Annotated in this window: 38 protein-coding genes and 1 tRNA gene (1 of these 39 running past the window's edge); 19 read left to right on the top strand and 20 right to left on the bottom strand. The window is 63.0% G+C overall.

Going from position 1 to position 44112, the window contains the following annotated elements:
- Window positions 1–152: 152 nt before the first annotated feature.
- On the bottom strand, window positions 153–620 hold the full coding sequence (locus NKJ37_RS17365) for an Hsp20 family protein (protein ID WP_013529716.1): 468 nt from the start codon (window positions 618–620) through the stop codon (window positions 153–155).
- A 480-nt stretch (window positions 621–1100) separates the two neighbouring features.
- Here NKJ37_RS17365 and NKJ37_RS17360 point away from each other — a divergent pair, with 480 nt between their 5' ends.
- On the top strand, window positions 1101–2078 hold the full coding sequence (locus NKJ37_RS17360; RefSeq protein ID WP_023810076.1) for an alpha/beta fold hydrolase: 978 nt from the start codon (window positions 1101–1103) through the stop codon (window positions 2076–2078).
- 97 nt (window positions 2079–2175) lie between these two features.
- On the opposite strand, the gene hisN is transcribed toward NKJ37_RS17360, so the two are convergent.
- Together hisN and NKJ37_RS17350 are read right to left on the bottom strand one after the other, a co-directional pair.
- Complete coding sequence (hisN, locus tag NKJ37_RS17355) at window positions 2176–2949, bottom strand: histidinol-phosphatase (RefSeq protein WP_023810077.1); 774 nt, start codon at window positions 2947–2949, stop codon at window positions 2176–2178.
- A 326-nt stretch (window positions 2950–3275) separates the two neighbouring features.
- Window positions 3276–4217, bottom strand: a complete 942-nt coding sequence (locus tag NKJ37_RS17350; RefSeq protein WP_352760628.1) for an N-formylglutamate amidohydrolase — start codon at window positions 4215–4217, stop codon at window positions 3276–3278.
- Window positions 4218–4381: 164 nt separating this feature from the next.
- On the opposite strand from NKJ37_RS17350, the gene cpdR reads away from it, so the two are divergent.
- Together cpdR and NKJ37_RS17340 are read left to right on the top strand one after the other, a co-directional pair.
- Window positions 4382–4744 carry a cell cycle two-component system response regulator CpdR gene (gene cpdR, locus NKJ37_RS17345; RefSeq protein WP_006199474.1) on the top strand — a complete coding sequence of 121 codons (363 nt, stop codon included), beginning with the start codon at window positions 4382–4384 and terminating at the stop codon, window positions 4742–4744.
- A gap of 115 nt (window positions 4745–4859) precedes the next feature.
- Window positions 4860–4934 (top strand) — tRNA-Val (locus tag NKJ37_RS17340).
- Between the two features lie 153 nt (window positions 4935–5087).
- On the opposite strand, the gene NKJ37_RS17335 is transcribed toward NKJ37_RS17340, so the two are convergent.
- Together NKJ37_RS17335 and NKJ37_RS17330 are read right to left on the bottom strand one after the other, a co-directional pair.
- Entirely contained in the window at window positions 5088–5294 is a 207-nt protein-coding gene (locus tag NKJ37_RS17335; RefSeq protein WP_023810079.1) for a hypothetical protein, read from the bottom strand.
- A gap of 185 nt (window positions 5295–5479) precedes the next feature.
- Window positions 5480–6634: a dihydrodipicolinate synthase family protein gene (locus tag NKJ37_RS17330; RefSeq protein ID WP_352774457.1), complete on the bottom strand. Its 1155-nt coding sequence runs from the start codon at window positions 6632–6634 to the stop codon at window positions 5480–5482.
- A gap of 239 nt (window positions 6635–6873) precedes the next feature.
- On the opposite strand from NKJ37_RS17330, the gene NKJ37_RS17325 reads away from it, so the two are divergent.
- The 13 genes from NKJ37_RS17325 (at window position 6874) to NKJ37_RS17265 (ending at window position 21974) form a co-directional block, all read left to right on the top strand.
- A complete protein-coding gene (locus NKJ37_RS17325) occupies window positions 6874–7932 on the top strand; it encodes a LacI family DNA-binding transcriptional regulator (RefSeq protein WP_023810081.1) in 1059 nt (352 codons plus the stop codon).
- Entirely contained in the window at window positions 7929–9530 is a 1602-nt protein-coding gene (locus tag NKJ37_RS17320; RefSeq protein ID WP_352774455.1) for an acyl CoA:acetate/3-ketoacid CoA transferase, read from the top strand. The genes NKJ37_RS17325 and NKJ37_RS17320 overlap by 4 nt, the downstream gene beginning before the upstream one ends.
- A complete protein-coding gene (locus NKJ37_RS17315) occupies window positions 9523–10299 on the top strand; it encodes an enoyl-CoA hydratase/isomerase family protein (RefSeq protein ID WP_352774453.1) in 777 nt (258 codons plus the stop codon). Before NKJ37_RS17320 ends, NKJ37_RS17315 begins: the two co-directional genes overlap by 8 nt.
- A gap of 10 nt (window positions 10300–10309) precedes the next feature.
- Window positions 10310–11821 (top strand): aldehyde dehydrogenase family protein, encoded by a 1512-nt coding sequence (locus NKJ37_RS17310; RefSeq protein WP_352774451.1) that lies wholly within the window; start codon window positions 10310–10312, stop codon window positions 11819–11821.
- A gap of 57 nt (window positions 11822–11878) precedes the next feature.
- Entirely contained in the window at window positions 11879–13132 is a 1254-nt protein-coding gene (locus tag NKJ37_RS17305; RefSeq protein WP_352554237.1) for an ABC transporter substrate-binding protein, read from the top strand.
- A gap of 105 nt (window positions 13133–13237) precedes the next feature.
- Window positions 13238–14194, top strand: coding sequence for a carbohydrate ABC transporter permease (locus NKJ37_RS17300; protein ID WP_127290550.1), 957 nt, complete (start codon window positions 13238–13240; stop codon window positions 14192–14194).
- Complete coding sequence (locus NKJ37_RS17295) at window positions 14191–15135, top strand: carbohydrate ABC transporter permease (protein WP_023810088.1); 945 nt, start codon at window positions 14191–14193, stop codon at window positions 15133–15135. Before NKJ37_RS17300 ends, NKJ37_RS17295 begins: the two co-directional genes overlap by 4 nt.
- Window positions 15136–15139: 4 nt before the next feature.
- Window positions 15140–16255 (top strand): ABC transporter ATP-binding protein, encoded by a 1116-nt coding sequence (locus NKJ37_RS17290; RefSeq protein ID WP_023810089.1) that lies wholly within the window; start codon window positions 15140–15142, stop codon window positions 16253–16255.
- An 88-nt stretch (window positions 16256–16343) separates the two neighbouring features.
- Window positions 16344–17861 carry a GMC oxidoreductase gene (locus tag NKJ37_RS17285; RefSeq protein WP_352774449.1) on the top strand — a complete coding sequence of 506 codons (1518 nt, stop codon included), beginning with the start codon at window positions 16344–16346 and terminating at the stop codon, window positions 17859–17861.
- On the top strand, window positions 17858–18619 hold the full coding sequence (locus NKJ37_RS17280) for a 3-ketoacyl-ACP reductase (protein ID WP_128303139.1): 762 nt from the start codon (window positions 17858–17860) through the stop codon (window positions 18617–18619). The genes NKJ37_RS17285 and NKJ37_RS17280 overlap by 4 nt, the downstream gene beginning before the upstream one ends.
- 12 nt (window positions 18620–18631) lie before the next feature.
- Entirely contained in the window at window positions 18632–20260 is a 1629-nt protein-coding gene (locus NKJ37_RS17275) for a GMC family oxidoreductase (RefSeq protein ID WP_352774447.1), read from the top strand.
- Window positions 20261–20277: 17 nt separating this feature from the next.
- A complete protein-coding gene (locus NKJ37_RS17270; protein ID WP_352774445.1) occupies window positions 20278–20586 on the top strand; it encodes a Dabb family protein in 309 nt (102 codons plus the stop codon).
- A 152-nt stretch (window positions 20587–20738) separates the two neighbouring features.
- Entirely contained in the window at window positions 20739–21974 is a 1236-nt protein-coding gene (locus NKJ37_RS17265; RefSeq protein WP_031212831.1) for an MFS transporter, read from the top strand.
- Between the two features lie 7 nt (window positions 21975–21981).
- Here the strand turns inward: NKJ37_RS17265 and NKJ37_RS17260 are convergent, their stop codons facing one another.
- The 12 genes from NKJ37_RS17260 to NKJ37_RS17205 all read right to left on the bottom strand — a co-directional run bounded on the left by NKJ37_RS17260 (window position 21982) and on the right by NKJ37_RS17205 (window position 36545).
- A complete protein-coding gene (locus tag NKJ37_RS17260) occupies window positions 21982–22827 on the bottom strand; it encodes an EamA family transporter (protein ID WP_013529691.1) in 846 nt (281 codons plus the stop codon).
- Window positions 22824–23726 carry an endonuclease/exonuclease/phosphatase family protein gene (locus NKJ37_RS17255; RefSeq protein ID WP_023810095.1) on the bottom strand — a complete coding sequence of 301 codons (903 nt, stop codon included), beginning with the start codon at window positions 23724–23726 and terminating at the stop codon, window positions 22824–22826. The genes NKJ37_RS17260 and NKJ37_RS17255 overlap by 4 nt, the downstream gene beginning before the upstream one ends.
- A 164-nt stretch (window positions 23727–23890) precedes the next feature.
- Entirely contained in the window at window positions 23891–25441 is a 1551-nt protein-coding gene (locus NKJ37_RS17250; RefSeq protein ID WP_023810096.1) for a cation:proton antiporter, read from the bottom strand.
- Between the two features lie 273 nt (window positions 25442–25714).
- Window positions 25715–26779: an ABC transporter ATP-binding protein gene (locus NKJ37_RS17245; protein ID WP_023810097.1), complete on the bottom strand. Its 1065-nt coding sequence runs from the start codon at window positions 26777–26779 to the stop codon at window positions 25715–25717.
- Between the two features lie 30 nt (window positions 26780–26809).
- Window positions 26810–27601, bottom strand: a complete 792-nt coding sequence (locus NKJ37_RS17240) for an ABC transporter permease (RefSeq protein ID WP_023759707.1) — start codon at window positions 27599–27601, stop codon at window positions 26810–26812.
- Window positions 27598–28512, bottom strand: coding sequence for an ABC transporter permease (locus NKJ37_RS17235; RefSeq protein WP_023810098.1), 915 nt, complete (start codon window positions 28510–28512; stop codon window positions 27598–27600). The genes NKJ37_RS17240 and NKJ37_RS17235 overlap by 4 nt, the downstream gene beginning before the upstream one ends.
- 63 nt (window positions 28513–28575) lie before the next feature.
- On the bottom strand, window positions 28576–29682 hold the full coding sequence (locus tag NKJ37_RS17230) for an ABC transporter substrate-binding protein (protein WP_127290572.1): 1107 nt from the start codon (window positions 29680–29682) through the stop codon (window positions 28576–28578).
- Window positions 29683–29924: 242 nt separating this feature from the next.
- Window positions 29925–31097 (bottom strand): iron-containing alcohol dehydrogenase, encoded by a 1173-nt coding sequence (locus tag NKJ37_RS17225; RefSeq protein ID WP_023810100.1) that lies wholly within the window; start codon window positions 31095–31097, stop codon window positions 29925–29927.
- 17 nt (window positions 31098–31114) lie between these two features.
- Window positions 31115–32503 (bottom strand): aldehyde dehydrogenase family protein, encoded by a 1389-nt coding sequence (locus NKJ37_RS17220; RefSeq protein ID WP_023810101.1) that lies wholly within the window; start codon window positions 32501–32503, stop codon window positions 31115–31117.
- A 184-nt stretch (window positions 32504–32687) separates the two neighbouring features.
- A complete protein-coding gene (locus NKJ37_RS17215; protein ID WP_352610298.1) occupies window positions 32688–34058 on the bottom strand; it encodes a glutamine synthetase family protein in 1371 nt (456 codons plus the stop codon).
- Between the two features lie 87 nt (window positions 34059–34145).
- Window positions 34146–35708: an amino acid permease gene (locus NKJ37_RS17210; protein ID WP_023810103.1), complete on the bottom strand. Its 1563-nt coding sequence runs from the start codon at window positions 35706–35708 to the stop codon at window positions 34146–34148.
- A gap of 18 nt (window positions 35709–35726) precedes the next feature.
- On the bottom strand, window positions 35727–36545 hold the full coding sequence (locus NKJ37_RS17205) for an N-formylglutamate amidohydrolase (RefSeq protein WP_352774444.1): 819 nt from the start codon (window positions 36543–36545) through the stop codon (window positions 35727–35729).
- Window positions 36546–36689: 144 nt separating this feature from the next.
- Between NKJ37_RS17205 and NKJ37_RS17200 the strand changes: the two genes are divergently transcribed.
- From NKJ37_RS17200 to NKJ37_RS17190, 3 genes are all read left to right on the top strand, one after another.
- Window positions 36690–37517, top strand: coding sequence for a MurR/RpiR family transcriptional regulator (locus tag NKJ37_RS17200; protein WP_023810105.1), 828 nt, complete (start codon window positions 36690–36692; stop codon window positions 37515–37517).
- A 192-nt stretch (window positions 37518–37709) separates the two neighbouring features.
- A complete protein-coding gene (locus tag NKJ37_RS17195; RefSeq protein WP_023810106.1) occupies window positions 37710–38873 on the top strand; it encodes an efflux RND transporter periplasmic adaptor subunit in 1164 nt (387 codons plus the stop codon).
- On the top strand, window positions 38870–42001 hold the full coding sequence (locus tag NKJ37_RS17190) for an efflux RND transporter permease subunit (protein WP_023810107.1): 3132 nt from the start codon (window positions 38870–38872) through the stop codon (window positions 41999–42001). The genes NKJ37_RS17195 and NKJ37_RS17190 overlap by 4 nt, the downstream gene beginning before the upstream one ends.
- A 61-nt stretch (window positions 42002–42062) precedes the next feature.
- Here the strand turns inward: NKJ37_RS17190 and NKJ37_RS17185 are convergent, their stop codons facing one another.
- The 3 genes in view from NKJ37_RS17185 to NKJ37_RS17175 are tightly spaced (each overlapping or abutting the next) and all read right to left on the bottom strand, a layout consistent with a single transcriptional unit that may run on beyond the window.
- Window positions 42063–42473 carry a GtrA family protein gene (locus NKJ37_RS17185; RefSeq protein WP_023810108.1) on the bottom strand — a complete coding sequence of 137 codons (411 nt, stop codon included), beginning with the start codon at window positions 42471–42473 and terminating at the stop codon, window positions 42063–42065.
- Entirely contained in the window at window positions 42470–43279 is an 810-nt protein-coding gene (locus NKJ37_RS17180; RefSeq protein ID WP_023810109.1) for a ChbG/HpnK family deacetylase, read from the bottom strand. The genes NKJ37_RS17185 and NKJ37_RS17180 overlap by 4 nt, the downstream gene beginning before the upstream one ends.
- Window positions 43276–44112, bottom strand: the 3' portion of a protein-coding gene (locus NKJ37_RS17175; protein ID WP_023810110.1) for a glycosyltransferase. 153 nt of this gene lie beyond the right edge of the window; only the last 837 of its 990 coding nucleotides appear in the window; the start codon falls outside the window, past its right edge; the stop codon is at window positions 43276–43278. The genes NKJ37_RS17180 and NKJ37_RS17175 overlap by 4 nt, the downstream gene beginning before the upstream one ends.

Below are 44112 nucleotides of genomic sequence, written 5' to 3'. Positions count from 1 at the left end.
ACTGTTGGCCCACCGATTTCGACACACATTTCTCCACACACCCTTATAATGCGCACTTTTTGGCCCAGCTACACCTATTAAATATAAAACCCCTAAAAAAAAAAACGCGGCGCCTTGCGCCCCCGCTTCCGTCTCGGGAGGAGACTTGTACTTTAGGCAGCGGTCTTGGCCTCGATCTGCTTGGCCTTGGCCGAAGACGCCGTAATGGCGATCTTGCGCGGCTTCAGCTCCTCGGGGATGTTGCGCTTGAGGTCGACGAAGAGCAGGCCGTTCTTCAGCGAGGCGCCAACGACCTCGACGTGGTCGGCAAGCTGGAAGCGGCGTTCGAAAGCCCTCGAGGCAATGCCGCGATAGAGCAGCTCAGAGCCTTCGCCGGTGCCCTCGTCCTTGCGCTCACCTTTCACGGTCAGCACGTTGCGATGGGCTTCGATCGAGATTTCCTCGTCCGAGAAGCCGGCAACCGCCATCGAGATGCGGTAGGAATCCTCACCGGTGCGCTCGATGTTGTAGGGCGGATAGGTCTGCGCGCCATCCGGCTGCGCAAGCGAATCGAGCATCGTGAACAGACGGTCGAAGCCGACGGTGGAGCGATAAAGCGGGGAAAAATCAACGTGACGCATGAGGTGTTCTCCTGTTGAGCAACATGGTTTGCGTATGGCCGGTGCGAAACCCTTGAGCGGCGTTTCGGGTGGGCCAGCGGCCCCGACATTGGCGACCGCACCAGACATTTGGGGAGCGCTGGAAAGCATTTCAAGATTTCACCTGGCGGCAAAAACCACGGCGGCAGGCCCCTTGATGAACGGCAGATGAACCGGCACTTCGGCGCGCGTTCAGGCAGCCGGCGCTAAAGTCCATTACAGGATCAAGGACTGGCGGCGCCCATTGCACAACAGGCACCGCAACGAGGCCGACCGGGTGTAACGTCCCTTCCTCCCGGATCGACAGAGGCCGGAAGCACGCTTTCGAGCGGCTTCCGGCCTTCCCTGGCGCAGCCTCCCCTTCACCGGGAATTCCTTGGCTTTTGGCGCATGGGCGTCTATCACCTTAGCGGAGCCGGCCAGCGCAGGCGGGCATGCGAGACGCCGAGCACGAAGCGCCGAATGACGGATCTTTTCACCGAAAACTCCCTTTTTCACGAAATCGAGGGCAATCCGCGGCCGGAAAATGCCACCGGCGGCTTCTTCACCACGCGTGACCGCAAGAATATCCGCTACGGCCTGTTCGGCGCAGTCGCTCGCCCGATGAAGGGCACCGTGGTCCTGCTCACCGGCCGCAACGAGTGCATCGAGAAATATTTCGAAACCATCCGCAACCTTGCCGATCGCGGCTTTGGCGTCGCCACCCTCGATTGGCGCGGCCAGGGCGATTCCGACCGGCTGATCCGCGATCACCAGCGCGGCTACGTCAGCAGCTTCCGCGACTACACCGCCGACCTCGAACAATTCTTCGAGGAGATCGTGCTGCCCGATTGCCGCGGACCGTACTACATCCTCGCCCATTCGGCAGGTGCCTTGATCACCCTGCTTGCCGCCCCGTCGATGGTGAACCGCATCCGGCGCATGGTGCTGATCGCGCCCTTCCTGACGCTGCCCGACCTGCCGGTCTCGATCTCGACGGTTCGCCGCGTCTGCTCGTTGTTCTGCGTTCTCGGCCTCGGCCGGCTCTATGCCGCCTGGGGTCCGCGGCCGAAGGTGACGGCCCCTTTCGAGACCAACAAGCTGACGTCTGACCCGGTACGCTATCGACGCAACACGCGGCTCTATGAAGAACATCCGCAACTGGCGCTTGGGGGTCCGACGATCCGCTGGCTGCGGGCAGCCGCGAAAGCCTCCGAAGCTGTCAGCGACCCCGACTTCATGGCAGGAATTCAGGTCCCCCTGCTGATAATCGCCGCCGGCGCCGACCAGGTCGTCTCGACCAGGGCCGTGGAAACCTACGCCAGGCGTCTGCGGCTCGGTTCGCTGCTGATGATCGATGGCTCCCGCCACGAAATCCTGCAGGAAGCCGACATTTATCGCGAGCAATTGCTCGCCGCTTTCGACGCCTTCATTCCCGGGAGCGACGACCCCACAGCCTGACAGGCGCCGGTCGCTGGCCCGCTCCCCAAGGGGTGCGCCGGCAGTAAAACGACTGCTTCAAGCGGTCGGCATCACCTGAATGGCAGCGGACGCTCGTTTAGCCGCGCAAGGCGGCCATGGCGGCGGCATGAAGCTCCGGCGTCGCCGCGGCGAGCACATCGCCGCCCTGTTCCGCCGGCCCGCCATCGAATGTGGTGACGACGCCGCCTGCCTTTTCGATAATCGGGATCAGCGCCACGATGTCGTAGGGCTTCAATCCGGGATCGGCGACGATGTCGACGCTTCCTGAGGCGATCATGGCGAAGGCATAGCAATCGGCGCCATAGCGGGCGAGCTGGATCTGTCTTTCGAATGCATCGTAACGGTTGCGCGCCTCGCCCTTGAACAGGGCCGGCGTGGTGGTGAACAGCGTCGCTTGGTCCAACTTCGTCGTCTTGCGGGTCGTCAGTTTTCGCGGCCCGCCTGGCCCCTCATAATGGGAGCCCGAGCCGTTGGCGTAGAAAAGCTCGCCGGTGAAGGGTTGCGCCATCATGCCGGCAACGGCGTCGCCGTCGATCGTCAGCCCGACCAGTGTGCCCCACACCGGCAGGCCGGAAATGAACGCGCGCGTGCCGTCGATCGGGTCGATCACCCAGACATGCCGGCTCGAAATGTTCTCGCTGCCATGCTCTTCACCAAGAATGCCATGGTCGGGATACTCAGCAGAGATCAGCGCCCGGATGGCGCGCTCGGCCTCGCGATCGGCCTCGGTGACCGGATCGAAACTGCCCTGTTCCTTGTTGGCGACCGCACCTTGGCTGCGAAAGCGCGGCAAGGTCTCCGCCGCTGCCACCTGCGCGATGCGGCGCATGAAACCGACACTGATGTCCAACTGATTCTCCCGCACTGCAGCATGTCCGAGCCGTGCTCTGCCGCCAATTTCGTACCAAAACAAGAGTGTTCGACGACTTTTCCGCGACGGCATCTGTTGCCCGGATGTCACACAAGCGTCGTCGAAACGCAATTTCCACATCAGAGTGAATTAAAAAAGCCTCAAGGTCGCTTGACATTTGTGCAGCGCACAATACCCTTGATCTCGGACAGGTTTCCTGTCCATGCCCTCCTTGGGCGTTTCCTCCCTAGACTTCGACCGTATCGTGCAAACGATGCGGTCTTTTTTTACGCCGCGATTTCACTCTGCGGCCAGCGGCCGGTCGCTCACTCGGCGGCTAGCGGCAGGTCGATGAAATGATGGTCGGGCATCGACATCAGGTCGGCTGAGAACCGCGTCAGATCATCGGCCAGCGCATCGAAGCCGGCGGCCTTCTCGAATGTCCGCTCGTTCATGTAGAGCCCGCGATTGACCTCGATCTGCAGCGCATGCAGATGGCGCGCCGGGCGGCCGTAATGCTCGGTGATGAAGCCGCCGGCATAGGGCTTGTTGTGGGCAACCGAATAGCCCATGGCGCTGAGCAGGCCGATCGCGGTCTCGGTCAGGGCGGCGGTTGCCGAGATGCCGAAGCGGTCGCCGATGATGAAGTCGGGCCGCAGACCGCTGTCGCCGACACGGATGCTCGCCGGCATCGAATGACAGTCGATCAGCACGGCAAAACCGAACCGCGCATGGGTCCTGGTCAAAAGCCGCTTCAGTGTCTCGTGATAGGGCTTGTAGACGGCCTCGATGCGGGCAACGGCTTCGGCCAGAGGCAGGCGACCGGAATAGATGTCGAGCCCCTCGCCCACCAGCTTCGGCACCGTGCCAAGCCCGCCGGCCACCCGCGCCGAGCGGATGTTGCAGAAAGACGGCACTGGCTCGGCGAACATGCGCGGATCGAGTTCCCACGGCTCGCGATTGACGTCGAGATAGGCGCGCGGAAAATTCGCTGCCAGCAACGGCGCGCCTAGCGCCACGGCGCCGCCGAACAGCTCATCGACGTAACAGTCTTCCGACCGGCGGATGGCATTGCGGTCCAGCCTTGCCATGGCCAGGAAGCGTTCGGGATAGTAGCGGCCGCTATGCGGCGAGTTGAAGAGGAAGGGGACGCGCTGCTCGGCGCCCGACCGGATTTCGAAGGGTGGAAAGACCGAAAAATCCTCGGCTGCCGTCTTCAATTTGAGCGAACCCGAAAACACCAGTGCATCATGATGTGAAAGTGTCACCTTGCAGGCCGCGTGTCCAGCATTTCAGCGGCAGCACGCGCCCTGGCAAATATGGATCATCGCCGTCCGCGTTCACTTGATGTTTACCCTCACCTCCTCATATACAGGATGGTTAACGGGCTTGCCCAACGGCAATCTCGGGCGGGTGATTCGGACGGGATATCATGGCACGCATTCTTCTGGCGGAAGACGACGACGATATGCGTCGGTTCCTCGTCAAGGCGCTGGAGCGCGCCGGTTACCAGGTCAGCGATTTCGACAATGGCGCCAGCGCCTATGAGCGGCTGCGCGAGGAACCGTTCTCGCTGCTGTTGACCGACATCGTCATGCCGGAGATGGACGGCATCGAACTGGCGCGGCGCGCCACCGAGATCGATCCTGATTTGAAAGTCATGTTCATCACCGGTTTCGCCGCCGTTGCGCTGAACCCGGATTCCAAGGCGCCGAAAGACGCCAAGGTGCTGTCGAAGCCCTTCCACCTGCGTGACCTCGTCAACGAGGTCGAGAAGATGCTGCAGGCGGCCTGAGCCGTTTTCAAGCGAGGCGCCGCACCTCTTCGCCACTGCGGCGAGACGACGCCTTCTTTCCTTTTTCCTGCTATTGACGCGCTGGATCAAAAATGGTGTATGCGCGGCTTCGGATGGGCGTGTAGCTCAGCGGGAGAGCACTGCATTGACATTGCAGGGGTCACAGGTTCAATCCCTGTCACGCCCACCATCCAACCAGACGATCAGACTTGAATCGGCATCCTGGCCCGCTCGCCCGAGCTGGACAATTTTCGTTCGCCCAAGGGAAGCTGGACACTGGCGAGTTTTCGAGCGCAACGCGCCCGTCCCGGCGTTTGACCGGAACGGGCCGCACTCGATCAGATCATTGCGGCGCTGGATCAGGCGTATTTCCCGGCCTGTCGCCGCCGCCCTTGCCTTCGCGACAAGGCTCTCCGAGACCGCAGCATTTGCCGTTGTAGGTGACGCCAGGCTTCAGCTTGTCGCATTCCCTGGGAGCGGTTGTCTTGCAGCCGGCCAGCACCGAAACGGCGATGGCGGCCAAAAGGACGTTTCTTGAAACAGTAAACATCAGACGTTCTCCTTGATGGACCATGTTTGGACACATCGCTTGGTCGCGCCTCGAGAGAAATTGGTTCACAAGAAAATTGGTGACGCGAAAACCACCCTCGCGGTCGTTCGACAGCGGAAACACCTGGGCAGGCGCAGCAATCGCGTGGCGACGCGTCCTCTTCGACCGGTCAGCCTTTCCGCGCTTCAGATGCCCGCGACGGTGCAAAGGCTCTTCATTCTGGCTACCGCCAGATCGGGATCAGCGAGCAATCCTGCCTGGTCGGCAAGGCGGAACACGTCGGCATAGTGACGGATGCCGCGCGCCGACTGCATACCGCCAATCATCGCAAAATGGTCCTGATGGCCATTCAGCCAGGCCATGAAGACGATGCCGGCCTTGTAGTACTCGGTCGGCGCCTCGAAGATTTTTCGCGATAGCGGCACGGTCGGCGCCATCAATGTGTCATAGCCGGCGCGGTCACCCTCCGCCAGTTTCGCCAGCGCTGCATTGGCGACCGGCGCAATCGCATCGAAAATACCGAGCAGTGCGTGCGAGTGTCTTTTCTCGTCGCCGGCGATCAGTTCGGGATAGTTGAAATCGTCGCCAGTGAACATGACGACGCCGTCCGGCAGACGGTTCCTCAGCGCGACCTCCTTGCCGGCATCGAGCAGTGAGATTTTTATCCCCTCCACCTTGCCAACGTGGCGTTCGATGATGGCAACAACTGTATCGAGAGCAGTCTCGAAATTCTCGCTGCCCCAATAGCCCCTGAGCGCCGGATCGAACATGTCGCCCAGCCAGTGCAGGATGACCTTGCCGGATGCTTGGGACAGGATGCGGTCGTAGACGCCGACATAGTCGTCCGGCCCCTTGGCCACTGCCGCCAGTGCCCGGCTGGCCATCATGATCGCCTTGCCGCCCAAGCCTTCGATGAAAGCGAATTGCTGCTCATAAGCGGCGATCACATCGTCCAGCGTCCTGGCGGCGGCGGGCGCCAGATGGTCGGTGCCGGCACCCGAGGCGAGATCGGCGCCATCGACGGTGCGTGCCTCGGCGATCGAACGGCGGATCAATTCCTGTGCGTTTGCCCAGTCGAAGCCCATGCCGCGCTGCGACGTGTCCATCGCTTCGGCGATGCGGAAGCCTAGCCGCCACAGATGGTGACGGAACGCCATCGTCCTGTCCCAGTCGACCACCGGCCTGGACCACGGATCGGTCATGGCGAGCGGATCGGCAACGACGTGCGCGGCGGCATAGGCTATGCGCGAAAACCGCGTGCCGATCACCGGCTGCACCGGCTGGCCGACAAGCGCATAGCGGGTGCTGCGGCCATCCTCACCAGGTAAGGAAATGTCCATCGATCTCTCCCTTTGCAACGCTACTAGATGGAACGTTCCAATAAATCAAGAACCTTTAAGATTCGGGCTCCACGGCAGGAAAAATGCTGCACTGCAACACAAAGCCTTATGAAGCAAGCCATTTGAGTACGCACAATCGGCATTCGAGGCGTGGGGAAAATCCCGATTGACTCACGAACGGGGCAGAGATTAGAACGTTCCAATACTTTAAGCCCTGAAGTCGAGGAGGATGCATCTGGATGGCCAACCGGGCCAAGGCGACGATATTCGACATCGCCCGCGAAGCAGGCGTGTCCAAATCGACGGTATCGCTCGTGCTCCAGGGCAGCGGACTGATCCGGCCCGAAACAGCGAGCAAGGTGCGCAAGGCGATCGAGGATGTCGGTTACGTCTACAACCGCGGCGCCGCCAATCTGCGCAAGGCGCACTCCAACGTCATCGGCATGGTCATCAACGATCTGACCAATCCTTTCTTCGCCGAACTGGCGGTCGGCATGGAACGCGTCTTTCAGTCGGCCGGCATCGTGCCGTTCATCGCCAACACGGCGGAAAATCCGGTGCGCCAGGAAGAAGTGCTGAAGTCGCTGATGGAGCAAGGCGTCGCCGGTCTCATCGTCTCGCCGGCTCGCGGCACGACGCCGGGCGCCTTCAGGCGGATCGAGACGGCGGGTCTGCCGGTTGTCTTCGCCATGCGCCGGCTTCCCGAGAGCCGCATCCCGGTCATCGCGCCCGACAATCATCGCGGCGCCTATCTCGCCACCGCGCATCTGATCGGCAAGGGACATCGCCGGCTGGTCTTCTTCGGCGGCTCGTCCGACCTGGTGGTCTATCACGAGCGGCTTGGCGGATTTCGCGAAGCCTGCGAGACGCAGGGCATCGCCGCCCGCGACGCACTTGTCGTCGAGGGCGAGACCAGCCGCAGAGGTGGTATAGCGTGCCTGGAAACCGCTCTCGCTATGGCTGAGCCGCCGACCGCGGCGCTCTGCTTCAACGACGCTGTCGCCTTTGGCGCCATGCTGGCGCTGCGCAAGCGTAGGCTTGAGCCGGGAACTGATTTCGCCATCGTCGGTTTCGACGACGTGGCCGAGGCCGAGCATTACATGCCGGCGCTGACCAGCGTCGCGGTGGACTCGGCCGGCCTCGGCGAACGCGCCGCCCATGTCATGCTGAAAATGATCCAGTCGCGCACCACGCGGGCCGAGGACCATATCGGCGCGGTCAATCTGGTCGTCAGGGAAAGCTGTGGCCCGGATCGCCGCACCCGAAACAGGACGGCCGGTTCGGGGAGCATGAATTGAGCAAGGTCGTTTCGGCGGCGCAGGCGGCGGGCCTGATCAGGGACGGCATGGTCGTATCCGTGTCGTCGTCGAGCGGTCTCGGCTGTCCGGACGCGGTGCTTGCCGCGATCGGCGAACGCTTCGGTGGGGAAGGCCACCCAAAGAATATCACCACACTTCACCCGATCGCCGCCGGCGACATGTACGGCATCAAAGGCATCGACCATCTGGCCAAGCCCGGCCTGCTGAAGCGTACTTTGTGCGGCTCCTACCCGTCCGGCCCCTCCTCTTCCGAACCGCCGCAGATCTGGAAGATGATCGGCGACAATTCGGTCGCCGCCTACAACGTGCCGTCCGGCATCCTGTTCGACATGCACCGCGAAGCGGCCGCCAAGCGGCCGGGCGTGCTGACCAAGGTCGGTCTCGACACCTTCGCCGACCCGCGCCACCAGGGCTGCGCCATGAACGCCGCCGCCAGCGAGCCGATCGTTTCGGTGCAGCAGTTCGACGGCGAGGAATGGCTCTATTTCCGCTCCATCGTGCCGCAGGTCTCGATCATCCGCGCCACGTCAGCCGACGAGCGCGGCAACCTCACCTATGAGCATGAGGGTGCCTATCTCGGCGGCCTCGAACAGGCACTCGCCGCCCGCAACAATGGCGGCATCGTTATCGCGCAGGTCAAGCGCGTCGTCGAAAACGGCACGCTGAAACCGCATGATGTGCGCGTGCCAGGCGTCCTGGTCGACCACATCGTCGTCGCGCCCGACCAGTTGCAGACGACGCTGACACCCTATGACCCGGCCATCTCCGGAGAAATTTTCCGGCCGCTGTCGAGCTTCCGCACGCCGGAGATGAACGTCCAGAAAGTGATCGCGCGCCGCGTCGCCATGGAGTTGCGCGACGGCATGGCCGTCAACATCGGCTTCGGCATTTCCGCCAATGTCCCGCGCATCCTTCTCGAGGAAGGACAGCACGGCAAGATTACCTGGGTGATCGAACAGGGCGCGGTCGGCGGCGTGCCGCTGCTCGACTTCAAATTCGGCTGTTCCTCGAATGCCGACGCCTTCATGCCCTCGCCGCACCAATTCATCTATTTCCAGGCGGGCGGCTTCGACGCCTCGCTATTGTCCTTCCTGCAGATCGACCGCCATGGCTCGGTCAATGTCTCGAAGCTTTCGGCGCGCCCGCATGTCACGGCTGGCGCCGGCGGCTTTGTCGACATCACCGCGCGGGCGAAGAAGATCGTCTTCTCCGGCTTCTTCAACGCCGGGGCAAAACTCTCATTGGCCGATGGCGGCATCCGCATCGATCAGGAGGGCAAGGTCAAGAAGGTGGTCAACGAAGTCGAGCACATCTCGTTTTCGGGCAAGCGGGCGATCGCGCAGGGACAGGACATCACCTATGTCACCGAACGCTGCGTGATGAGGCTGACGCCGGAGGGCCTGGTCGTCACAGAACTCGCACCCGGCATCGATCTGCAGCGCGATGTGCTGGCGCAGTCGGAAATTCCGTTGGGCATTGCCAAGGACCTCAAGACGACACCGGCAGCCCTCTATCAGGAGCAACCGATAGGCCTGTCGCTGAATGGCGGCGCCTCGCTTGGAGGCGCGCATGGCTGAGCACCTCGTCACCTTTGAAACCGGCGGCGCCATCGGCGTCGTCACGCTGCGCCGGCCGGAGAAATTCAACGCGCTCGACATCCCGATGCTGCGCGCGCTGGAGACCGCGCTCGACGCGGCCGAGGGTGCGGAAGGCGTTCGTGTCGTGCTGCTGCGCGGCGAAGGCAAGGGCTTTTGCGCCGGCGGCGATGTCGAGGCCTGGGCGCAGATGAGTGCCGCCGATTTCCAGGTGCAATGGGTGCGCTACGGCCACCGCGTCTTCGACCGGTTGGCGCGGCTCAGGCAGCCGACCATCGCCGTTCTGTCCGGCCATGCGCTGGGCGGCGGCCTGGAACTGGCCGTGGCTTGTGATTTCCGCGTCGCGGAAACACAGGTGAAATTGGGCTTCCCCGAAACCTCGATCGGCGTCGTCCCCGGCTGGTCCGGCACGCAGCGTGCCGTGCGCCGCTTCGGCGCGCAGACAGTGCGGCGCATGGCGCTGGGCGGCGAGATCTTTCTCGCCCCTGAAGCACTTGCCTTGGGCATCGTCGACCAGGTGGTCGAAACCGGCAAGGCACACGACGAAGCCAAGGTCTGGGCCGAAAAGATCACCGAGCGAGGACCGCTGGCGATGGAGGCAGCCAAGTTGATGATCGCCGTCGCCGAAGGCGAGGAAAGTGCCGCCGCCACGGAAGCGCTGGCCAGCGGCTTCATCGCCATGACCGGCGACCTCAAGGCCGGCGTCGGCGCCTTCAAAGCCAAGCAAAAGCCGGCCTTTTCGAGATCCTAGAGGAACTCACATGAACGCACCCCTCAAGATTTCCATGCCGGCCGAGGCGTCCGCGGCGCCGAAAGCGTACAGACTGCTGATCGGCGGCAAGCATGTCGATGCCCGCGACGGCCGCACGATTGCTCGAAATAGCCCCGGCCACGGCTTCACCGTCTCGCACTACGCACAGGCCGGCGAGGCCGAAGTGGAAGCCGCTGTTCAGGCCGCCCACAAGGCGTTCGAGACCGGTCCATGGCCGCGCATGAAGGCAGCCGAGCGTGCCGCGATCCTGCTCAAGGCGGCTGACCTGATCGAGGGCCGGCTGGAAGACATCGCCCGGCTCGATGCACTGGAATCCGGCAAGCCGATCGCCCAGGCGCGCGGTGAGATTGGCGGCGCCGTCGATATCTGGCGCTACGCCGCCTCGCTCGCCCGCACGCTGCACGGCGAGAGCTACGCCAATCTCGGCGACGACATGCTGGGCGTCGTGCTGCGCGAGCCGATCGGCGTCGTCTCGATCATCACGCCGTGGAATTTCCCGTTCCTGATCGTCAGCCAGAAACTGCCTTTCGCGCTCGCCGCCGGCTGCACGGCGGTGGTCAAGCCGAGCGAAATGACCTCGGCCTCGACCTTTGTGCTCGGCGATATCCTGCTGCAGGCCGGCCTCCCCCCCGGCGTCGTCAACATCCTGGCCGGGCTTGGCGCCGACGTCGGCGCGCCGATGGTCAGCCATCCCCTGGTCGAGATGGTCTCGTTCACCGGCTCGACCCGCGTCGGCAAGATGACCATGGCGTCCGCCGCGCTATCGCTGAAGAAAGTTTCGATGGAGCTCGGCGGCAAGAACGGTCAGGTCGTCTTCCCGGACGCCGACCTCGAAGCGGCCGCCGATGCGGCGGTGTTCGGCGGCTTCTTCAATGCCGGCGAGTGCTGCAATGCCGGCAGCCGGCTGATCGTGCACGAGGCGATCGCCGACGATTTTCTCAGCGCCGTCAAGGCGCTTACCGCCAGGGTTACGGTCGGCGATCCGCTCGATGACCAAACCAAGGTGGGCGCGATGATCTCGTCCGACCATCTGAAGAAGGTGGCCGGCTATGTTTCTGCCGCTGAAGGCGACGGCAGCCAGGTTTACAGCGGAGGCAAGCAATTGGCCTCCAATGTCGGCCAATATCTCGATCCCACCATCATTCGCGGCGTCACCGAGGATATGGCCATCGCCCGCGAAGAAGTGTTCGGCCCGGTGCTCTCGGTGCTGACATTTGAATCGATTGAAAAGGCGTTGCACATCGCCAACGACACGCCTTATGGTTTGTCGGCGGGCGTGTGGAGCGCCAGCATCGACACCTGCATGTCGGTGGCGCGTGGGGTGCGTTCGGGAACCGTTTGGGTGAACACGTTCATGGAAGGTTATCCCGAGCTGCCTTTCGGAGGCTACAAGCAGTCCGGTCTCGGACGCGAACTCGGCAAACGCGCCGTCGAGGATTATACCGAGGAAAAGACAATCCAGTTTCATCGCGGCCAGCGCACCGGGTGGTGGGTCGGCTGAGTTGAGAAGAACCCGGCGGCATCCGCCGGTCGTGTAATGCAACAAGGGAGGAAGTACATGTTGCGCAAACTGCTTATCGGAACGGCTCTCGCGTCGGGCCTGGCTTTCACAGCCCACGCCGAGGACGTCAAGGAAGTCCAGATGCTGCATTGGTGGACGTCGGGTGGCGAAGCGGCTGCTCTCAACGTCCTTAAGGGCGATCTGGCCAAGGAAGGCTATGCCTGGAAGGACGTGCCGGTGGCCGGCGGTGGCGGCGATGCCGCCATGACCGCGCTTAAGGCGATGGTCGCGGCCGGCAATTATCCGACCGCCTCGCAGATGCTCGGCTACACCGTGCTCGACTACGCCGCTGCCGGCGTCATGGGCGACCTGACCGAAACGGCGAAGAAGGAAGGCTGGGACAAGTCCGTTCCGGCAGCCCTGCAGAAGTTTTCGGTCTATGACGGCAAGTGGGTCGCGGCTCCGGTCAACGTTCACTCGGTCAACTGGCTGTGGATCAACAAGGCCGTCCTGGACAAGATCGGCGGCACCGAGCCGAAGACCTTCGACGACTTCGTTGCCCTGCTCGACAAGGCCAAGGCGGCAGGGGTGATCCCGCTCGCTCTCGGCGGCCAGAACTGGCAGGAAGCCACCATGTTCGACTCCGTCGTGCTGTCGACCGGCGGACCCGAGTTCTACAAGAAGGCCTTCAACGACCTCGATGACGAGTCCCTGAAGTCCGACACGATGAAGAAGTCGTTCGACAATTTGGCCAAGCTCGTCACCTATGTCGACCCCAACTTCTCGGGCCGCGACTGGAACCTTGCCACCGCCATGGTCATCAAGGGCGATGCTCTGGTGCAGGTCATGGGCGATTGGGCCAAGGGCGAGTTCAACGCCGCCAAGAAAACGCCGGGCACCGACTTCCTGTGCTATCGCTTCCCGGGCACCGACGGCTCGGTGATCTACAACTCCGACATGTTCGGCATGTTCAACGTTCCGGACGACCGCAAGGCCGCCCAGGTCGCGCTGGCCACCGCCACCCTGTCGAAGAGCTTCCAGTCGGCCTTCAACGTCGTCAAGGGTTCGGTTCCGGCCCGTACCGACGTTCCGGACACCGACTTCGACGCGTGCGGCAAGAAGGGCATCGCCGACCTGAAGGCAGCCAACGAAGGCGGCACGCTGTTCGGCTCGCTCGCCCAGGGCTATGGCGCGCCCCCGGCGGTCGCCAATGCCTATAAGGACGTCGTCTCCAAGTTCGTCCATGGTCAGATCAAGACCTCGGACGAGGCCGTGACCGAACTGGTCAAGGCGATCGACGACGCCAAGTAAGCGCCACGCGCCAAAAAACGCCTTCCCCGCTCCGGCGGGGAAGGCCCAGATCCGCGAACTTAGATCCGCGAAGCTGGTTGGCCGCGAGTCGACGGGAGGAGCCCCATGAGCACGGTAGCGACAAGCCAGATCAAGCTGACGCCGGAGCATGCGCGGCCACGCGCCTCGGTGCGCTCACGCCTGCAGGACGCATTGCCGAAGATTGTGCTGGCGCCCAGCTTTGCCATCACCATCGTCTTCGTCTACGGCTTCATCCTGTGGACGATCTATTTGTCCTTCACCAATTCCAAGACCTTTCCGTCCTATGTCATCACCGGCTCGCGCGCCTATCAGCGACTGTGGGGCTGGACCTTCGACACCGACCCGCCCTCGAGCTGGTACACGTCGATCACCAATATGGGCATCTTCGGCTTTCTCTACATCTTCATCTGCCTGGCGCTCGGCCTGTTCCTGGCCATCCTGCTCGACCAGAAGATCCGCGGCGAAGGCGTGCTGAGGCCGATCTATCTCTACCCGATGGCGCTGTCCTTCATCGTCACCGGCGTCGCCTGGAAATGGTTCCTCGATCCCGGCCTCGGCCTCGAGCAGACCTTGCATCAATGGGGCTGGACGAGCTTCCATTTCGACTGGATCAAGAACAAGGATTTCGTCATCTACACCGTGGTCATTGCCGGCGTCTGGCAGGCCTCCGGCTTCATCATGGCGATGTTCCTGGCCGGCCTGCGCGGCATCGACGGCGAGATCATGAAGGCGGCGCAGATCGACGGCGCCACCACCTTCCAGCTCTACCGCCGCATCGTCATCCCGCTGCTGCGGCCGATCTTCCTGTCGGCCTTCATCGTGCTCGCGCACCTCGCCATCAAGTCCTACGATCTGGTCGTGGCGCTGACCAGCGGCGGCCCCGGCGGCTCGGCCTGGCTGCCATCCAACTTCATGTATGAGTACACGTTCAAGCGCAACGAAATGGCCGTCGGCTCGGCCAGCGCCGTGATCATGCTGATGACCATCGTCGCAATCATCGTGCCGTATCTCTATTCGGAACTGCGGGAGAAGCCGCGATGAGCGCCGTCACCACTCCCGCCCGCCAGGCCTCCGGCGGCGTCAACGTCAAGGTTATCAACCGCATCGTCATCTACGGGCTGCTGGCGCTGTTTGCGCTATTTTATCTGATGCCGCTGTTCGTCATGCTGGTGACCTCGTTCAAGACCATGGACGAGATCCAGAACGGCAACATGCTGGCGCTGCCCAGGGCGCCGACCTTCGATCCGTGGCTGAAGGCCTGGGGCGAGACCTGCGTCGGCCTCACCTGCGCCGGCATCAAGGGCTATTTCTGGAACTCCATCAAGATGGTCGTCCCGGCCGTCCTGATCTCGACGATGCTCGGCGCGCTCAACGGCTACGTGCTGACCAAATGGCGTTTTCGCGGGGCAACGCTGGTGTTCGGGCTGATGCTGTTCGCCTGCTTCATCCCGTTCCAGTCGGTGCTGCTGCCGATGGCGACCATCCTCGGCAGCCTCGGCCGCTTCGGCGTCACGCTGCAGAATGCAACGGGAACCAGCTTTGGCCTCGGCAACCCGACGGTCAACCTCGTCTTCGTCCACGTCGTCTACGGCATCGGCTTCACCACGCTGTTCTTCCGCAACTACTATGAGGCGTTCCCGACCGAACTGGTCAAGGCGGCACAGGTCGACGGCGCCTCCTTCTTCCAGATCTTCCGGCGCATCATGCTGCCGAATTCAATGCCGATCTTCGTCGTCACGGTGATCTACCAGTTCACCAACATCTGGAACGACTTCCTGTTCGCCTCGGCTTACGCCGGCACCGGCGACGCGATGCCGATGACGGTGGCGCTCAACAACGTCGTCAACACCTCGACCGGCGTCGTCGAATACAACGTCAACATGGCCGCCGCGATGATCGCGGCACTGCCCACCCTTCTCGTCTATGTGCTCGCCGGCCGCTACTTCGTGCGTGGTCTCATGGCTGGCGCCGTCAAAGGATGATCTGATGGCTTTTCTGGAAATTGATGGTCTGAGAAAGCGCTTCGGCCAGGTCGAGATCCTCAAAGGGATCGATGTCGAACTCGAGAAAGGCGGCTTCCTGGTGCTGGTCGGCCCTTCCGGCTGCGGCAAGTCGACCTTGCTCAACACCATCGCCGGCCTGGAGACGATCACGTCTGGCGAAATCCGTGTCGACGGCCGCACCATCAACGATCTGCACCCCTCCAAGCGCGACATCGCCATGGTGTTCCAGAGCTATGCGCTCTACCCGAACATGACGGTGGCCGGAAACATCTCGTTCGGCATGGAGATGCGCGGCGTGCCGGCGGCGGAGCGCCAGAAGGCCATCGACAAGGTGGCCAAGGTGCTGCAGATCGGCCACCTCTTGCAGCGCAAGCCGAGCCAGCTTTCGGGCGGCCAGCGCCAGCGCGTCGCCATGGGCCGGGCGCTGGTGCGCGACCCAAAACTGTTCCTTTTCGACGAGCCATTGTCCAACCTCGACGCCAAGCTGCGCGTCGACATGCGCATCGAAATCAAGCGCCTGCACGCCACCACCGGCACCACCATCGTCTACGTCACGCACGACCAGATCGAGGCGATGACGCTGGCCACCAAGATCGCGGTCATGCGGGATGGCGAGGTGCAGCAGTTCGGCACCCCGGCCGAGATCTACAACAACCCGAGCAATCTCTTCGTCGCCGATTTCATGGGCTCGCCGGCGATGAACCTGATCCCGGCGACCATCGGCACGTCAGGCAATGCGCTGTCGGTCGTGCTGCAGCGCGAGGCGCGCGAGCCGATCTCGCTGCCGATGGCGAATGCGCCGGCGGGCCTGTCGGCATTCCAGGGCAAGCCGATTATCTTCGGTGTCCGCCCCGAAGCCCTGACCGATCCGGAAGGTGCCGAGCGCAACGCCTCGCACATCGCAACCGCCGACTGTCACATCGAGGTCGTCGAACCGGCCGGCTCGGATACCTTCGCCGTCACCAATCTCGGCGGCAAGGGCGTGGTGGCGCGGCTGCGCGCCGATGCCAACATCCAGCCGGGCACCAACACGCCGCTCGCCTTCAACCTGACCAAGGCGGTGTTCTTCGATCCGGCGACCGAGACCCGTATTCGCTAATGTATGTCGCCCAAAAGTGGATCCGGTTTTGGGGCAACGACATGCATCAAAACAAGAAACTAAAGCGCGTCGGGACGCGATTTAGGCCATGACAAATCCGGACATCGTCATCATCGGCTCCGGCATTGGCGGCGCCACGATCGCCTCCGGCCTTGCCGGCAGCGGCGCCTCGATCCTGATGCTGGAGCGCGGCGAGCCTTTGCCGGCGACGCCGCACACACGTGACACGCGCTCGATCTTCGTCGATGGCCATTATCGGCCGAAGGAGATGTGGCGCGAAGCCGGCGGTGCCGCCTTCAATCCGGGAAATTACTACTATGTCGGCGGCAATTCGAAATTCTACGGCGCGGTGCTGATCCGCTACCGCAAAGAGGATTTTGCCGCCATGGAGCATTTCGGCGGCGTCTCGCCGGCCTGGCCGTTTTCCTATGACGAGTTCGAGCCCTGGTATTCGAAAGCCGAACAGCTGTTTCGCGTGCGCGGCACGCTGGGCGAAGATCCGACCGAGCCGTTCCATTCGGTCCCCTTCGCCTATAAGCCGGTGCCCGACGAGGCACCGATTGCCCGCGCCCGCGCCGAACTTAAGGGGCTCGGCCTGCATCCCGCCTCGCTGCCGCTCGGTGTCGACATCGAAACCTGGCTGAAGGAGGGCAAGACCGGCTGGGACGCGTTTCCCAACACCGGTCAGGGCAAGGTCGATGCGCAGACCGGACCGCTGACGGCGGCGCTGACCGACCAGAACATTCGGCTCGAGACTGGCGCCTATGTTGAATATCTCGAAGCCTCGGCGAATGGCAAAACCATCGCCGCGATTCACTATCGCCAGAACGGCGAACTGAAGAAGGTGTCGCCGAAGCTGGTCATCCTCTCCGCCGGCGCGGTCAATTCCGCCGTCATCCTGCTGCGCTCGCCCTCGCCCAACAACAGCAAGGGAGATGGCAAAGGCCTAGCCAACCGCTCCGACCAGGTCGGCCGCAATTTCATGAACCACAATTCAAGCGCCATGCTGGCGATCGACCCGCGCCGCCGCAACGATGCCGTCTACCAGAAGACTTTGATGCTGAACGACTATTACCTGTCCGACGGCAAGGGCGGCAAGCCGCTCGGCAACGTCCAGCTTCTCGGCAAGATCGACGGCAACATGCTGCAGGCCAACGTCAAGTATACACCGAAATTCGCGCTCGATTTCATGGCCGGCCATGCCGTCGACTGGTACCTGATGTGCGAGGATTTGCCCGATCCGGAAAGCCGCATCATGGTCGACGGCAAGGACATCGTCATGCAATGGCGGCGCTCCAACATGCAGTCGCTCGACGGGCTGACCAAGGTGATGCGCGAGAATTTCCGCGCCTGCGGTTATCCCATCGTTCTCTCACGCCCCTTCGACAAGCGCACGCCGTCGCACCAATGCGGCACGATAAAGATGGGGGACGATCCGGCGACGGCGGCGCTCGATCCGTTCTGCCGCTCCTTCGATCACCGGAACCTGTTCGTTGTCGATGGTAGTTTCCTTCCGAACTCGGCGGCGGTCAATCCGGCATTGTCGATCGCCGCGCAGGCGCTCCGCGTCGCGGACCACATCCGCAAGACGGACCTCGCCGCATGACCCGCCCCTCCGCCATCGTCACCGGCGGCGCGCGCGGCATCGGCCTTGCCTGCGCCCAGGCGTTGGCGGATGTCGGCTTCGATATTCTGATCGCAGATCTTGCCGAAACAGCCGCTGATGGACTTGCCACCGACATCACCAAGCGTGGCGCGAAGTTCGCCTATGTCCGTTGCGACATCGCCGATCTCGCCAGCCACACCGCACTTGTCGATGCCGCGATGCGCGCCTTCGGCCGTATCGACTGCCTGGTCAACAATGCCGGCATCGGCGCCGTGGTGCGCGGTGACCTCTTGGACCTCAAGCCGGAGAATTTCGACCGCACGCTGGGCATCAATCTGCGCGGCACCGTCTTCCTCAGCCAGGCCGTCGCCAAGGCGATGCTGGCTGCGCCAGGCGATCACCAGAGGTCGATCATCACCATCACCTCGGTCAGCGCCGAAATGGCATCGTCGGAGCGACCGGATTACTGCATCTCGAAAGCCGGGCTTTCGATGTGGGTGAAGAACCTGGCGCTGCGGTTGGCGCCCGAAAACATCGGCGTGTTCGAGGTGCGGCCCGGCATCATCCGCACCGACATGACTTCAGGCGTGACCGCCAAATACGATGCCCTCATCGACAGTGGACTGGTGCCGGCCAAACGCTGGGGCGAAGCATCGGACATCGGTGCGGTGGTGGCGACGCTCGCCGGCGGCAGGCTCGGCTTTTCGACCGGCTCGATCATCAATGTCGATGGCGCCCTCTCCGTGCCGCGACTATAAGTGGACAGTGTCATGACCGACTACATCATCGTGGGCGCCGGTCCGGCCGGCTGCGTTCTGGCCAACCGATTGAGCGAGGATCCGGCAAATTCGGTCCTGCTGCTGGAAGCCGGCGGCAAGGACTGGCATCCCTATATCCACATGCCTGCCGGCTTTGCCAAGATGACCAAGGGTATTGCTTCCTGGGGCTGGTCGACCGTGCCGCAGAGTCATATGAAGGACCGCGTCTTCTGGTACACGCAGGCTAAGGTGGTCGGCGGCGGCTCGTCCATCAATGCCCAGATCTACACGCGCGGCAACGCCCGCGACTACGACGACTGGGAGAAGGAAGAAGGCCTCGCCGGCTGGGGCTATCGCAATGTATTGCCCTATTTCAAGCGCGCTGAGAACAACCAGCGCTACGCCAACGATTTTCACGGTGACCAGGGCCCGCTCGGCGTCTCGAACCCGATTGCGCCGCTGCCGATCTGCGAGGCCTATTTCCGTGCCGGGCAGCAGATGGGCATCCCCTTCAACCCGGACTTCAACGGCGCTGCCCAAGAAGGCGTCGGCTATTACCAGCTGACCCAGAAGGATGCCCGGCGCTCGTCCGCTTCAGTCGCCTATTTGAGGCCGATCCGCGCCCGCAAGAACCTGACCGTCCGAACCGATGTGCTGGTGACGCGCATCGTCGTCCAGAAGGGCCGCGCCATCGGCGTCGAAATTGTCGACAGACCGGGCGGCGAGAAGAAAATCCTGCGCGCCGAGCGCGAGGTGATCGTCTCGTCCGGCGCCATCGGCTCGCCGAAACTCTTGATGCAGTCGGGCATCGGCCCCGCCGACCATCTGAAGTCGGTCGGCGTCACGCCGGTGCACGACCTGCCCGGCGTCGGCTCCAACATGCAGGACCATCTTGATCTGTTCGTCATCGCCGAATGTACGGGCGATCACACCTATGACAACTACGCCAAGCTGCACCGCACGGCCTGGGCCGGCCTGCAGTATGTGCTGCTGAAGAAAGGGCCGGTGGCCTCCAGCCTGTTCGAGACCGGCGGCTTCTGGTACGCCGACCCGACCGCCGCCTCGCCCGACATCCAGTTTCATCTCGGCTTGGGTTCCGGCATCGAAGCCGGCGTCGAGAAGCTGAAAAACCCTGGCGTCACCCTGAACTCGGCTTTCCTGCGTCCGCGTTCGCGCGGCACGGTGCGGCTGAAGAGTGCCGACCCGGCCGACCACCCGCTGATCGATCCGAACTATTGGTCCGATCCCTATGACCGCGCCATGTCGATCAAGGGGCTGCGGCTGGCCCGCGAGATCATGCGGCAGAAGGCACTTGCCCCTTACGTGCTGCGCGAGGTGCTGCCCGGCCCGTCACTCGCCAGCGACGACGAGCTGTTCGACTATGCCTGCCGCAGTTCCAAGACCGACCACCATCCGGTCGGCACCTGCCGCATGGGCCATGATGATATGGCTGTCGTGACGCCGGATCTGCGGCTGCGCGGCATCGAGGGCCTGCGCGTCTGCGACGCCTCGGTGATGCCGCGCGTGCCTTCATCCAACACCAATGCGCCGACCATCATGGTCGGTGAAAAGGGCGCCGACCTGGTCCTTGGCCGCGAGCCGCTGCCGCCGGCGGTGTTTTCCGGAAACCGGGCTGCTTAGCCACTGAGGAGTAAGACATGATCAGGCACTGTGTTTTCGTCAAGCTGCGCAACGATGTCGACGCCACCGAGCGCACGGCGATCCATGCCGATCTCGAGGCGCTGCGACAGGTGATCGACGGCATGGACGCAGTAAAATTCAGCGCCAATGTCAGCCCGGAGCCGTTCGCACGCGGCTTCACCCACGGCTTCACCATCGATTTCCGCGATGCTGCCGCGCGCGATGCCTATCTTGTGCATGAAGCGCACCAGCGCGCCGGCGCGCGCCTGTTCGCTGCCCTGGAAGGCGGCACGGACGGACTGCTGGTGTTTGATCTCGAAATCTAAACCTACCCTCAAGCCACGATCGAGTTCATCGACAGATGGCACCGGTCGGTCTCATCGCACCTTCCGCCATTCCTGCGGGCGTTCGATCAAATGAGCCACGCGAAAACGTGACCACCGGTCTTCCCTGAACTGGCCGATAATTCCCCCCATCGATGATGATGGAGGAAGATTTGCCCCTTAATTCGCAGCAGAAGAAGACCGTCCTTGCCTCATTCCTGGGCTGGACGCTCGATGCTTTCGATTTCTTCCTTCTGACATTCCTGCTCACCGATATCGCGACCGAATTCCACGCCGACGTGCCCGCGGTCTCCAAGGCGCTATTCCTGACCTTGGCGACACGCTTCATCGGCGCGTTCTTCTTCGGCATGCTTGCCGACAAATACGGGCGCAAGCCGATCCTCATGCTCAACATCGTCAGCTATTCGGTGATTGGCGCGCTGGCCGCCTTCTCGCCCAATCTCGGCATATTCCTCGCCCTGCGTGCTTTGTTCGGCATCGCCATGGGCGGCGAATGGGGGCTTGGCAGTTCGCTGGCCATGGAGTCCATTCCGCCGAGCGCACGCGGCATGGTCTCCGGCATCCTGCAATGCGGCTATCCGGCCGGCTATCTGCTGGCGGCGGTGGTCTATGGTCTGCTCTATCAGCAGACGATCGGCGGCTACACGATCGGCTGGCGTGCCATGTTCCTGCTCAGCTTCGTGCCGGCGCTGATCGTGCTCTTCATCCGCTCGCATGTGCCGGAATCGCCGGCCTTCGTCGAAGCGCAGAAGACCGCGAGACCGGGCATGTGGGAAACCCTGCAGAAACACTGGGGCGTCGCGCTCTATGCCGTCGTGCTGATGATGTTCTTCAATTTCTTCAGCCATGGCACGCAGGATCTTTATCCGACCTTCCTGAAGAAGCAGCATGGCTTTGATCCGCACACAGTGAGCTGGATCACCATCGTTGCCAATATCGGCGCCATCGTCGGTGGCCTGGCATTCGGCGCGCTGTCGGAGAAGATCGGCCGCGTCAACGCCATCACGCTGGCATGCCTGATCGCCTTGCCGTCCATCCCGCTATGGGCCTACTCGACCACGCCGTTCATGCTCGCCATCGGCGCCTTCGTCATGCAGGTCGCGGTCCAGGGTGCCTGGGGCGTCATCCCCGTGCACCTCAACGAGCTTTCGCCCGGCGCGGTGCGGGCGACCTTGCCCGGCTTTATCTATCAGGCGGGCAATCTCGCCGCGTCCTATGGCGGCCCCTATCAAGCAGGAATCGCTGAAAGCGCCGGAGGCAGCTATGGCTATGCCCTGGCGCTGTTCGCAGGCGTGGTCGCCGTCTGCATCATCATCGTCATCCGCTTCAGCCCGGAACGACGTGGCCAGGTGATGACGGTCCTGACCTGAGCGGCGCCTAACCAAGCCTCAGTGCGACGACGCCGGCCACGATGCTGAGCGCGGCAGCACCGCGCCAGCCGGTCATTTTTTCGCCGAGAGCGAAGACCGAGATCATCATGGCAAACAGGATCGAGGTTTCACGCAGCGATGCCACCGAAGCGATCGGCGCCTTGGTCATCGCCCACATGACGATCCAGTAGGCGGCACCGCTGAGCACGCCGGTGAACAGCCCTGCCTTCCAGTCGCGCGCCAGCACCGGCAGCGCCTTCGGCCCGCGGAAGATGAGGCACAGCACCAAGGCGCCAAAAGCATCGCAGATGAACAGCCAGGCTGCATAGCTCTGCGCGGTTGCCGCCAGCCGCGCGCCGCTACCGTCGGACAGCGTGTAGCTGGCGATGAAGATAGAGGTGCCCAGCGCGAAGCCGACCGCGCGCAGATTGAGCTTCTCCAGATGCGCGCCGCCGCGAAACGACATCACCAGCGTGCCGGCCGACAACAGGAAGATGCCGAGCATGGCGAACGGGCCGGGGATTTCGGCAACGACGAACATGCCTCCAAAGGCCGAGAGCAGAGGTGCTGTGCCCCGCGCCAGCGGATAGGTCTGTGCGAAATCGCCGGCCTTGTAGGCGCCGATCAGGAACGTCCGGTAGCCCATGTGGAAAATGACCGAGGCGATGATGTAGGGCCACACTTCCGCCTTCGGCACTTCGACGAAAGGCAGCACCACGAGGGCCGCAGCGCCCATGCCGAGCGTCATCAGCGTGATCGACAGGAAGCGGTCGAGATGGACCTTGACCAGCGCGTTCCAGATCGCGTGCATGGCGGCGGCGGCAAGCACTGCGAAGAAGACGAAAAGCGTCATGTGGCAATTCCGGGCGTTTCCAGGTCGATGTCGACCCGTAGCGGAAAATGATCCGACGCAACCTCGCCGATGTCGGCACTGATCGAACGCACCCGCCCGGCGAACACGCCGCCGACGAAACAATGGTCGAGCCGGCGCTTTGCCAGCTTGCCGTCGATGGTCTTCACATGGGTGTGGAAGTCCGGAACCGGCTCCCCGGCAACGGCGGCGGCATCGACGAAACCATCAAGATAGGCGGCACCCCGATGGTAGGGCGTGCTGCCGACGATGCGGCGATATTCGGCGCTGCCCGGCTCCATGTTGAAATCACCCATCCAGATCGCCGCCAGCGGGTTTTCCGGTTCCGCTTCGCCGCTGGTCCAGTTGCGCGTGGGCTCGTCGTCGACGCCGCTCCACGGCCCGCCATCGGACGGTGCCCGGCGATGCTCGGCCAAGAGATAGTCGATCTGCTCCAGCCGCTCCTCGGCCGCGATGTGGGCGAGATGCAGCGACAACACCCGCACCGGCCCTGCCGGCGTGCGGATCATGCATTCAAGCGCGGCGTTGCGGGTGTTGAGCGGCCGCTGCGTGCGGCGCATCGGCAGCGCATGCAGCCGCGACCAGACGATCGGCAGTTTCGACAGCACCATGGTGCCGAACTGGCGGCGCCGATTGACCAGACGGCCGTCGCGCCTTTCGCTGGCATCCATGTCGAAGGCCGGGCCGTAAACCCAGTGATGTTCGGGCAGCAGACGGGAAAGCAGCTCCGGCTGATCATCGAAATTGCTGCGCTGCCAATTCCGCTCCACCTCTTGAAGCGCAATGATGTCGGCGCCGGCAACGATGCGCGCGGCGCGCGAAAGATCGTAGCGGCCGTCGCCGCCGAACCCGTACTGGATGTTGTAGCTGACCAGCTTCATTGCTTATCCGGCTCAATTTCGTGTTGGCAGTAGCGGTTCGATGCCACGGTTGCAATGTGCAGGAGAATGGACGTGGCTTGGACCAGCCTTGCTTCACCGGGATCATGCACCGATCCCGAAGCACTTCGGTATCTTCCGTGCGCCGGAAAACGGCGTGCGATGCCTTATGTATTCAGCGGCTGGAACCGGCCGGGTGGCGACGCCGCCAGTTCGGTCCAGTCGATCTCTTCCTCAAGGCGATGATAGGCTTCGTCGCCAATCGTCCCGTTGCGGCGCAATTCCTCCAGCGCGTCGCGCTGGCTCTTGATCGCATAAAGACGCAAGCGGTCATATTCGGTCGCTGCCTGGGCATCGTCGGGATTTTTGGCGATCTTGCGTTGAGCGGCATATTGCTCGCGCACCGCGGCCGCCGCGTCCGATGTCTTGCCGCCCAATATGTCGAGCGCGGCCTGCATGACCACGACGCGTGCCTGCGCAACCTCGCGGTCGACCGTTTCGTCAGGGTCGAGATTTAGCAGGCGCAGCAGCGGCTTCAGGCTCATGCCTTGCAGCACCAGCGTGCCGAGCACGACCGTGAAGGCAGCGAGCACGATCGGGTCGCGGGCCGGGAATTCAGCCGGCAGGGCGAATGCCGCCGCAAGCGTCACCAAACCGCGCATCCCGCACCAGCCGATCAGCACGCCGCCCCGAAACGACGGAGCGTCACGCTGACGATCAGCTCCGCCGGAACGGTCAAACCACCTGATGATCGCGCCGCACCCCAGCACCCAGATGAGGCGTGAGACGATGACGATGGCAAGCACTGTCCCGGCCAGGACGAACGCATCGGTCTGCCCCTGCCCGGCAAGCCGGCCGACGATCGTACGTGCCTGCAGGCCCATCAGCACGAAAGCCAGGACATTGAGCACGAACACCGCCGTTTCCCAGACCGAATAAGAGCTGATGCGGTTTCTGGCCGGCATGCGGCGCGGCGCGGTGCGGGCGATCGTCATGGCATAGACGACTATGGTGATGATGGCCGACAGTCCGATCCTGTCGGCCAGGATCCAGACCCCGAATGTGCCGGCAAATTGCACCACGGTGCCGCTCGCCGGGTCCTCGATCCGGCCCAGCGTTATCAGAGACACCCGGCCAAGCAGGTAGCCGGCCGCAAGACTGCCGAGCGTGGACAGCAGGATCATCGGAACGGCGCTGCTCAGCAGAATGGAACCTGCTGCCGCCGAAATCGCCATCCGGTAAATCAGCAACGCGGTGGCGTCGTTGAGCAGGCTCTCGCCCTGCAGAATGGCAGTGATGCGGTGCGGCACCTTGAACTGGCCAAGCACGGCCGATGCCGCAACCGCATCGGGCGGCGCCACGATGGCGCCAAGCGCTATGGCTGCGGCGATCGGCAGGCCTGCCATCGCCCAGCCGGCCAGCGCAACCGTCGCTGTCGTGAAAAGGACGGCGCCAAGCGCCAGCAGCACAAGCGGCACCCTGTAGCGGTTGAGATCGCGCAGCGAGGTATCATAGGCGGCATCGAGCAGCACCGGCGCGATGAACAGGGCTAGCGCCAGTTCCGGATCGATCTCTATGGTCGGGACGCCAGGCACGAAGGCGATGGCCACCCCTGCCAGCGCCAGCAAAGAGGGATAGGGAACCTGCACGCGCCGCGACAGCGCCGTCAGCGCAACGGCGATCAACAGCAGAACGAGTGTCAGTTCGAAAAGCGCCATGGCCTGTTATAGCCGGGAAGCGAGACGCTGGCAGTGGCAAAGCGGCTGGAAACTGTTGATTGGCCAGCAAGCTCGAGCCGATGGGAATATGCCTCGAATTGCCTTCCGCCGATGCCCTGCCAAATCGACAAATGCGCCGACCGCACTGACATCGAAATCACCGATAGAGGGCTCGCTTAAACCCTGCATTGCAGCCCATGCCACGCGGACGGAAGCATCCTCCCGTCTTCGCAGACCGGGATGCAGCCATTCATTTTGAACAAGCGCATCAGCCTAGTGAAGCACCAGCATATCGCTCGACGAGAACGAGATCTCGGCCTTTTCACCGACTGCGGGGGGCGGTGTCGCCGGGCTGTTGAAGGTGTCGAGCGAGACCGTGTTGCCGCCGATGCCGACACGAACCCGGATGACCGAGCCGAGGAAATGCACCTCGGATATCTCTCCCGAAAGGCTGGAATCGCGGCCGGGCTGTCGTCCGAGCGAGATTGCCTCAGGCCGCAACGCCAGCGACAGCGTGTCGCCTGACTTGGAACCGTTGAGCTTGCCCTTAAGCGAGACCTGTTCGGAATTGACCCGCACCGTGCCTGCAGCCGCATCGGTGACGGTGCCTTCCAGCACGTTCAGCGTGCCGACGAAATTGGCGACAAACTTGGTCGCCGGGCGGTTGTAGATCTCGAACGGCGTGCCGACCTGCTCGGCCTTCCCGCCATACATGACGGCGATGCGGTCGGAGATCGACAGCGCCTCTTCCTGGTCGTGCGTCACGAAAATGGTTGTGATGCCGAGCTTCTTCTGGATCGAGCGGATTTCCTCGCGCAGCGACACACGCACCTTGGCATCGAGCGCCGACAGCGGCTCGTCGAGCAGCAAGAGCTTCGGCTTCGGCGCGATGGCGCGGGCCAGCGCGATGCGTTGCTGCTGGCCGCCCGAGAGCTGGTAGGGATAGCGATCCGCCATCTGCGGCAGCTTGATGATGCCGAGCATCTCGGCGACGCGGGCATCGATATCGGCCCTCGGCATGCCGGCGACCTTCAGGCCGAAGCCGATATTCTGCGCCACGGTCAGGTTCGGGAACAGCGCATAGGCCTGGAACACCATGCCGACATTGCGCTGGTTGGGCTTCAGCCTCGTAATGTCCTTGCCGCCGACGACGATCGTGCCCGCGCTCGGCTCCTCGAAACCGGCGACCATGCGCAACACGGTGGTCTTGCCGCAACCGGACGGACCGAGGAAGGAGACGAATTCACCACGCTCGACGTCAAGATTGAAATCCTCCACGACCGTGGTGGCGCCGAAGGATTTTCGAACGTGCTGGATGGAGAGGAAGGGGTCGGCCATGGCGTTCTTCTTTCGATCAGTACTTTTCGATCAGTTGGGACGGTTCGCGGATCTCGGCGCGAAGCGGGACAGTATCTGGATCAGCGACATGCAGCCCCAGGTGATGGCGAAGGCGATGATGGCAAGTGCCGCCGGCTCATAGGCGCGGTTGGCACCAATATTCTGCAGATAAGGGCCGAAGGCAGGCCGGTTGAGCAGGCTGGCCATGGTGAATTCGCCGATGACGATGGCGAAGGTGAGGAAGGCGCCCGAGAGCACCGCGATCAGCACGTTGGGCAGGATGACACGGGTGATGATGGTGCCCCAGCCAGCCCCAAGGATCTGGGCCGCTTCCGTCAAAGTGCGCACGTCGATTGTGCGAAGCCCGGTGTCGACGGCGCGATACATATAGGGCAGCGCCAGTGTCGCATAGCCGATGACCAACAAGGCATTGGTGCCTGTATCGGTCGCCAGAAACGGCAGCGGCGAATTCGACCCGTACATTCTGATGTAGCCGAAGACGATGACGATGGCTGGGATAACCAGCGGCAGCAGGGTAATGAACTCGACGATCGGCCGCAATTGCGGCAGCCGAAGCCGGATCCAATAAGCGGCGGGCACCACGATCAGCACACCGAGAATGATGGTGAAAACGGCGGCCAGTACCGAATAGCCGAAGGTGGCCTGGAAACGGGCGTCGCCCAATACGACCTTGTAGGCGTCGAAGGAGTACTCCCCGCGCCGCATGCGCATCGAGAACTCCACGGTCGCGATCAGCGGGATGAAAAAGTAGGCCGCGCCAAGAGCGAAGACGAGCCAGGCCCAGAACTTTCCCGACTTCATTTCAGCCACCTCTCGGAACGGGTCCGGAACCAGATGTAGAACACATTGGCAAGACCGGTGATGACGATCATGCCGAAGGCGATGGCATAGCCGAGATGGGCATTGTGCAGCACATCTCCACGGATCTGTGCATAAAGCAGGATCGGCACGATGTTGAGCGACGAGCCGGTCAGCGCATAGGCGGTGGCGATGGCGCCGAAGGCGTTGGCGAACAACAGGATTACGGTGCCGAGGAAACTCGGCCAGATCACCGGAATGACCACCATGCGCCAGTACTGGGACATGGTCGCGCCCAGCGTCGCGGCTGCCTCGCCCCATTCCTTCTTCAGCCCGTCGATGGCTGGCACGATGATCACCACCATCAGCGGTATCTGGAAATAGACATAGGTCAGTGTCAGGCCCCAGAATGACAGGATGTTGAAGCCATGCGCGTAGATGTTAAGGCCGAACACGGTGTTCAGGATCACCGTCGCAAGGCCGAGGCGGCCGAGCGTGGCGAGGAAGGCAAAGGCCAGCGGCACGCCGGCAAAATTGGAGGCCACGCCGGAAAACGTCAGTGTCGCCGAACGTATCCAGTCCGGCAGGCCACCGCGCACGATGGCAATGGCAATCGCCAGGCCCGCGAATGCGCCAATCAGCGATGAAGCAAGACTGATCTTGATAGAAATCCAGTAGGCGGCAACGATGGACGGTTGCGCCAGCGCTGCGATGTTTTCGAGAGTGAATTCGCCGGCATCGTTCTGGAATGCACCCAGCATCAGATAGAGCGTGGGCAGGATGAGGAACATGATGGCGAAGATGAAGAACGGTGCAACGCCAAGCCACTGGGTCGGCAGCCGCATGCTGCGTGCCTCGGCGGGAGGCGCGGTCTTCCCGGTAACAGCGTGGTCGGACAATGAGATATCGGTCATGCGCCGGCTACCGTCTTCGAGAGAAGGACCGGGCGGCCCCGAGGCCGCCCGGCATGGTGTGAGTTACTTGACGTTGGCGCCGACGACGGCATCCCAGTTCTTGGTGATGGCTTCCTTGGACTTGCCCTGCTCGTCAAGCGTCGGGAACACGGCGGAGGCATAGGCTTCGGCCGGCGGCAGCTTGGCGAGGATGTCAGCCGGGATCTTGCCGTTCTTGGCGAGATCGTTGAAGCGGATCGGGTGGCAATAGCCTTTCAGCCAGCCGATCTGGCCTTCGTCCGAGTAGAGGTATTCGAGCCAGAGCTTGGCTGCATTCGGATGCGGCGCGTAGGCGCTGATCGCCTGCACATAGACACCGGCGACAACACCGGTCTTCGGCACGACGACGTCGACGGGCGGATTGCCCTTCAGCGTGTCGCGGCCGGCGAGCGCGTTGTAGTCCCAGGTGACGAGGATCGGGGTCTGGCCCTGGGCTAGCGTCGCGGCCTTGCCGATGACCGGCACGAAATTGCCGGCGGCATTGAGCTTCTTGAAGAAGTCGAGGCCCGCGGTGCCGGCAGCCTCACCGGCGGCGGCGCCTGACGACAGGCCGGCGGCATAAACCGCCTGGATCGCCTGGTTCGAGGCACGCGGATCACCGGCAAGGGCTACCGAGTTGGCGAATTCCGGCTTCAGCAGGTCGGCCCAGTCGGCCGGAGCTTCCTTGACGAGGTCCTTGTTCACCTGGAAGGAAAGCACGCCGTAATAGTCGCCGGTCCAGAAGCCTTCGGCATCCTTGGCGCTGTCGGGGATCGAGTCCCAGGTCGACACCTTGTAGGGCTGGATCAGGCCATCGGCCTTGGCGGTCGGACCGAAGGACAGGCCGACGTCGATGACGTCAGGCGCCTGCGGGCCCTTGTTGTCTTTGTTGGCCTTGATCGCCTCGATCTCGTCGCCGGAACCGGCATCGGGATTGAGTTCGTTGACGGTGATTTCCGGATACTTCGCCTTGAAGCCGGCGATGACGTCGCCGTAACCGCACCAGTCATGCGGCAGCGCGATGGTGGTGAGCTGGCCTTCCGCCTTGGCGGCCTTGACGAGATCGTCCAGCGAATCCGCGGACGAAATCACCGTCGACGCGAAAAGCGCCGCGGCCGAAAGGGAAAGCACTTTCCCCGTGAATTTGAACATGTGTTCTCTCCGTTGAACTGACGCCGTTGGACGCCTGCGATGCGGTATCGTTTTCATGTGACAGCCAGATGAAAGCTTTGTGAAAGCGGCTGCTCGCAGTGCGAAAAAGTAAACTCTTTTTAACCTGATGTAGCAATCGCTTCGGGATTCTTTTTCCGGCTAACTAATTTCTGCCTTGGCCGTCATCCTCCCCCTTTGTTTTCATAGCCCCTTTTCAGATCACTTTGCGTGCGGAAAACGCCTCAGACCGTGCCGGCGATGGCGTTTTCGAGCAAGGTCAGCGCCGCCTTCTTGGTCAGCTTGACCGGGTTGCCGCCGGCGGTCGGATCGACCACCGCCATGTCGGCGATCAGCGCCTTACGTTTCTTGTCCATGTCGAGCCCCTTGATAAGGCCCGGCAGCGCATGCGGCACCTTCAATTCCTTGCGCAGCTTGATGATGGCTTTGGCGAAGCCGTCGAAGCCGCCCTTGATGCCGCAATAGGCGGCGAGCCGGCCAATACGCTCCTCGATGGAGTCCCGGTTGAAGGCCAGAACATAGGGCATGAACACCGCGTTGGTCATACCGTGATGGGTGTCGTAGAGCGCGCCGACAGGGTGCGAAAGCGAATGGATGGCACCGAGCCCTTTCTGGAAGGCGGTGGCGCCCATGGCAGCGGCGCTCATCATATGGGCGCGCGCAACGAGATCCCTGCCGTTGGCATAGGCCTTGGGCAGGTTCTCGAAGACCAGCCGGACACCTTCGACAGCAATGCCGTCGGCCATCGGATGGTAGCCGGGCGCGCAATAGGCTTCGAGGCAATGGGCCAGCGCATCCATGCCGGTACCGGCGGTGATGAAGCCCGGCATGCCGACCGAAAGCTCCGGATCGGCAATGACGATAGCCGGCAACAATTTGGGATGGAAGATGACCTTCTTGGTGTGCGTGGCCTCATTGGTGATGACGCCGGCGCGGCCAACCTCCGATCCGGTCCCGGCGGTGGTCGGCACGGCGATGATCGGCGCGATGGCATCCGAGTTGGCGCGCGTCCACCAGTCGTCGACATCCTCGAAATCCCACACCGGCCGCGTCTGCCCGGCCTGGAAGGCGATCAGCTTGCCAAGATCGAGCGCCGAGCCGCCGCCGAAGGCGATGACGCCGTCATGCTTGCCCTTCTTGAACACGGCGATGCCGGCGGTCAGGTTGGATTCGACCGGGTTCGGCCTGACCTCGGAGAAAACGCCGTAAGGGACCTTCGCATCGTCGAGGATCTTCAAGGTCGAGGCGACGACCGGCAGTTTCGCCAGGCCCGGATCGGTGACGAACAACGGCCGCTTGATGCCGGTGGCCGTCAATACCTCGGGCAATTCCTTGATGCGACCGGCGCCGAAGCGGACGGTGGTGGGATAGTTCCATTTGGAGATCAGCTTGGACATTTTTGTCTTTCAATAAATCAGATGGCTTCGCGCAGATGGAAAGATTTCGGCCGGGTCAGATTATCGTAGCCGATGGCCGACAAGCCCGCACCCTTGCCGGTGTCCTTGACGCCGGTCCAGACCAAGGCCGGGTCAAGATAGTCGCAGCGGTTCATGAACACCGTGCCGGTTTCGACGCGGTTGCCGATCGCCACCGCATGCTCGGTATCGCGCGTCCAGATCGAAGCGGTCAGCCCGTAGGGGCTGTCGTTCATCAGCGCGATCGCCTCTTCGTCGTTGCGCACCTTCATGATGCCGACGATCGGGCCAAAGCTTTCCTCACGCATGACGCTCATCTGATGGTCGACTTCTGTCAGCACTTCCGGCGCCAGATAGGGCGAACCCGCCTTGTCGTTAGCCACCTTCATATTGATGTGCGCCTTGGCACCCTTGCGCAGCGCTTCGGCCTTCTGTTCGCGGATCAGGTCGGCGAAGCGCGCCTGCGCCATCGGTCCCATCGTCGTCGCCTGGTCGAGCGGGTTGCCGACGACATAGTTCTTGGTCTCGGCGATGAAGCCTTCGACGAATTCGTCATAGACCTTCTCGTGCACGTAGACACGTTCGATGCCGCAGCAGCACTGGCCGGAATTGTAGAAGGCGCCGTCGACCAGATTGGCGACCGCATGGTCCATCTTGGCGTCGGGCAGCACATAGGCCGGATCCTTGCCGCCAAGTTCGAGGCCGAGCGTCATGAAGGTCCCGGCCGCGGCCTTTTCGATGGCACGGCCGCCGCCGACCGAACCGGTGAAATTGACATGGTCGATCTTGCCCGAGCCGAGCAGTTTCTCGGTCTGGGCATGGTTGAGCACGACATTCTGGAATACGCCCTTGGGCAGGCCCGCTTTGTCGAAAGCCTGCTGAAAGCGCTCGCCGACCAGCAGCGTCTGCGCCGCATGCTTGAGGACCACGGTGTTGCCGGCCATCAGCGCCGGCACGATGGTGTTGACGGCGGTGAGGTAGGGATAGTTCCACGGCGCGATCACCATGACCACGCCAAGCGGATCCTTCTTCACATAGCGACGGAAGCCGTCCTTCGGGTTGGAGGCCGGCACCGCCTTGAGCGCCGCCTCGGCGATCTCGACCATGTAGGTGGTGCGCTCCTTGACGCCACCGAACTCGCCGCCATAACGCACCGGGCGCCCCATCTGCCAGGCGATCTCCGGCACGATCTCGTCGGTCATCGCGACCAGCGCTTCCAGCATGGCCAGCATAAACTTGCCGCGCTCGACGATCGGCGTCTCAGCCCACTTCTCCTGCGCCGCCTTGGCACGCTCGACCGCGGCGTTGATCGCTTGGTCGGTCGCGATCGGCCGCTCGGCATAGATCGAGCCATCGATGGGGGATATGAGTTTGACCGTTTCGGTCATTTTGGAAGTCCTCGCATTCTACAACAAAGGGCTGACGCTGCCCCTAATCCGCCTGCCGGCACCCCTCCCCGCATAGTGACGGGGAGAAGGATGGAGCTCCAGCGTCTTCGCCTCCTCTCCGTTTTCTTCACACGGAGAGGAAGGGTAAGGGACGGCGCCGACGGCGCCGACGAACAGTCGATAACTAGTACCGCTCGAACCCTCTGTGCAGTTCCCAATCCGTAATGCGGCGGTCGTATTCGAACTGCTCCCACTTTGCGGTGTGGACATAGTGTTCGAGCACATCCTCGCCGAGCGCCTGCCTCAGCATCTTCGACTTCGCCAGCGTCTCGGTCGCATCGCGGAGCGTCTTCGGGATCTCCGGCAGGCGCGATGCCTGATAGGCATCGCCGACGAACGGCTTCTGCAATTCCAGCTTCTCGTCGATGCCCGCGAGGCCTGCGGCGATCAGCGCTGCGAACGCAAGATACGGATTCAGATCGGCGCCGCCGATGCGGCATTCCATGCGGATGCCCTTGGTGCCCTCGCCGCACAGGCGGAAGCCGGCGGTACGGTTGTCCTCGCTCCACATGATCTTAGTCGGCGCGAAGGTGCCGGCCTGGAAGCGCTTGTAGGAGTTGATATAGGGCGCCAGGAACCAGGTGAATTCCTTGGCGTATTTGAGCTGGCCGGCGGCCCATTGCTGGCCAAGCGTCGACAGCGTCCAGTCGGCCGTCTTGTCGAAGAACAGCGGTGTCTTGCCGTCGGCGCTCCACAGCGAATTGTGGATGTGGCTGGAATTGCCGGCGAGCCCGTAATTATACTTGGACATGAACGAAATCGCCTTGCCCTCGGACTCGGCGATTTCCTTGGCGCCGTTCTTCAGGATGACGTGGCGGTCGGCCATGTCGAGCGCCTCGGCATAGCGCACATTGATCTCTTCCTGGCCCGGACCCCACTCGCCCTTGGAATTTTCGATCGGGATGCCGGCCGCTTCCATCTCATTGCGAAGCCGGCGCATGACGCCTTCTTCCTTGGTGGTGATGCCGATCTGGTAGTCGCCGATATAGGGCGATGCGGTGTCGAGACCCTGCCAGTGCTTCTTTCGGGCAGAATCGTATGTCTCGTTGAACAGATAGAATTCGAGCTCGGAAGCGAAATAGCCGATATAGCCGCGCTCGCTCAGCCGCTTGACCTGCTTCTTGAGGATGGCGCGCGGCGAGTGCGGCAGGTCATCATGGGTGTGGTGGTCGAGCACGTCGCAGATCACGAGTGCGGTCTTTTCCAGCCAGGGAATGCGCCGCAGCGTGGCGAGATCCGGCTTCATGACGAAATCGCCATAGCCCTTCGACCAGCTCGCGGCCTTGTAGCCCGGCACCGGTTCCATATCGATGTCGGCCGCCAGCAGATAGTTGCAGCCATGCGTTTCGTCATGCGCGGAATCGATGAAGTACTGCGCCAGGAAGCGTTTTCCCGCCAACCGTCCCTGCATGTCGACGATGCAGGCCAGCACGGTGTCGATCTCACCGCTGGAGACCGCTTTCTTCAACTGATCGAACGAGAAATTTCCGGCCATTCCTTTGGCACTCCAGCACTTGTCGATTGAAAGGGATAAACGTAGCCATGGCCGGCGCGAGGCCGGCCATGGCCATATAGGGCGATATCAGGCGCCAGCTTCGCCGATAGCCACCTCGGCTGCCCTGATCGCGGCCTGGCGTTTGGCAATCTGGTCACCGATCGGCGGACCCTGGAAGCGGCGGTTCTCGAAACCGAACCAAAGCACGGCGGTCAGCAAGATGAAGCCTATGGTGATGTAAAGCACCTTGTCGTTCGGCGGCTGGATGGCGATGTAGAAGATGATCACCATGCCGACAATCGACAGCGCACAGAAGAGCTTGAACAGTCCGGCGCCCAGGTTCCACGGGCCAGGATTGGGCCACTTGGCCGTGCCGAATGCGACCATGCCGAGTGCGATCGGGATGGTGAACGACAGGAACAGGAACACCAGCGTCGAATTGACGACGATGGTGTAGATGTTGGTGCCGCCGATCGAAATAAACTGGGCAAGGAACACATAAAGGATCTCGAGGATCGCGGCCGTCCAGATCGCATTGACCGGCGTGCGCCAGGTCGGGTTGACCTTGGCGAGAGCCGCGGAGCCAACAGGCATGCCGCCGTCGCGAGAGAAGGCGAACAGCATGCGCGAAGCCGAGGTCACGGTGGCGAGGCCGCAGAGGAATTGCGAGATCAGGATTGCAAAATAAAGCAGTTCCTTCAGCCACACCGGCAGGATTGCATCCATTGTCGAGAAGAATACGCTCCATCCCTGCTTGGCGCCGGCAGCCAGGTCCGGGATCGCGAGAACGATTGCGCACAGCATCACCCAGCCGATCAGCGACGACCACAGCACCGACGAAACGATCGCCCGCGGGACGGAGTGTGCTGCCTTGACGGTCTCCTCGGAGGTGTGGGCCGAGGCGTCATAGCCGGTGATGGTATAGACGGGCAGAAGCAGGCAGAGCAGGAACAGGTAGCTCATGGAGTCGGTTTGCGGAAAAACACCGCCGCCCGCATCGCCTGAATAGTTGGTGAACGTCCACAGCCGGCTGATGTCGATTGCCGGTGCGAACACCAGGCAGGCCACGATCAGCACTGCTGTTGCGCCCAGGATAAGAAAGCCCGAAGCATCGGTGAGCATTGCCGTCAGTTTGATGCCGAAATGGTTGAACAGCGCCTGCAGCACGGTGATGAAGGCGACGAACCCGACGATTTCGCCCGGCGTGCCGGTGATGCCAAACCAGCTTCCGAACGTTCCAACGAAGAAGAAAGCGGTGCCGATGTTGATGGCGCCGAGCACGGTGATCAGGCCGAACAGGTTTAGCCAGGCCGTCAGCCAGCCGGTGAAGCGGTTGCCGAGGATCGACGACCAGTGATAGAGGCCGCCGGCGGTCGGAAATGCCGAGGCGATCTGCGCCATGGCAAGGGCGAAGAAGCCCGACACGCAGCAGCCGACGATCCAGCCGATGCCCGCACCTGCGCCGCCGATCGACGATGTGGCTTGCGCGAAGGAGTTGATGCCGCCCGAAAGGATGCAGATGATCGAGAACGATATCGCGAAATTCGAGAAGCGGCTCATGCTTCGCGACAGTTCCTGGGCATAGCCCATGCCATGGAGAACCTTCAGGTCCTCCTTCTTGTCAACGTCCGTATAATCCGGTCCTGCCATTTTCATTCCCCTGTGGTTCTAATTGGCCGATTGAACTGACTTTCCGACTGAATGCGATCTGGAATATCCGGCCTCCTCTGGCTCCAGATCCGAAAAAATGCCCGTGAGCAGATCCGCCCATTTCCGCTGCCCGGTCTCGCCGGCGATTTCGTCGTTGCGGATTTCGATCATCGCGCAGGGCAGGCCACGCGAGCGCGCATGCCGTTCCAGCGTGAAATAGACGCGGTCAACAGGTGAATACGGCTCGTTGACGCCGACGGTGACGCCGGCAAGCCGCTTCAGCGCCGATATCAGCGGCGCCGCCAGCCGGCGATCCTCGTCGTGGATGATGCCGATATGCCAAGGCCGGCTCATGGACTTGTAGACCGGCGTGAAGGAGTGGACCGAAACCAGCCGGGTTTGCTGACCCTGTGACAGCCTGTTGTCGATGATACCGGCAATCGTGTTGTGGAACGGCTGCCATGACAGGGCAACACGCGCCGCCCGCTCGCTCTCCGACAGGCCGGCATTGCCCGGTATGGCCGTTGTCTCACTGACCGGCGGTACCAGGTCGGGCGCGTCGAGTGGCCGGTTGCAGTCGATGACAAGGCGAGAAATACGAGTTTCCACCAGCGTCGCGTCGAGCGCCTGCGCCATGCGGCGGGCAACCGGCAGCGCGCCGGGATCCCAGGCGATGTGACGGGACAGGTCCTCGGCGGCAAGGCCGAGCGTACCGAATTCGGCCGGCAGGAAGTTCGAGGCGTGATCGCAAGTCAGCACGAAAGGGCTCGATCCGCCGGGGTTCGTCACCCTTACGGTATCAGACGATGCAAGGCTGGCGGGCCGTGCTTTCTCCATACTGTGCCGTCCCCGGGGAGCGCTGTATCGTATGTTACGTATTTTGCCTCATTGCGTCCCTGTGGATGATTTCATACAGTTTGTCCGGCTTTGTCAAATGCGATCTCGGAAAAGGCCTTCGGCCGGGCCAGGGGTGGGGAAAACATGATTTCCAGCATTGCCGAACTGATCGCCGATCGCCTCGGCACGATGCCGGCCGGCGAACGGCGCGCGGCCCAGACACTGATCGCCAACTATCCGATGATCGGCCTGAAAACGGTCGCTGAATTCTCGGCCGCGGCGGGCGTCTCCTCGCCGACGATCCTGCGTTTCGTCGCCCGGCTGGGTTTTCAGAACTATCCGGAATTCCAGTCGAGCCTGCAGGACGAACTGGCGGCGCAACTGCAATCGCCGGCGACAAGGACGCTCAATCCGCCCTCGCCTGGTGGTGGGACGGTGTCGCCGATGCTGGAAGCGACGCTCGACAACATGCGCGAGACGTTCAGACACCTGTCCGACAGGCAGCTTGCCGACATCGCCGCCCGGCTAGCGGACCGGCGCGGCAAGACCTTCCTGATCGGCGGCCGCTTCACCGATCCGCTGGCGCGCTACATGGCCGCCCACCTCGCTGTCATCCAGCCGGATGTCTTTCACCTCGCCGGGCAGGAGAGCATGTGGCGCGACCGATTGATCGACATGGGCAAGCGCGACGTGCTGGTGATCTTCGACATCAGGCGCTACCAGGACAGCCTCGTCCGCTTCGCCGAAAAGGCGCATCAGCGTGGCGTCCAGATCGTGCTGTTCACCGACCAGTGGCTGTCGCCGATCGCCCGCTTTGCTCGTCATGTTATCGCCGGACGAACCGCGGTGCCGTCGGCATGGGACTCTTCGGCTGCCCTTTTCGTCGTCGCCGAAACGCTGATCGGCGCCGTCACCAGGCAACTGGAAGCAGAAGGCGCCAAACGCATTCGCGAGATGGAAAGTCTGCGTTAGTGCCTGTGTGATGATCCAAAGCGTTATGCATATTTTCTCAACGTTACATATATTTAATGTGCGCAGCCCCCGGAGAATTGTCATAAAGACGCGATATCGAGGCGGCTTCTTTGCCTTACAATAGCCTCGCTGCGTCTGCTTCATTTCGGGAAACCGGTAGACGGAAGGATTGTTTTACCAACCGGAGTGCCGATGGCCGCCTGGAAACAGATACTTTTTGCACTTGTGGTGCTGGTGGTGGCGGCAGCCGCCTGGCTGCGCTTTTATCCCGGCGCGCCGGACGTGCTGGCACGCTGGGGCATCGACTGGGCCTCCGCGGCAACGCCCCCGGCTGAGACCGGCGCCGCCAACGCGAAGCAGTCAAACGGCCGCAATAGCGGCAACCAGCGGGTGAACGTGGTCGCCCTTGCGGCCACTTCGGCTGTTATCAACGACCGCCTGCAGGCAATCGGCACCGGCCGTGCCAACGCCTCGGTGGCCGTCAATCCCTACAGCTCCGGCCGCCTCGCCGAACTGCTGGTCGAATCCGGCAGCCATGTCGATAAGGGACAGATTCTCGCCACCCTGGATTCCGAGACCGAAGTGATCTCTCAGGACCGCGCCAAGCTCGCCTTGCAGGATGCGCAGGCCAAACTCGACCGTGTCAGGTCGCTTCGTGCCTCCAATGCCGCGACACCAGTCGCAGTGGCTGACGCCGAGGTGGTGCTGGCGGGCGCCAAGCTGGCGCTTCAGGATGCGGAACTCGCACTGCAGCGCCGGTCGATTCTGGCGCCGATCGCCGGCACCGTCGGCATCCTGCCGATCTCGGCCGGCAATTATGTCACCAACCAGTCGGCCATCGCCACGCTCGACGACCGGTCCTCGATCCTGGTCGACTTCCTGGTGCCCGAGCGCTTCGCTGCCGCCGTCAAGATCGGTGCACAATTGACGGCGACGCCGATCGCCAATCCCAGCAATGCTTATAGCGGCACCGTTTCGGCCATTGACAACCACATCGATGAAAAGAGCCGCACCCTGCTGGTCAAGGCCAAGATCGCCAACCCGGCGGATTCACTGCGCGCCGGCATGTCGTTCGGCATCACCATGAAATTTCCGGGGCAAACCTATCCGGCCGTCAGCCCGCTGGCGATCCTGTGGGGGGCGGACGGCGCCTATGTCTGGCAGATCGAGGACGGCAAGGCCAGGCGGGTCCCGGTGCGCATCGTACAGCGCAACACCGAGACCGTGCTGATCGACGCCGAGATCGACAATGGCGACATGGTGGTCACAGAAGGCACCCAGAGCGTCAGCGAGGGCGGCGCGGTCCGCCTCGCCGGCGAAGAGCAGCGCGCCGCGGACGCCGCCGCAGGCACATGACCAGCCCCGCCAACACTGCCAGCGAGACCGGCTTCACCGCCCTGTTCATCCGCAGGCCGGTGATGGCCTTCGTGCTGAACACACTGATTGCGGTCGCCGGCCTGGCCGCCTTCTACGGCGTCGAGATCCGCGAACTGCCGGACGTCGATCGCGCGGTGGTCACCGTTTCCACCACCTTCGAGGGCGCGGCGGCCGAGACCGTCGATCGCGAACTGACCGACACCATCGAGGGCGCCGTCGCCCGCGTCTCCGGCGTCAAGTCGATCTCGTCGTCTTCCTCATTCGGCTCGAGCCGCGTCACCATCGAGTTCAACGATGGCGTCGATCTGAATGTCGCCGCCTCGGACGTGCGTGATGCCGTCGGCCGCGTCGCCAACCAGATGCCGGACACCGCCGATCCGCCGCGCATCGTCAAGGCCGACGCCAATTCCGACGCGGTGATGCGACTGGCGGTGACCTCGGACAACATGTCGATCCAGGACATGACCGTGGTGGTCCAGGACCAGATCGAGGACGAGCTGGCCGCCGTGCCCGGCGTTGCCGACGTTCAGGTCTATGGCGACCGCGACAAGATCTTCCGCATCGATGTCGACCAGAACAAGCTGGCCAGCCTCGGCTTCACGGTCGCCGACCTCAGGGCCGCCCTTGCCTCGGTCGCCTTCGATTCCCCCGCCGGTTCGATCACCACGACCAACCAGGACCTGATCGTCCGCACGACTGCCGACGTGACCACGCCTGAAGAGTTCGAAAACATAATTGTCGGCGGCACGACGCGCATCCGCGATGTCGCCACCGTCACGCTCGGCCCCGACGTCGGCCAGACCACGTTGCGCTCGGACGGCAAGACCGGCATCGGCATCGGCATCATCCGCCAGGCGGAATCGAACACGCTGGACATCTCGACCGGCGTCCAGGCCGCCGTCGCCAAGCTGCAGGAAAACCTGCCCGAGGGCATGTCGATCAAGATCACCAGCGACGACGCTGTCTTCGTCAAGGGGGCGGTGCACGAGGTCGAGATCGCGCTCGGCCTGTCCGTCACCATGGTGCTGATCGTCATCTACATGTTTCTCCTCGACTGGCGTGCGACGCTGATCCCCGGCCTGTCGATGCCGGTCGCCATGATCGGCACCATCGCCGCCATCTATCTGGCCGGCTTCTCGGTCAACATCCTGACCCTGCTCGCGCTGGTGCTGGCGACCGGTCTGGTCGTCGACGACGCCATCGTCGTGCTCGAAAACATCGTGCGACGACGCAACGAAGGCATGGGGCCGCGCGCCGCCGCCGTGCTCGGCGCGCAGGAGGTGTTCTTCGCCGTCATCGCCACCACCTTGACGCTGGTCGCCGTCTTCGTGCCGATCTCGTTCCTGCCCGGCCAGACCGGCGGCTTGTTCCGCGAATTCGGCTTCGTGCTTGCCATGTCGGTGCTCTTGTCCTGCGTGGTGGCGCTGACGCTGTGCCCAATGCTCGCCTCGCGCATGCTGACCAGCGCATCGCTCCACCACGAAGGTGGCCATGGCATCGGCGCCCGCATCGGCGGCGCGCTCAATACGGCCTACAAGCGCAGCCTGCACGCCTGCCTCGACGCGCCATGGATCGTGCTTCTGGTCGCGGTGCTGTTCGCCGGCACCGCCTTCACGCTGTTCGGCACCATCCGCCAGGAGCTGACGCCGACCGAGGACCGCGCCGCCGTGCTTCTGCGCATCAGCGCCCCGCAAGGCGTCAGCCTCGACTACACAACGCAGCAGATGCAGAAGATCGAGAGACTGATCCAGCCGATGCGCGATTCCGGCGAGATCCGCAGCACTTTCGAAAATGCCGGCCAGAACGGCTCCTACAACTCCGGCTTCATGGTGATGACGCTGGCGCCGTGGAACGAGCGCAGCCGCAGCCAGCAGGAGATCATGGCCGAGATCAGCCAGCTGACCAGGCAGGTGCCGAGCGTGCGCATCTTCCCGGTGCAGCCCAACAGCCTCGGTATCCGTGGCGCCGGCAACGGCCTGCAGTTCGCGCTGGTCGGCAACGACCGCAAGGCACTCGGCGATGCCGCCGTGAAGATCATCGCCGAGATGCAGAAGGACCCGCGCTTCCAGACACCGCGCCTGTCGATCGACCCGACGCAGCCGCAGCTAGCCGTGGCCATCGACCGCGAGCGCGCCTCCGACCTCGGCATCGACATATCAGGACTGGCCAACACCTTGCAGGCCATGCTCGACGGCAACGACGTCGTCGACGTCTACATCGCCGACCGCAGCTACGGCGTGAAGCTGGTCTCGACCACCAATCCGATCAACGATCCGACGGATCTGGAAAACATCTTCCTGAAAACAGCCGACGGACGTTTCGTGCCGATGTCGACCATCGCCACGCTGACCGAACGCGCCGTGCCACCGTCGCTGTCGCGCGAACAGCAGCAGCCCTCTGTGGCGATCACCTCCAACCTCAGCGGCGACTTCGCGCTTGGCGACGCGCTCACCCGCGCCGAGCAAATCGCCACACCGCTGCTGCCGCCAGGCAGCCGCATCCTGCCCCTGGCCGAGGCGGCGACGCTAGGCGAGACCAACAGCGCCATGGTCACCATTTTCGGCTTCGCGCTGGTCATCATCCTTTTGGTGCTGGCCGCCCAGTTCGAAAGTTTTGTCAGCGCCGTCATCATCATGGCGACGGTGCCGCTCGGGCTGGCCTGTGCGATTTTCGCGCTTCTCCTCTCGGGCACCAGTCTCAACGCCTACAGCCAGATCGGCCTGGTGCTTTTGGTCGGCGTCATGGCCAAGAACGGCATCCTGATCGTCGAATTCGCCAACCAGTTGCGCGACCGCGGGCTTGGCGTGCGCGAGGCGATCGAACAGGCCTCGATCATCCGCGTGCGGCCGGTGATGATGACGATGATCTGCACCGTGCTCGGCGGCCTGCCGCTGGTGCTGGCGAGCGGCGCCGGTGCCGAGGCGCGCGTCGCGCTCGGCTGGGTCATCGTCGGCGGCCTGGGGCTGGCCACCGTCTCGACGCTGTTCCTGACGCCGGTCGCCTATCTCCTGCTTGGCCGCTTCGTCACGCCGAAGACCCACGAGGAAGCCCGGCTGAAGCGCGAGTTGGAGGAAGCCGCCTACACCAATGTGGAGCCGGCAGAATAGAAATTCCAGGAAAGTGTGTAGCGGTTTTTCGTCCGGAATTTCGTAAGAAAAATAATTCCGGCTATCTCAGCAACCGACCTTCGATCGACCAGCGCGCGGCGAGGAAATTCAGCACCGCCGCCACCACGACGCCCCCGATTTTCGCCGGCCACACCCCGATTATGCCGGCGAATAGCGCGATCGAGAGGCTGGAGACACCGAGCGAAATCAGCGCTCCAAGCGTGGCGAAACGAAGGAACGCATCATGCAGCCGGATGGCTCGATTGCGCTCGAACGACCACAAGCCGTTCGCCGCGAAGGAAAAGGTGACGGCGACGAACCAGGCAGCGATGTTGGCCGGCACCGGCGGAACCCCGAGCTTGAGCAGCAGGAAGAAGCTGGCAAGGTCGATGGCCGTGTTCGCCAGTCCGACAATGGCGAAGCGGACGATCTTGCTGCCGGCCGAACGCTGGGGCCGATCGGCTTCGCTCATCTCTTGCCGTCCAAAATCTCGACGCCGGCGCGGGCCAGACCAGCGCCGAATTCGTCCGATGCGAGGGCCGCGAATTCCACCTCGCGCACATCTTGCATGGTGTCGCGCGCGCGCAGCGTCTCGTCGACATGGCCGGGATGGCACATGAACAGCCCTCGCTCCGGCAACCCTTCGACGGCCGCCTGCAGAACCGCAGCGAACTTTTCGGGCTGTCGCCAGTCATAGATGCCGGCGAGCGGCTGGAAAACGATGAAGCCCGCGCGCTGCATCGAGCGGTTGAACCCGGCAGCCAGCGCGGCAATGGCGGCGACTTTCGACCCTGCGGCCAGCGCCGGGGCGCCGCGCAGGGCCGGCCTGTCGGCGCCTTCTGGAAACCGTGTGCGCAGCCATGTGCGCACAACGGGAAGGAAATGCACATGCTGGTGCCCGTCGACGAAATCGGGGCGGCGGCCAAGCGCCTCGACGAAGCGGCCGTACTGGGCGTCAAGCTCGGCATGGACATGGCGGTCGCCGATGCGGCCGCGCAGAACAGGCAAGGCCAGTGCGCGGAGCGGTGGCAGCCGGCCTTCCGGCGCCAAGGCCGACCGGCCGGTGGCGGCCAACTGGTCGGTCAAGGTGAGGTGCAGCCCAACCGCGGCCCGGCCGCACAGCGGTTTTATGCGCTCTGCCTCCTTTGCCCACTCGGGAAAGCCGGTCATGCAGCTGGTGCCGGTCAGGCGCCCCCGATCGAGAAGATCGAGAATCCCGGCGGAAACGCCAGGCGCCAGGCCGTAATCGTCAGCGATCAGGCGAATGCGCCGCGTCATCTGTTCGAAGTGCCCGGCTCCGGCCGGTCGGCGGGGGCCTCGCTGCGCACGACATCGCGCACGAGATAGACCGGCCGATCCTTGCTCTCGCTGAGCGTCACCCAGACATATTCGCCGATCAGGCCAAGCAGGGTCAGGTTGAGGCCGCCGAGCAGAACGACGGCAACCAGCAGGCTGGGGTAGCCCGGAACGGCAATGCCGTAGAAGATCACCTCGAAGAACACCTTGGCGCCATAGAGCGCGCCGGCCATCGCCGCGAGCAGCCCGCTAAGACTGATCAGGCGTAGCGGAATGACGGAGAACGAGGTGAACCCCTCCAGCGAGAAGGCGATGAGGTTGAGCCGGCTCCATTTCGATGTGCCGCTGGCGCGGCCTTCCGGCGAATAGGGCAACGCCTTCTGGCGAAAGCCGGCCCAGGCAAACAGGCCCTTGTTGAAGCGACGCTTGTCACGCAGGCTGGTCAGAGCGCGCGCGACAGCGCCGCGCATGACGCGAAAGTCGCCGGCATTTTCGGGAATATCGAAACGCTGGCTGCTGTTGATCAGGCTGTAGAAAAGCCGTGCAAGCTGGCTGCGCCGCCAGCTCGCCTCGCGGCGGTCGTTCTGGGCAAAGACGACGTCGATGTCCGGATGGTCCACCAGCTCGGCGATCAGCTTCAGGCTGATGTCCAGGGAATGCTGGAGGTCGGCGTCCATGATCAGCACCATGTCGCCGCGCGACTGGTCGAGGCCGGCGAGTACAGCGACTTCCTTGCCGAAATTGCGGCTGAGGCGGACGATCTCCCACGATCCCGTCAGCGCTTGCGAAAATCGTCCAGCGCCATCGTCACCGCT

It is taken from the genome of Mesorhizobium sp. M0140 (genome assembly GCF_040322475.1).
Taxonomy (GTDB): Bacteria; Pseudomonadota; Alphaproteobacteria; order Rhizobiales; family Rhizobiaceae; genus Mesorhizobium.
Note: the sequence above shows the minus strand (reverse complement) of the source record. Positions and strands in the feature narration are given on the sequence as shown.

What these genes read in the sequence shown, in the direction of transcription:
- NKJ37_RS17365 (WP_013529716.1), bottom strand. Translation starts at nt 620, where the DNA reads ATGCGTCACGTTGATTTTTCCCCGCTTTATCGCTCCACCGTCGGCTTC.
- NKJ37_RS17360 (WP_023810076.1), top strand. Translation starts at nt 1,101, where the DNA reads ATGACGGATCTTTTCACCGAAAACTCCCTTTTTCACGAAATCGAGGGC.
- cpdR (WP_006199474.1), top strand. Translation starts at nt 4,382, where the DNA reads ATGGCACGCATTCTTCTGGCGGAAGACGACGACGATATGCGTCGGTTC.
- NKJ37_RS17335 (WP_023810079.1), bottom strand. Translation starts at nt 5,294, where the DNA reads ATGTTTACTGTTTCAAGAAACGTCCTTTTGGCCGCCATCGCCGTTTCG.
- NKJ37_RS17330 (WP_352774457.1), bottom strand. Translation starts at nt 6,634, where the DNA reads ATGGACATTTCCTTACCTGGTGAGGATGGCCGCAGCACCCGCTATGCG.
- NKJ37_RS17325 (WP_023810081.1), top strand. Translation starts at nt 6,874, where the DNA reads ATGGCCAACCGGGCCAAGGCGACGATATTCGACATCGCCCGCGAAGCA.
- NKJ37_RS17315 (WP_352774453.1), top strand. Translation starts at nt 9,523, where the DNA reads ATGGCTGAGCACCTCGTCACCTTTGAAACCGGCGGCGCCATCGGCGTC.
- NKJ37_RS17310 (WP_352774451.1), top strand. Translation starts at nt 10,310, where the DNA reads ATGAACGCACCCCTCAAGATTTCCATGCCGGCCGAGGCGTCCGCGGCG.
- NKJ37_RS17305 (WP_352554237.1), top strand. Translation starts at nt 11,879, where the DNA reads ATGTTGCGCAAACTGCTTATCGGAACGGCTCTCGCGTCGGGCCTGGCT.
- NKJ37_RS17300 (WP_127290550.1), top strand. Translation starts at nt 13,238, where the DNA reads ATGAGCACGGTAGCGACAAGCCAGATCAAGCTGACGCCGGAGCATGCG.
- NKJ37_RS17295 (WP_023810088.1), top strand. Translation starts at nt 14,191, where the DNA reads ATGAGCGCCGTCACCACTCCCGCCCGCCAGGCCTCCGGCGGCGTCAAC.
- NKJ37_RS17290 (WP_023810089.1), top strand. Translation starts at nt 15,140, where the DNA reads ATGGCTTTTCTGGAAATTGATGGTCTGAGAAAGCGCTTCGGCCAGGTC.
- NKJ37_RS17285 (WP_352774449.1), top strand. Translation starts at nt 16,344, where the DNA reads ATGACAAATCCGGACATCGTCATCATCGGCTCCGGCATTGGCGGCGCC.
- NKJ37_RS17280 (WP_128303139.1), top strand. Translation starts at nt 17,858, where the DNA reads ATGACCCGCCCCTCCGCCATCGTCACCGGCGGCGCGCGCGGCATCGGC.
- NKJ37_RS17275 (WP_352774447.1), top strand. Translation starts at nt 18,632, where the DNA reads ATGACCGACTACATCATCGTGGGCGCCGGTCCGGCCGGCTGCGTTCTG.
- NKJ37_RS17270 (WP_352774445.1), top strand. Translation starts at nt 20,278, where the DNA reads ATGATCAGGCACTGTGTTTTCGTCAAGCTGCGCAACGATGTCGACGCC.
- NKJ37_RS17265 (WP_031212831.1), top strand. Translation starts at nt 20,739, where the DNA reads ATGATGATGGAGGAAGATTTGCCCCTTAATTCGCAGCAGAAGAAGACC.
- NKJ37_RS17260 (WP_013529691.1), bottom strand. Translation starts at nt 22,827, where the DNA reads ATGACGCTTTTCGTCTTCTTCGCAGTGCTTGCCGCCGCCGCCATGCAC.
- NKJ37_RS17255 (WP_023810095.1), bottom strand. Translation starts at nt 23,726, where the DNA reads ATGAAGCTGGTCAGCTACAACATCCAGTACGGGTTCGGCGGCGACGGC.
- NKJ37_RS17250 (WP_023810096.1), bottom strand. Translation starts at nt 25,441, where the DNA reads ATGGCGCTTTTCGAACTGACACTCGTTCTGCTGTTGATCGCCGTTGCG.
- NKJ37_RS17245 (WP_023810097.1), bottom strand. Translation starts at nt 26,779, where the DNA reads ATGGCCGACCCCTTCCTCTCCATCCAGCACGTTCGAAAATCCTTCGGC.
- NKJ37_RS17240 (WP_023759707.1), bottom strand. Translation starts at nt 27,601, where the DNA reads ATGAAGTCGGGAAAGTTCTGGGCCTGGCTCGTCTTCGCTCTTGGCGCG.
- NKJ37_RS17235 (WP_023810098.1), bottom strand. Translation starts at nt 28,512, where the DNA reads ATGACCGATATCTCATTGTCCGACCACGCTGTTACCGGGAAGACCGCG.
- NKJ37_RS17230 (WP_127290572.1), bottom strand. Translation starts at nt 29,682, where the DNA reads ATGTTCAAATTCACGGGGAAAGTGCTTTCCCTTTCGGCCGCGGCGCTT.
- NKJ37_RS17225 (WP_023810100.1), bottom strand. Translation starts at nt 31,097, where the DNA reads ATGTCCAAGCTGATCTCCAAATGGAACTATCCCACCACCGTCCGCTTC.
- NKJ37_RS17220 (WP_023810101.1), bottom strand. Translation starts at nt 32,503, where the DNA reads ATGACCGAAACGGTCAAACTCATATCCCCCATCGATGGCTCGATCTAT.
- NKJ37_RS17215 (WP_352610298.1), bottom strand. Translation starts at nt 34,058, where the DNA reads ATGGCCGGAAATTTCTCGTTCGATCAGTTGAAGAAAGCGGTCTCCAGC.
- NKJ37_RS17210 (WP_023810103.1), bottom strand. Translation starts at nt 35,708, where the DNA reads ATGGCAGGACCGGATTATACGGACGTTGACAAGAAGGAGGACCTGAAG.
- NKJ37_RS17205 (WP_352774444.1), bottom strand. Translation starts at nt 36,545, where the DNA reads ATGGAGAAAGCACGGCCCGCCAGCCTTGCATCGTCTGATACCGTAAGG.
- NKJ37_RS17200 (WP_023810105.1), top strand. Translation starts at nt 36,690, where the DNA reads ATGATTTCCAGCATTGCCGAACTGATCGCCGATCGCCTCGGCACGATG.
- NKJ37_RS17195 (WP_023810106.1), top strand. Translation starts at nt 37,710, where the DNA reads ATGGCCGCCTGGAAACAGATACTTTTTGCACTTGTGGTGCTGGTGGTG.
- NKJ37_RS17190 (WP_023810107.1), top strand. Translation starts at nt 38,870, where the DNA reads ATGACCAGCCCCGCCAACACTGCCAGCGAGACCGGCTTCACCGCCCTG.
- NKJ37_RS17185 (WP_023810108.1), bottom strand. Translation starts at nt 42,473, where the DNA reads ATGAGCGAAGCCGATCGGCCCCAGCGTTCGGCCGGCAGCAAGATCGTC.
- NKJ37_RS17180 (WP_023810109.1), bottom strand. Translation starts at nt 43,279, where the DNA reads ATGACGCGGCGCATTCGCCTGATCGCTGACGATTACGGCCTGGCGCCT.